47 protein-coding genes, 1 tRNA gene and 2 pseudogenes are annotated in these 54,981 nt (G+C 60.3%); 40 read left to right on the forward strand and 10 right to left on the reverse strand.

The window, feature by feature from the left end:
- The 9 genes from DW661_RS10325 to DW661_RS05980 form a co-directional block, all read left to right on the forward strand.
- Positions 1 to 250: hypothetical protein (locus DW661_RS10325; protein ID WP_233547462.1), on the forward strand; the 250-nt coding region annotated here is incomplete at its 5' end.
- Positions 251 to 280: 30 nt separating this feature from the next.
- A complete protein-coding gene (locus DW661_RS05945) occupies positions 281 to 715 on the forward strand; it encodes a hypothetical protein (RefSeq protein WP_118934980.1) in 435 nt (144 codons plus the stop codon).
- A 124-nt stretch (positions 716 to 839) separates the two neighbouring features.
- Positions 840 to 2,195: a DNA recombination protein RmuC gene (locus DW661_RS05950; protein ID WP_118934981.1), complete on the forward strand. Its 1,356-nt coding sequence runs from the start codon at positions 840 to 842 to the stop codon at positions 2,193 to 2,195.
- Between the two features lie 125 nt (positions 2,196 to 2,320).
- Positions 2,321 to 4,123, forward strand: coding sequence for an ABC transporter ATP-binding protein (locus DW661_RS05955; RefSeq protein WP_118934983.1), 1,803 nt, complete (start codon positions 2,321 to 2,323; stop codon positions 4,121 to 4,123).
- A 63-nt stretch (positions 4,124 to 4,186) separates the two neighbouring features.
- Positions 4,187 to 4,852 (forward strand): endonuclease III, encoded by a 666-nt coding sequence (gene nth / locus DW661_RS05960; protein ID WP_118934986.1) that lies wholly within the window; start codon positions 4,187 to 4,189, stop codon positions 4,850 to 4,852.
- Between the two features lie 157 nt (positions 4,853 to 5,009).
- Entirely contained in the window at positions 5,010 to 8,642 is a 3,633-nt protein-coding gene (gene mfd / locus DW661_RS05965; protein WP_118934988.1) for a transcription-repair coupling factor, read from the forward strand.
- Positions 8,643 to 8,698: 56 nt separating this feature from the next.
- A complete protein-coding gene (locus tag DW661_RS05970) occupies positions 8,699 to 9,562 on the forward strand; it encodes a phosphatase PAP2 family protein (RefSeq protein WP_118934990.1) in 864 nt (287 codons plus the stop codon).
- Between the two features lie 45 nt (positions 9,563 to 9,607).
- Positions 9,608 to 10,633, forward strand: a complete 1,026-nt coding sequence (locus DW661_RS05975; RefSeq protein WP_118934992.1) for a low specificity L-threonine aldolase — start codon at positions 9,608 to 9,610, stop codon at positions 10,631 to 10,633.
- Positions 10,634 to 10,710: 77 nt separating this feature from the next.
- The gene (locus tag DW661_RS05980; protein WP_118934994.1) at positions 10,711 to 11,301 is read left to right on the forward strand and encodes a GNAT family N-acetyltransferase; all 591 of its coding nucleotides are present in this window, start codon (positions 10,711 to 10,713) and stop codon (positions 11,299 to 11,301) included.
- 21 nt (positions 11,302 to 11,322) lie between these two features.
- Here DW661_RS05980 and DW661_RS05985 read toward each other — a convergent pair whose 3' ends face one another.
- Complete coding sequence (locus DW661_RS05985; protein WP_117583857.1) at positions 11,323 to 12,045, reverse strand: GntR family transcriptional regulator; 723 nt, start codon at positions 12,043 to 12,045, stop codon at positions 11,323 to 11,325.
- 205 nt (positions 12,046 to 12,250) lie between these two features.
- Between DW661_RS05985 and DW661_RS05990 the strand changes: the two genes are divergently transcribed.
- The 12 genes from DW661_RS05990 (at position 12,251) to DW661_RS06045 (ending at position 25,825) form a co-directional block, all read left to right on the forward strand.
- The gene (locus DW661_RS05990) at positions 12,251 to 13,243 is read left to right on the forward strand and encodes an SIS domain-containing protein (RefSeq protein WP_117629038.1); all 993 of its coding nucleotides are present in this window, start codon (positions 12,251 to 12,253) and stop codon (positions 13,241 to 13,243) included.
- A 366-nt stretch (positions 13,244 to 13,609) separates the two neighbouring features.
- On the forward strand, positions 13,610 to 14,692 hold the full coding sequence (locus DW661_RS05995) for a DMT family transporter (protein WP_118934996.1): 1,083 nt from the start codon (positions 13,610 to 13,612) through the stop codon (positions 14,690 to 14,692).
- A gap of 182 nt (positions 14,693 to 14,874) precedes the next feature.
- The gene (locus tag DW661_RS06000) at positions 14,875 to 15,798 is read left to right on the forward strand and encodes a PTS mannose/fructose/sorbose transporter subunit IIAB (protein ID WP_118934997.1); all 924 of its coding nucleotides are present in this window, start codon (positions 14,875 to 14,877) and stop codon (positions 15,796 to 15,798) included.
- A gap of 36 nt (positions 15,799 to 15,834) precedes the next feature.
- A complete protein-coding gene (locus DW661_RS06005) occupies positions 15,835 to 16,629 on the forward strand; it encodes a PTS sugar transporter subunit IIC (protein WP_006235136.1) in 795 nt (264 codons plus the stop codon).
- Positions 16,630 to 16,642: 13 nt separating this feature from the next.
- Positions 16,643 to 17,476 (forward strand): PTS system mannose/fructose/sorbose family transporter subunit IID, encoded by an 834-nt coding sequence (locus tag DW661_RS06010; protein ID WP_117848824.1) that lies wholly within the window; start codon positions 16,643 to 16,645, stop codon positions 17,474 to 17,476.
- A gap of 198 nt (positions 17,477 to 17,674) precedes the next feature.
- A complete protein-coding gene (locus tag DW661_RS06015; protein ID WP_226790479.1) occupies positions 17,675 to 18,658 on the forward strand; it encodes an SIS domain-containing protein in 984 nt (327 codons plus the stop codon).
- A gap of 161 nt (positions 18,659 to 18,819) precedes the next feature.
- On the forward strand, positions 18,820 to 19,449 hold the full coding sequence (locus tag DW661_RS06020; protein ID WP_158568420.1) for an HAD family phosphatase: 630 nt from the start codon (positions 18,820 to 18,822) through the stop codon (positions 19,447 to 19,449).
- 206 nt (positions 19,450 to 19,655) lie between these two features.
- Positions 19,656 to 20,663, forward strand: a complete 1,008-nt coding sequence (locus DW661_RS06025) for a YitT family protein (RefSeq protein ID WP_118935001.1) — start codon at positions 19,656 to 19,658, stop codon at positions 20,661 to 20,663.
- Between the two features lie 219 nt (positions 20,664 to 20,882).
- A complete protein-coding gene (locus DW661_RS06030; protein WP_118935003.1) occupies positions 20,883 to 21,602 on the forward strand; it encodes a GntR family transcriptional regulator in 720 nt (239 codons plus the stop codon).
- 370 nt (positions 21,603 to 21,972) lie between these two features.
- Positions 21,973 to 23,955 carry an ATP-dependent DNA helicase RecQ gene (locus tag DW661_RS06035; protein WP_118935005.1) on the forward strand — a complete coding sequence of 661 codons (1,983 nt, stop codon included), beginning with the start codon at positions 21,973 to 21,975 and terminating at the stop codon, positions 23,953 to 23,955.
- Positions 23,956 to 23,957: 2 nt separating this feature from the next.
- Positions 23,958 to 24,713: a GntR family transcriptional regulator gene (locus DW661_RS06040; RefSeq protein WP_118935007.1), complete on the forward strand. Its 756-nt coding sequence runs from the start codon at positions 23,958 to 23,960 to the stop codon at positions 24,711 to 24,713.
- A gap of 143 nt (positions 24,714 to 24,856) precedes the next feature.
- Positions 24,857 to 25,825 carry an SIS domain-containing protein gene (locus tag DW661_RS06045; protein WP_118935009.1) on the forward strand — a complete coding sequence of 323 codons (969 nt, stop codon included), beginning with the start codon at positions 24,857 to 24,859 and terminating at the stop codon, positions 25,823 to 25,825.
- Between the two features lie 131 nt (positions 25,826 to 25,956).
- On the opposite strand, the gene DW661_RS06050 is transcribed toward DW661_RS06045, so the two are convergent.
- The gene (locus DW661_RS06050; protein ID WP_118066164.1) at positions 25,957 to 26,934 is read right to left on the reverse strand and encodes an L-lactate dehydrogenase; all 978 of its coding nucleotides are present in this window, start codon (positions 26,932 to 26,934) and stop codon (positions 25,957 to 25,959) included.
- A 211-nt stretch (positions 26,935 to 27,145) separates the two neighbouring features.
- Here DW661_RS06050 and metA point away from each other — a divergent pair, with 211 nt between their 5' ends.
- Positions 27,146 to 28,072 carry a homoserine O-succinyltransferase gene (gene metA / locus DW661_RS06055; protein WP_117583845.1) on the forward strand — a complete coding sequence of 309 codons (927 nt, stop codon included), beginning with the start codon at positions 27,146 to 27,148 and terminating at the stop codon, positions 28,070 to 28,072.
- A 24-nt stretch (positions 28,073 to 28,096) separates the two neighbouring features.
- Here the strand turns inward: metA and DW661_RS06060 are convergent.
- The 4 genes and pseudogenes from DW661_RS06060 to DW661_RS06075 all read right to left on the reverse strand — a co-directional run.
- Positions 28,097 to 28,537 (reverse strand): annotated as a pseudogene (locus DW661_RS06060) (5-formyltetrahydrofolate cyclo-ligase); the annotation flags it as partial.
- Between the two features lie 283 nt (positions 28,538 to 28,820).
- Entirely contained in the window at positions 28,821 to 29,150 is a 330-nt protein-coding gene (locus DW661_RS06065; protein ID WP_022094981.1) for a type II toxin-antitoxin system HicB family antitoxin, read from the reverse strand.
- Entirely contained in the window at positions 29,143 to 29,406 is a 264-nt protein-coding gene (locus DW661_RS10505; RefSeq protein ID WP_117629026.1) for a type II toxin-antitoxin system HicA family toxin, read from the reverse strand. Before DW661_RS10505 ends, DW661_RS06065 begins: the two co-directional genes overlap by 8 nt.
- Before the next feature lie 146 nt (positions 29,407 to 29,552).
- On the reverse strand, positions 29,553 to 32,591 hold the full coding sequence (locus tag DW661_RS06075; RefSeq protein ID WP_118935013.1) for an insulinase family protein: 3,039 nt from the start codon (positions 32,589 to 32,591) through the stop codon (positions 29,553 to 29,555).
- Positions 32,592 to 33,072: 481 nt separating this feature from the next.
- On the opposite strand from DW661_RS06075, the gene DW661_RS06080 reads away from it, so the two are divergent.
- The 8 genes from DW661_RS06080 (at position 33,073) to DW661_RS06115 (ending at position 40,153) form a co-directional block, all read left to right on the forward strand.
- The gene (locus tag DW661_RS06080; RefSeq protein ID WP_117563729.1) at positions 33,073 to 33,777 is read left to right on the forward strand and encodes a GntR family transcriptional regulator; all 705 of its coding nucleotides are present in this window, start codon (positions 33,073 to 33,075) and stop codon (positions 33,775 to 33,777) included.
- A gap of 135 nt (positions 33,778 to 33,912) precedes the next feature.
- Entirely contained in the window at positions 33,913 to 34,332 is a 420-nt protein-coding gene (locus tag DW661_RS06085; RefSeq protein WP_117634365.1) for a PTS sugar transporter subunit IIA, read from the forward strand.
- Between the two features lie 71 nt (positions 34,333 to 34,403).
- On the forward strand, positions 34,404 to 34,877 hold the full coding sequence (locus tag DW661_RS06090; protein WP_117634363.1) for a PTS sugar transporter subunit IIB: 474 nt from the start codon (positions 34,404 to 34,406) through the stop codon (positions 34,875 to 34,877).
- A gap of 195 nt (positions 34,878 to 35,072) precedes the next feature.
- Positions 35,073 to 36,107: an SIS domain-containing protein gene (locus DW661_RS06095; protein WP_117640663.1), complete on the forward strand. Its 1,035-nt coding sequence runs from the start codon at positions 35,073 to 35,075 to the stop codon at positions 36,105 to 36,107.
- 81 nt (positions 36,108 to 36,188) lie between these two features.
- Positions 36,189 to 36,962, forward strand: coding sequence for a PTS sugar transporter subunit IIC (locus tag DW661_RS06100; protein ID WP_117716592.1), 774 nt, complete (start codon positions 36,189 to 36,191; stop codon positions 36,960 to 36,962).
- Positions 36,962 to 37,810: a PTS system mannose/fructose/sorbose family transporter subunit IID gene (locus tag DW661_RS06105; RefSeq protein WP_192924133.1), complete on the forward strand. Its 849-nt coding sequence runs from the start codon at positions 36,962 to 36,964 to the stop codon at positions 37,808 to 37,810. The genes DW661_RS06100 and DW661_RS06105 overlap by 1 nt, the downstream gene beginning before the upstream one ends.
- Before the next feature lie 544 nt (positions 37,811 to 38,354).
- Positions 38,355 to 39,020: a PilZ domain-containing protein gene (locus DW661_RS06110; protein WP_158568421.1), complete on the forward strand. Its 666-nt coding sequence runs from the start codon at positions 38,355 to 38,357 to the stop codon at positions 39,018 to 39,020.
- Positions 39,021 to 39,025: 5 nt separating this feature from the next.
- Positions 39,026 to 40,153, forward strand: a complete 1,128-nt coding sequence (locus DW661_RS06115) for a hypothetical protein (protein ID WP_118935017.1) — start codon at positions 39,026 to 39,028, stop codon at positions 40,151 to 40,153.
- Positions 40,154 to 40,201: 48 nt separating this feature from the next.
- On the opposite strand, the gene DW661_RS06120 is transcribed toward DW661_RS06115, so the two are convergent.
- Positions 40,202 to 40,714: a hypothetical protein gene (locus tag DW661_RS06120; protein WP_118935019.1), complete on the reverse strand. Its 513-nt coding sequence runs from the start codon at positions 40,712 to 40,714 to the stop codon at positions 40,202 to 40,204.
- 399 nt (positions 40,715 to 41,113) lie between these two features.
- Here DW661_RS06120 and DW661_RS06125 point away from each other — a divergent pair, with 399 nt between their 5' ends.
- Positions 41,114 to 41,896, forward strand: a complete 783-nt coding sequence (locus DW661_RS06125) for a hypothetical protein (protein ID WP_118935021.1) — start codon at positions 41,114 to 41,116, stop codon at positions 41,894 to 41,896.
- Positions 41,897 to 41,979: 83 nt separating this feature from the next.
- Positions 41,980 to 42,930, forward strand: a complete 951-nt coding sequence (locus DW661_RS06130) for a hypothetical protein (protein WP_147356427.1) — start codon at positions 41,980 to 41,982, stop codon at positions 42,928 to 42,930.
- Between the two features lie 88 nt (positions 42,931 to 43,018).
- Here the strand turns inward: DW661_RS06130 and dcm are convergent, their stop codons facing one another.
- Positions 43,019 to 44,281: a DNA (cytosine-5-)-methyltransferase gene (gene dcm, locus DW661_RS06135; RefSeq protein WP_233547463.1), complete on the reverse strand. Its 1,263-nt coding sequence runs from the start codon at positions 44,279 to 44,281 to the stop codon at positions 43,019 to 43,021.
- A gap of 141 nt (positions 44,282 to 44,422) precedes the next feature.
- Between dcm and DW661_RS06140 the strand changes: the two genes are divergently transcribed.
- Positions 44,423 to 45,928, forward strand: coding sequence for a Sau3AI family type II restriction endonuclease (locus DW661_RS06140; RefSeq protein WP_158568422.1), 1,506 nt, complete (start codon positions 44,423 to 44,425; stop codon positions 45,926 to 45,928).
- A 675-nt stretch (positions 45,929 to 46,603) separates the two neighbouring features.
- Here the strand turns inward: DW661_RS06140 and DW661_RS10450 are convergent.
- Positions 46,604 to 46,756, reverse strand: a pseudogene (locus DW661_RS10450) (DUF5710 domain-containing protein); the annotation flags it as partial.
- A gap of 287 nt (positions 46,757 to 47,043) precedes the next feature.
- Here DW661_RS10450 and DW661_RS06150 point away from each other — a divergent pair.
- The gene (locus DW661_RS06150) at positions 47,044 to 48,144 is read left to right on the forward strand and encodes a hypothetical protein (protein WP_118935030.1); all 1,101 of its coding nucleotides are present in this window, start codon (positions 47,044 to 47,046) and stop codon (positions 48,142 to 48,144) included.
- Positions 48,145 to 48,604: 460 nt separating this feature from the next.
- On the opposite strand, the gene DW661_RS06155 is transcribed toward DW661_RS06150, so the two are convergent.
- Positions 48,605 to 48,679 (reverse strand) — tRNA-Val (locus tag DW661_RS06155).
- A gap of 231 nt (positions 48,680 to 48,910) precedes the next feature.
- Here DW661_RS06155 and DW661_RS06160 point away from each other — a divergent pair.
- Genes DW661_RS06160 through DW661_RS06185 form a run of 6 tightly spaced genes read left to right on the forward strand, consistent with a single transcriptional unit; the run spans position 48,911 to position 54,957 of the window.
- Positions 48,911 to 49,795, forward strand: coding sequence for a hypothetical protein (locus tag DW661_RS06160; RefSeq protein WP_118935032.1), 885 nt, complete (start codon positions 48,911 to 48,913; stop codon positions 49,793 to 49,795).
- 11 nt (positions 49,796 to 49,806) lie between these two features.
- The gene (locus DW661_RS06165) at positions 49,807 to 50,643 is read left to right on the forward strand and encodes a hypothetical protein (protein ID WP_118935034.1); all 837 of its coding nucleotides are present in this window, start codon (positions 49,807 to 49,809) and stop codon (positions 50,641 to 50,643) included.
- 15 nt (positions 50,644 to 50,658) lie between these two features.
- Positions 50,659 to 51,645: a hypothetical protein gene (locus DW661_RS06170; protein WP_117629011.1), complete on the forward strand. Its 987-nt coding sequence runs from the start codon at positions 50,659 to 50,661 to the stop codon at positions 51,643 to 51,645.
- Positions 51,646 to 51,647: 2 nt separating this feature from the next.
- The gene (locus tag DW661_RS06175; RefSeq protein ID WP_118935036.1) at positions 51,648 to 52,451 is read left to right on the forward strand and encodes a hypothetical protein; all 804 of its coding nucleotides are present in this window, start codon (positions 51,648 to 51,650) and stop codon (positions 52,449 to 52,451) included.
- Positions 52,452 to 52,511: 60 nt separating this feature from the next.
- A complete protein-coding gene (locus DW661_RS06180; RefSeq protein ID WP_118935037.1) occupies positions 52,512 to 53,258 on the forward strand; it encodes a signal peptidase I in 747 nt (248 codons plus the stop codon).
- Positions 53,251 to 54,957, forward strand: coding sequence for a hypothetical protein (locus DW661_RS06185; RefSeq protein ID WP_117776665.1), 1,707 nt, complete (start codon positions 53,251 to 53,253; stop codon positions 54,955 to 54,957). Before DW661_RS06180 ends, DW661_RS06185 begins: the two co-directional genes overlap by 8 nt.
- Positions 54,958 to 54,981: the final 24 nt, after the last annotated feature.

Here is a 54,981-nt window from a genome sequence, read left to right on the forward strand (position 1 = left end):
CCGCCCCTTTTGGGGCGGCACGTTTTTGTGTGGGGTCCCTGTCTTCACAGTTTTCGTCAAGCTTTTGGTTAGATTTTGGTCAGTTGGCGTAAGGGCGGAAGGCCAAAAGATTGCTGGCGAAAAAAGCTCAGAGAAAGTGCTGGTAGGGGAGTTGTTGAGCTTTTCGACAGCTTTTGAGCAAAAGAAACTTTGTGGCTATTGCCGGCGATTGCGTTGTCGCGGTCATGGTGGTGCGGGATGCTGGTCGTAAGCGCCGAATGCCCCGATTTTGGAGGCCAACATGGATCTGTTTCTTGAGACTCCGCAGCAACAAGCTGAGCGCATGCTGCGTCAGCAGCAACGACTCATGGAGATGCAAATGCAAGGGGTTGCCAACCAGGCGCCCGTGCAAAACGTCGTGCCCGCTGCTGTACCTGCAGCTGTGCCCGGGTGTGAATCGGCGCCAGAGGCCTATTCCGTACAGCAAGATTCATATGCGCAGGAGCTCGCGTTCGACAAGCATCGTGCGCGTCACCGTCGCTGGGCCCAGCGCCTGCGTACGCTGGCGATGATCGTGCTGATCCCGCTGGGGCTCGCGGCAATCTTCTTGGCCTCATATGCCCTCACGTGCATTCTCAACGGCGCCTCGCCCAATGAGGTACTTCAGCACTTGGCAGCTCTCGGTCAGCGCTTGGGGGATGTCGCAGCAACTATCCGCGTCAGCTGGGAGAGCTAGCAGACCAGCACCCATAGCGCAAAGGTAACTTGTCTGCGCTCGATTGGACATGAGCTGCGTTTGACAGGGTAAGATTAATCGCGGTTTTTGATTGGTGCTCGATTGGGTTTGTTGGGCGGAGTTTATGTCTGCTATTGATATTGTGCTTGTTGTGATTGCCTTGGTGGCGGTGGGGGTTGCTGTGGCTTGCGCCCTGCAGCTTAAAGGTCTTCGTGCCGAGCTGCGGGAGCGTGGCGACAGCGACGCCGAGACGCTCGCGGCGCTCGAGCAGGCCAACAGTACACTCGATACCCTCAACGTCGCGTTGGCCGAAACCCGACGCACCGCAAACGCCATCGCACAGCAGCAGACGACCGACGCCGCCGTGGAGCAGCAGCGCTACCTGACCATCGCGCGTGAGTTCTCGCAGGCGGGCGACCGTATGGATGACCTGCGCCGCGAGACGACCCAACAGCTCGGCGCCAACCGCGAGGGCATCGAGCAGCGCCTGGACAAGGTGCGCGAGACGGTCGATGCCCAGCTGGGCGCCATCCGCAAGGACAACAACGTGCAGCTCGATCAGATGCGCGCGACGGTGGACGAGAAACTCTCCCGCACGCTCAACGACCGTCTGTCGGCATCGTTTAAGCAGGTGAGCGACCAGCTCGAGGCCGTGTATAAGGGCCTGGGCGATATGCAATCTATCGCCACCGGCGTGGGCGACCTTAAACGCGTGCTGGGCAATGTCAAGGCGCGCGGCATTTTGGGCGAGGTGCAGCTGGGCGCGATCCTGGCGGACATTCTCACGCCCGACCAGTATCTGGAAAACGTCGCCACCAAGCCCGGCGCCTCGGAGCGCGTTGAGTTTGCCGTCAAGCTGCCGGTAGACGAGGGCGACCCCGTGCTGCTGCCAATCGACTCCAAATTCCCGGGCGACGCGTACGAGCACCTGCTCGACGCCCAGGAGTCGGGCGACGCGGAGGCCGTCGCCGCCGCGCGCAAGACGCTCGACACCATGGTGAAGCGCGAGGCAAAGGACATCTGCGAAAAGTACCTGAGCGTGCCCGCGACCACCAACTTTGGCATCCTGTTCGTTCCGTTTGAGGGCCTGTACGCCGAGGTCGTCACGCGCCCTGGGCTTATCGAGACCCTGGGCCGCGACTATCACGTCAACGTAGCCGGTCCCAGCACCATGGCCGCCATCCTCAACAGCCTGCAGATGAGCTACCAGACGTTTAAGTTGCAAAAACGCACCGACGACGTGCTGCGCGTGCTTTCTGCCGTCAAGGCCGAGCTGCCGCGCTATCAGGCGGCGCTGCGCCGCGCCCAGCAGCAGATCGAGACCGCGGGCAAAACGGTCGAGGGCATCATCACCACGCGTACCAACGTCATGGAGCGCAAGCTCAAGGATATCGACGCGCTGGAAGACGCCAAGGAGGCCGACGAGGTCTTGGGGCTCACGTCCGCGGGCCTGCTCGCAGACCAAGAAGACGAGGACTAGCGGCACTTGACGGCGGGGCGCCTGCGCAGGCGCAGGGCGCGGGTGCTTTTCGCATCGCACTTGCCTAAAGCGCACTTTAATGTGCAACAATGGCCTTTCGCCCTATCAGACGCGAAAGGAAGCCCATGTCTCAGAGAAGCGCCAGCCCGCTCAAACGCTCAACCGTGCGCCGCACGCTGCAGCGTTTTTGGGATGTCACGCGCACGCAGCCGCTGATCGTCTTTCTCTCGGTGTTCTCGTCGGCGGGCTACATCTTTTTGCTCACGTTTGCCAACACCTACGTTATGGCCCTCATCGTCGATCGTGTCCAAGCCGGCCCCGTAGCGGGCGACCAGGTGTTTGAGGTCTTCGGTCCCTACATTTTGGCGCTCGTGCTCGTCAACCTGGTGGGCCAGATCCTCTCCAAGCTGCAGGACTACACCGTCTACAAGCTTGAGATCGCGGGCAACTATCACCTGGCGCGCCTGTGCTTCGACACGCTCTCCAATCAATCCATGACATTCCACACCAGCCGCTTTGGCGGATCGCTTGTGAGCCAGACAAGCCGTTTTATGAGCGGCTACACGGGTCTGGTGGACGTGACGGTGTATTCGCTCATCCCCACCATCACCTCGGTCATCTGTACCGTGGCCGCACTCGCCCCGGTGGTGCCGACGTTTACCGTGATCCTGGTGTGCATCATGGTCGTCTACATCGCGTTTGTCTGGCTTATGTACAAGCGCATCATGCCGCTTTCGGCCGCGACGTCCGCCGCGCAGAACAAGCTCTCGGGCGTGCTCTCCGACGCGGTCACGAACATCTTGGCCGTCAAGACCTGCGGGCGCGAGGACTTTGAACGCGATCTGTTCGACACCGCCGACCGCGCCGCGCGCGATGCCGAGACGGTCTCGATGCACGCCATGATGCAGCGCAACTTTACGACCTCGGGCCTTATCGTCATCACCATGGCCGTGGTGAGTGTGTTCGTGGCGGGCGGCAACGCGTGGTTTGGCATCTCGGCCGGCTCGCTCGTCATGATCTTTACCTACACCTATAACCTCACCATGCGCCTGAACTACGTGAGTTCCATGATGCAGCGTATCAACCGCGCTTTGGGCGATGCGGCCGAGATGACGCGCGTGCTGGACGAGCCACGCTTGGTGGCAGACGACCCGGATGCCCCCGAGCTCAAGGTGAGCGAGGGCGCGATTGATTTTGAGCACCTGAGCTTTGCGTACCGTGACGCTGCGGCGGGCGAGAACGTGTTCGATGACCTGACACTTCATGTGGCGGCGGGCCAGCGCGTGGGCCTGGTGGGCAAATCGGGCTCGGGTAAGACGACGCTCACCAAGCTGCTGCTGCGCCTGGACGATGTCCAGGGCGGCCGCGTGCTCGTGGACGGTCAGGATGTCTCGCGCTGCACGCAGCAGAGCCTGCGCCGCCAGGTTGCCTACGTGCCGCAGGAAGCGCTGCTGTTCCACCGCTCCATTCGAGAAAACATTGCCTACGGTCGTCCCAGCGCCACTGATGAGCAGATTCGCGAGGCTGCGCGCCTGGCCAACGCCCTGGAGTTTATCGACCGCTTGCCTCGTGGCTTTGACACCATGGTGGGCGAGCGCGGCGTCAAGCTCTCGGGCGGCCAGCGTCAGCGCGTGGCCATCGCCCGCGCGATTCTCACCGACGCGCCGATTCTGGTGCTCGACGAGGCGACCTCTGCCCTGGACAGCGAGTCCGAGGCGCTGGTGCAGGAAGCTCTCGAGAACCTGATGCGCGGCCGCACCTCCATTGTGGTGGCGCATCGCCTGTCCACCGTGGCGGCGCTCGACCGCATCGTGGTACTGGCGGATGGCGAGATCGTCGAGGACGGCACGCATGTGCAGCTCGTCGAGGCGGGCGGCGAGTACGCGAACCTGTGGAGCCGTCAGACCGGCGCATTCTTGGAGGCGTAAACGTCTCGGACGTGGGACAATTGTGCCCATAAGTTTATTGTGCCGTTGAGCCGAGGAGTCGTTATGCCACGCGAGACCAATGCCGCCAAGCGCGAGCGCGCCATCGAGGTGTGTGAGCGCCTCAACCGTCGCTATGGCCCGGTCGAGTGCTTTTTGGACCACGAGAATCCCTTCCGCCTGCTGATCGCGGTGCTGCTTTCGGCGCAAACGACCGATGCGCAGGTCAACAAAGTGACGCCGCGGCTGTTTGCCCAGTGGCCCACGCCCGAGACCATGGCCGGGGCGAGCGTAGCTGACGTGGCGGACACCATCAAGTCGCTCGGCTTCTACAAGAGCAAAGCCAAGCATGCCGTCGAGGCCGCGCAGATGATCGTCACCGACTATGACGGCGAGGTGCCGGCCGACATGAAGGAACTCGTGAAGCTGCCGGGCGTGGGACGCAAGACGGCGAACATCGTGCTCAACGTGGGGTACGGCATCGTGGAAGGCATCGCGGTGGATACGCACGTCAACCGCATTGCGCACCGCCTGAGGCTGAGTCCCAAGACGCATGCCAAGGAACCGCTCAAGACCGAGCAGGATCTGCTCAAGATTTTGCCGCACGAGTATTGGGAGTCGGTCAACCATCAGTGGATCACCTTTGGTCGCGAGATCTGCGACGCCCGCAAACCCAAGTGTGACGAGTGTCCGCTGGCAGATTTGTGCCCCAGCGTGCGCGTGGCGGGGTAGGGCGGAACGCATCTTCGTCTGGCGTTTTTTGCGGGGCTGGGTTTGCCCTTGAGCCGGAGTCCTCTCCATGCGCTACCATGACAGACAATGTATTTGACGTACGACCCGCCGAGCTTGCCCCGGCGGGCTTTTGGCGTTGCGATGCCGGAGGAACAGCATGCTCATTCACCGTATAGCCGCGCAGCTCTACACTGCCGAGGCGCTGCAGACCGTCGAGGCCGGACTCGATGCCGGCGAGGACGTGACGCTGGCCGTGTCGCAGTCGGGCCGCACGCTCATGGCGGCAGCTCAGTTTGCGCGCCGTCCGCGTCCCACGGTCTACATCGTGAGCGGCGAGGACGCGGCCGATCGCGCCGCGCGCAGCCTGGCCGCCTATGTGGGTCTGGCGCATGTGTGCCGCTTTCCCGAGCGCAAAGACTATCCATGGCGTGAGCAGGCGCCCGACGACGCCGAGGTGGCCCAACGCTGCGAGGCTTTAGGGCGCATCGTGCGCGGCGATAACTGCATCATGGTCGCCTCGGCCCGCGCGCTACTGCGTTGCGTGCCGCCGGTCGAAAGCCGCTATTGGGAGTCCACCACCTTTGCGGTGGGCGAGGAGATTCCCTTCGACGAGGTGCCGCAGCGCCTGGTGGGCATGGGCTACACCAATGCCGGCGCCGCCGACGCGCCCGGTCTGTTCCGCGTGCACGGCGACACCGTCGAGGTGTTTCCCGCACAGGAAAAGGCGCCCGTGCGCATTGAGTTTTTTGGCGACGAGATCGACCGCATCCGCCGCATGGTGAGCTCCACGGGCCAAACCATCGGCAACGAGGACAGCATCGAGATCTTCCCCTGCCGTGAGCTGGCGCTTACCGACGATGCCGTCCACAACATGCACGTGGCGCTCTATCGCGCCAGTCAGGACGACAGCAAACTGGCGGCGCTGCTCGAGATGGTGGATGCGCGTATCGTCACGCCCGAGCTCGACCGCTTTTTGCCGGTGATGTACGGCCAGACCGTAAGCCCGTTGGCGCACGTGAGCGGCAAGGCACTCGTGGTTCTGTCCGAGCCGCGCTCGCTGTTCGACGACTGCCTGCGTGCCTACGAGGATATCGAGGCCCGTGCCGGCGAGGCGGGGATTGACCGCCTGGACGGTCTGTACGTGCGCGCTCAACAGCTCGATTTTGGTGCCCAGCAGCGCCTGAACTACGTAAGCCTCATTCGTGCCGGCGGCGCGGTGACGGCCGAGCTCAAGATTGAGCAGCCTGCCATCGCAGGCTCGGACAACCGTTTTATGACGCGCATCCAGGAGGTCGTGGGCAAGCGCTATGCCTGCGTGTTTGCCATTCCCGACCGCGGCGCGCGTGAGTCGATGGAGCTCACCTTTGGCGACGAGGGCATTACCTTTGAGGAATCGCTGACCGCGGCGCCCGAAAATGCCGGCGCTATCGGCGACCGCGTGCGCGTGGCAGCGGCGGATTCCGCCGACCGTGCCGCACGCCAGGAGGCCCACGCTTCCATTCGCGAGCGTAAGGCCGACGCACTCAACGCCCGCTCGCTCGAGGCGGGCGCGGCCCAGGCTGCCGCCGGTGCCGCCGTGCCCACCATCTCGCGCGGGCGCGTGACCTTTGTCGATGCCGCCCTGCCGCAGGGCGTGGTGGTGCCCGATGCCAACCTGGCCGTGTTCTCGATCGCCGACCTCAACGCCCGTATGGATGCCAACCGCGCGCGCAGCCGCCGCAAGGTGGACATTACGCAGATCACCTTCCCGTTTAAGCCGGGCGACTACGTGGTGCACGCCACTCACGGCATCGCACTCTTTAGCGAGATTGCGCGTCAGGAAGTGGGCGGCAAAGAGCGCGACTACTTTTTGCTGGAATATGCCGACGGCGACAAGCTCTACGTGCCGCTCGAGCAGGTCGACCGCATCACGCGCTATGTTGGCCCCGACGGCGACAAACCGCGCCTGACCAGGCTCAACACAGCCGACTGGACGCGCGCCACCAACAAGGCGCGCAAGAACGCCAAAAAGCTGGCGTTTGACCTGGTCGACCTGTATACGCGCCGCTCATCAATCGCGGGTATCGCCTGCCCGCCTGACACGCCCGAGCAGATCGAGATGGAGGAGAGCTTTCCTTACGACGAGACGCGCGACCAGCTGGAGGCCATCGCCGACATTAAGGCCGATATGGAGGCGCCCAAGCCCATGGACCGCCTGCTGTGCGGCGACGTGGGTTTTGGCAAGACCGAGGTTGCCCTGCGCGCGGCGTTTAAGTGCGTGGACTCCGGCCGCCAAGTCATGGTGCTCTGCCCCACGACCATTCTGGCCCAGCAGCACTACGAGACGTTCTTTGAGCGCTTTGCCCCGTTTGGCCTCGAGGTCGAAGTGCTCAGCCGCTTCCGCACCCCGGCGCAGCAAAAGCGCGCGCTCAAGGCGTTTGCCGAGGGCACGATCGACGTGCTCATCGGCACGCATCGTCTGCTTTCGGCCGACGTGAACCCCAAGAACCTGGGCCTGGTGATCATCGACGAGGAGCAGCGCTTTGGCGTGCAGCACAAGGAGCAGCTCAAGAACCTGCGCGAGCAGATTGACGTGCTCACGCTTTCGGCAACGCCTATTCCGCGAACCATGCAGATGGCCACGAGCGGCGTGCGCGACATGAGCCTGATCACGACGCCGCCGACTGGGCGTCGTCCCGTGATCGTGCACGTGGGGGAGTACGACCCCGATGTGGTGAGCGCGGCGATTCGCCTGGAGGTGGGCCGCGGCGGTCAGGTGTATTACGTGTCCAACCGCGTCAAGACCATCGACGACGCCGTGGCGCGCGTGCACGAGGCCGCGCCCGAGGCGCGCGTGGGCGTGGCGCACGGCAAGATGAGCCCGCGCGAGGTCGAGGACGTGATGATCGAGTTTGCGACCAAAAAGATCGACGTGCTCATCGCCACGACCATCGTGGAGAGCGGCATCGACAACGCGACCGCCAACACGCTGATCATCGAGGATTCGCAGCGTCTGGGCCTGGCGCAGCTCTACCAGCTCAAGGGCCGTGTGGGCCGTTCTTCCACGCAGGCCTACGCGTACTTTATGTTCCCGGGCGAGCTACCACTCACCGAGGAGGCGACAGCGCGCCTGACCGCACTTTCCGAGTTCCAGGACCTGGGCAGCGGCATGCGCATCGCCATGCGCGACCTGGAGATCCGTGGTGCCGGCTCGCTTATGGGCGCCGAGCAGCACGGCAACCTGTCGAGCGTGGGCTTTGACCTGTTTACGCAGATGCTGGGCCAGGCGGTAGCCGAGGCGCGCGGCGATGACGATGCCGGCGTGGAGGCGGCAAGCGTGGGCATTAACCTGCCGGCCGACTACTTCTTGTCCGAGGAGTACCTGCCGGCGGTGGATCAGCGCGTGCTCGTGTACCGCAGGCTCGCAGCGGCCGAGGACCTGGAGAGCATCGATGAGGTGCAGGAAGAGACCGAGGCCGCGCATGGCGAGCTGCCGTTGGCAGGACTCAACCTGTTCAATCGCGCACGAATCCGCATTCGCGGCGAGCGCCTGGGGCTCGAGAGCGTCACGCTCAGCGGCGGTCGCATCACGTTTTTGGGCGTCGACGTGCCCAAGAAGGTGGCCTTTGAGTTCAAGACTCGCTATGGCGCGGTGAACTTCCCCAAGAGCCGCAAGCTATCGGTGCCCTACAAGGCGGGGGCCGGCGCAGGCAGCGGCCTGGGCCGAGGTCTCGACGCCAACGACGGCACCGGTCCCGTGGCGGCAGCGCTCATGCTACTGCAGCAGCTGGGCGCGTCCGACGATGATTAACGGGTCGACGCTGCAAACACCTCATTTGGGCACTCTAGTTCCATCGAAAGGAAAGCATGTTCGGATACATCTATAAGAAAGATGTCGCCATGATCGCGGTTGTCCTGTGCCTTTGTCTGGGCGTGGGCAGTTTCTTCGATTATCAGATCTCGAGCGCGCTGTTCAACGTCGGCAGCATGTACGGCCGCTTTATCGAGGCCGCCGGCGAGCTGCCGTTTGAGCTGACGGCGAGCATCGCGGGCGTTATGCTCGTGCGTGCGGTGCGTCCCGAATCCAGGGGGAGTAAATGGCTTGCCGTGCTCGGCATCCTCGTCAACATTGGCCTGGCCGGCTACGAGATCGTCTCGTCCCTGAAGGTTGGCGGCAAACTCATCGCGGTTCAGCTGGTACTGACGTTTGTGCTGGTGATCGCTGCCAACCTTATCGTCTATCGCCTCACGCGCACGACCGAGCCCGACGAGCTCACGCGCTGGGCGTTGATGGTGCTTGCCGTGTGGGTCGCACAGGCCATTATTCTCAACGTGATCGTCAAGCCGCTGTGGTCGCGTCCGCGCATGCGCGTGATCGAGGTGACGAAGGGACTCGAGTTTCAGCCGTGGTGGGTGATTGGCAACCCCGACAAGTGGGCCTTTATTGCCGCCGGCGTGATCAAGGACGGCTTCAAGTCGTTTGCGAGCGGACATACGGCGCATGCGGCAATCGGCCTTATGCTCGCCGGGCTTCCCGCGGCGGCCTTTAAGGAAAAGCCCCCGCGTCGCCGCGTGGTCTTTTGGGCGGCGGTTGTGGTCGCGGCGCTCGTCGCGTTTGGTCGCATCGTGATTGGCGCGCATTTTTTGAGTGACGTGAGCTGCGGCTTTGCCCTGGTACTGGCACTTGAGTGCCTTGCCGCGCGCATTGCCTATCCCAACGGCGTACAATAGCTCCGTTTGAATCATCTGGCCGATACCCGGTAAGAGAGGATTGCCATGCTCGCGTTTAACAACGACTATTCCCACGGCGCACATCCGGCAGTGCTGCAGGCGCTCGTCGATACCAACATGGAGCCGCAGCCCGGCTACGGTACCGATGCACACACCGAGCGTGCCAAGCAGCTTATCCGCGAGGTCTGTCAGGCCCCCGATGCCGACGTATTTTTCCTGGTGGGCGGCACGCAGGCCAACGCGACGGTGATCGACATGCTGCTCGCGCCCTACGAGGGCGTCGTTGCCGCCGAGACCGGCCACGTCGCCTGCCACGAGGCGGGTGCCATCGAGTTTGGCGGCCACAAGGTGCTCACCATCCCCGGCTACGAGGGCAAGATGCACGCCGAGGATCTCGAAAACTATATCCAGGTGTTCTACGAAAACGAGAGCTACGAGCACACGGTGTTTCCGGGCGCGGTGTACGTGAGCCTGTCGACCGAGTACGGCACGCTGTACTCCAAGGCCGAGCTCGCGGCGATTCACGCGGTGTGCCAGAAGCGCGAGATTCCGCTGTTTGTGGATGGCGCCCGACTGGCCTATGCGCTGGCGGCCGATGAGTGCGACATTACCCTGCCCGAGCTGGCACAGCTGTGCGATGTGTTCTACATCGGTGGCACCAAGTGCGGCGCTCTGTGCGGCGAGGCCGTGGTGTTTTGCGGCATGCACACTCCGGCGCATCCCATTCCGCGTATTAAGCAGCATGGCGCACTGCTCGCCAAGGGCCGCCTGACGGGTGTGCAGTTTGAGGCGCTCTTTACCGATGGCCTGTATTTTGAGATTGGTCGACAGGCGATTCAGACGGCCCAGGCGCTGCGTCGTGTGCTGCACGAGCGCGGCTACCAGTTCTTCTTGGAGACGCCGACCAACCAGCAGTTTGTGATTCTGCCCAACGAGGATATGGCCCGCATTCGCGAACATGCCTCGATCGAGTACTGGGAAAAGTACGACGAGACCCACACGGTGGTGCGCTTTTGCACCAGCTGGGCCACGACGCAGGAGGACATCGACGCGCTGGCGGCTGTCCTGTAGCCTGATGTAATGACGAGGGGCCGCCTTGCGCTGGGTTTGGCGCAGGGCGGCCTTTGCTTTTGGGGGAGAAGGGTTGTATGACCGAGATGTCCGAGCCGATGATTCGTCTGGCGACGCCCGAAGACGCGCCGGCGTTGCTTGCCATCTATGAGCCATATGTGCGTCAGACGGCGATTACCTGCGAATACGAGGTGCCGAGCGTTGAGGAGTTCGCCGGGCGCATCGAGCGTACGCTCAAGCGCTATCCGTATCTGGTAATGGAGCTGGACGGGCGTCCGGTAGGTTATGCCTATGTGAGTCCGCTCAACAGCCGCGAGGCATACGACTGGTCGGTCGAGACATCGATCTACCTGGCGCGCGATGTGCGCCATGGCGGACTGGGCCGCAAGCTGCACGATGCGCTCAAGCAATGCCTGATCGCGATGGGCATCACCAACATGTGCGCCCTCATCGCCGTGCCGCACGACAAGGACGATGAGTATCTGACGCACAACAGTCAGGACTTCCATGCCCATATGGGATATCGCCTGGTGGGTGCTTTCGACCGCTGCGCCCAAAAGTTCGGCCGCTGGTACGACATGTGTTGGATGGAGCTGGTCCTAGCCGAGCGCGTCCCTAACCAACCCAAACCAACCTGGTTCCCCGACCTCCCCAAACCTACCATCTAGGGACAGGTTTATTTTGGCAGGTTAGCCGATGGGCTCGGTGTATTTGGCGCGGTCGGTGCGTTGGATGCGCTTGGAGACATGGAGCGGGCGGCCGTCGGTGTCGTAGACGTAGTCGGTGATCAGGATCAGCGCCTGCCCGCGCTCAACGTTGAGCAAAAACGCCTCGTTTTGCGAGGCGTAGCACACCTCGAAGGTCTTGTGTCCTTGTGCCGGCGCGCGATGGAATTCTTGACGCAGCGTGGCGTAGAGCGAACCGTTGATATCGCGATCGATGAGTGCCTCAAAGCTTGGCGGCAGATAGGTGGTCTCTAGGCACAGCGGCGCGTCGTCCAGATAGCGCAGTCGGACGAGCTTGACGAGCTTGCTGCCCACGGCGGCATCGAAAAACTTGGCCACGCTACCCGTTGCCTTGGCAAAGCCCGAGTCCACCGTGCGCGTGGTGGGCTTCATGCCCTGGCCCTGGATCTGCGCTGTGTAGCTCGAAAACACCAGGTTGTTCTCGTGGAGCGCCGGCGTGTCGGCCACAAAGGCGCCGCGCCCGCGCTCGGTGCGAACCAGGCCCTCGTCAACAAGCACCTTAAGGGCATGGCGCACGGTGCTGCGCGACAGACCCGATTCGTCCATGAGTTCCATCTCGGACGGCAGTTTGTCTCCGCGCGCGTAGGTGCCGGCGGCGATGCGGTCGCGCAGCATGCCCGCCAAGCGCTCGTATTGGGCCAGTTTCTTTTTAGACGAAGCATTCATGCGATCAACCTGTATCTAACCTGTATACTTACCGAACCAAGCATGTATCCAACATGACAACAAAACCGCTGGTAATGGATTGCCGAAAACCTTAGCAGCAATATTTCTAAAACAAATATAGCATACAACTAGTCGACAACACCAAAACATGTATGTAACTTGTATGCCATCAAGAGCATCAAACGAGAAGAAAGGCTGATGCGCGATGACTACTCAGGAACAGGTTAAGGATGTCGTCTCCCAGGTTTTGGCTGACAAGGCAGACAAGGGCGGCATCAAGCGCGTTGTGTGGATCGGCGCCGGCGGATCTAACGGTGGTAACTATCCTGCCCAGTATTTTATGGAGCACGAGGCCACGCAGGTCGTGAGCTCCAGCTACACCAGCAACGAGTTCGTGCACGCCACGCCCGCCTATGTCAACGAGAACACCCTGGCCGTCGTCGTGTCCATGCGCGGCACCAAGGAGACCATCGTTGCCGCCCAGGTCGCCAAGGACCACGGCGCCAGCACCATCGCCATCTATGTTGACGAGTCCGGCCTCACCGAGGTCTGCGACTACAAGATCCAGTACGACAGCCTGGCCGTCGACGAGTCCTGCATGGGCCGTACCAACTCCGCCGTCGTGACCATGATCGCCATGGAGCTCACGCAGCAGACCGAGGGCTATGCCGAGTACGAGACCGCTATGGCCGCTTTCGACTTGGTCGACCCCATCTATCGCAAGGCCGTCGAGTACACCCGTCCGCTCGCTGCCAAGTGGGCCGAGCAGAACGCCGACAAGCCCTGCATCAACGTGATGGCTCAGGGTCCGCTCTTTGGTGCCGCCTACGTCTTTAGCATCTGCAACGTGCAGGAGATGCTGCAAATCGACTCCTGCACCATCAACACCTGCGACTTCTTCCACGGTCCCTTCGAGATCCTGGACAAGCGTACCTCGCTGTTCCAGCTCATCAGCGTCGGCCGCAGCCGCTGCAACGACGAGCGCGGCATCCGCTTCGTCAGCCAGTACGGTGGCGAGCGCGTCTATCAGCTCGACGCCAAGGAGCTCGGCCTCAACGACATCAAGGACAGCGTGAGCGAGTACTTCAACCACCTGATCTTTGCCCCGATCCTCAACAACGTGTATATGCGCGCGCTCTCTGCCGTCACCCACAAGGACTATATGACGCGCCGTTACATGTGGAAGCTGGACTACTAGTTACGCCGTTCTACCGAACGGCGTAACGGCTCGACGCTGCGCGCCCGGCATTTGGCCAATCTGCCGTTCAATTTCAAAGGCGCGACCAGAAGGTCAGCGCCTTTTCATTTCACGGCACCTTGGCTCAAATGACGGGCGCTCGCTGACGTTGCCAAAACGTCGGCGTCGTCGTGTTTGTTAAGGGGTTGGTGCATTGGGGCCAGGTTCATATGCACCAAGTTGGTGCATATGAACCTGGCCTCTTTGCACTAATGGGTTGTAGCGGAAAAGCAGATTTTCCCGTTTGCCGATTTGTGCCTTGAAAAATGTATATAACGACTATAACGTAGTGTGAAACATATTGGAAACAATACCGAGGAGGCTGCGTTGAAGAAAAGCAATCTGGGCTATGTGCTGGTGCTGATCGCCGCGCTTATGTGGGGCAGCATCGGAATCTTTGTAAACGGCATCTCGGCCATGGGCGTTACGTCCCAGAGTATGGCTGCCTTTCGCTTGTTGGTCGGAGCGCTTATCTTGGCGCCGGTCCTGATGTTTATGGGCTGCCGTTCGGGTGAGGGGTCTACCGTGGCTCAGGGTCCGCTGGCCCTGTTCAAGGCAAGCCCTAAAGAGCTTGTTTCCTGCGCGCTTGTCGGTATCGTCGGTTTGGCCGCCGCCAACACTTGCTATTACGAGTGTATGGGCGAGGTGGGCATGTCCACGGCCTCGGTGCTGCTCTATACCTCGCCGGTGTTTGGCGTCGTGCTCGGCCGCGTGCTTTATCGCGAGGACGTGACCCCCAACAAGCTCGTTGCCATCGCTTTTAACATAGGGGGCTGTGTACTTGCAGTGACCAATGGCGACCTTTCCGGTTTCCATTTTTCGGTTTGGGGCGTCACGTCGGGCGTGATTGCAGGCCTTTGCGGTGCGTCGCTCGCGGTGTTTAGCCGGATAGCAACCAAGACGGTCCACCCGCTGGCTGTCACGTTTTGGGGCCTTGTTTTTGGCGGTGCGGTTATGGCAGCTATCGCGGCTCCGTGGCCGGATGTCGCCGCGGCAATGTCGCCACAGCTACTGCTGCTGTTCCTTGGCTTTGGACTCATCCCCACAGCCGTGGCTTACATCTTATATATGCAGGGTCTGTCCATGGGGCTCGAGACATCGAAAGTTCCCGTCGTAATGTCTTTCGAGACGGTTGTTACCGTACTGGTGGGCATTGGTGTCTATGCCGAGTCCGCCGGCGCGATCAAGGTTCTGGGCATTGTGCTGGTGCTCGCGTCCATTCTGATCATGAACACCGACTTCTCCAAGCTGCGCAACAGTGTGTTTGTCGGTCATGTCGCTGAGAGCATGACTTTTAAGCCCAACGCGTGGTGGACGGAGAAATCGCAGGACATGGATCTGTTTAAGGAACGCACCGGCATCGCGCTGGAGCCCACCGTGCAGGAAAGCCCCTGGTACTTCGTGCGATAGGGGATTGGCGAGGCGTCTGACCGGGTGTCGCCAAGACAGTGCCGACCTACCCTGCGCCAACGTTTCAAGTACGTTAAACCCGCCAACGGTAGATTTTCACCCGCGAACGGTCTTTATACTAATTAGCAATATAAGCAACGTATAAGACGTTATAATGACCATAACGAAAAGGAGGAGGCAAGATGAATCAGATCATTCTCGCATCTCATGGCGGCCTGGCCGCAGGCGCCAAAGACACGCTCGAGATGGTTCTCGGCGACGTGTCGAACGTCCACGTCGTGTCGCTTGCTCGTGACGACAAGGAGCCCATCACCAATAAGGTGGACGCCATGATCGCCACGTTCAACGCGGACGACACCGTCTATGTGCTGACCGATATGCTCGGCAGCTCGGTCAACAACAGCATGGTCGAGCTTTCCCGCAACGGTGCGGCATTCACGGTGATCAGCGGTTTCAACATTCCGCTGGCACTGACGCTCGCTATGAGCCCCGCCCCCGTCAAGGGTGCCGAGCTCGCGGCCCTTATCAACGAGGCCCGCACCGGTCTGACCAACCCCAACGCACCGGTCGAGGTTGCCGCGGCCCCCACTAAGAAGGCCAAGGCGTCCCGTCACAGCTCCGGCCCCGCCAAGATCGTCCTCGCACGTCTTGACTACCGTCTGCTGCACGGCCAGGTCGTCTTTACCTGGACCACCAAGGTTCAGGCCGAGCGCATCATCGTCGTCGACAACGCTGCCGCCAACGATGACATCAAGAAGGGCGCTCTTAAGCTGGCCAAGCCCCAGGGCGTGCGCCTGAACGTCTTCACCGTCGAGCGTGCCCTCGCCAAGATGGACAAGCTCAACACCCTCGGCGAGCGCGTCATGTTCGTCTTTGGCAACACGGCCGAGATGCTGCAGTTCTGCCAGGGTTACAAGCTCGACGCCATCAACCTGGGCGCCACCGCCAACCACGACGGTGCCGATCAGGTCGGCGGCAAGGACAGCTCCGTCTTCCTCGACGCCAACCAGAAGGCCGACGTCAACCAGCTGCTCGACATGGGCATCAAGCTCTACGTCCAGCAGACCCCTACGTATCAGAGCGTCGACATCGACGCCAAGCTGTAATCAACCAGGCTTTTGCCTGACTGAAAGGAGAAGGGTATGAATACGTTCATCAGTGCGGTGCTCGTCGGCCTCGTCGGCGTGTTCTGCATGTGGGACTCCCGCCTGCTCGGTCGTCTTAACTTCGAGCAGCCCCTCGTTGGCGCTACGCTCGTCGGTCTGCTGCTGGGTGATGTGCCCACCGGCCTTGCCGTCGGTGCCGCCGTCGAGCTCGTGTCCATGGGCCTGGTGCAGGTCGGCGCCGCCGTTCCGCCCGATATGGTCCTGGGCGGCATCGTGGCCGCTGCCTTTGCGTGCCTGACCGATGCTTCCGCCGAGACCGCCATGACGATCGCCATTCCGGTCGCCGTCCTGGGTCAGCTCCTCGGCATCGTGTTCCGTTCCATCATCGCCGCCCTCACCCATGTGGCAGATAGCGCGATCGATAACGGAAAGTTCAAGACCGCCTACCGTATGCACATCTGTGCCGGCTCCGGTCTGTACGCCGTCATGTACTTCCTGCCGATCTTCCTCGCCGTCTTTGTTGGCACCGACCTGGTTCAGGCCATCGTCAACATGGTTCCCGAGTGGCTGTCCACTGGTCTGAACGTTTCGACCAAGATCATGACCGCCTACGGCTTGGCCCTGCTGCTCACCATGATGATCAAGAAGGGTATGACTCCGTTCCTGTTCATCGGTTTCCTGCTCGCCGCTTACCTCAACCTGTCCGTCATCGCGGTCGCTCTGATCGGTGTGTGCCTGGCTGTCGTCTTCATGGGCTTCAAGTTCAACGGTTCCCATGCAGCCGCCGGTGTCGATTCCGACTACGATCCGCTCGAAGACGACGAAGACTAAGGAGGAACACACTATGGCAACCGCAACCAAGGACGTGTCCCTGAACAAGAAGGTCAGCCAGTTCTTCTGGCGCTCCTGGGCCATCCAGGCCTCTTGGAACTACGAACGTCAGATGAACATGGGCTTCCTCTACGGCATGGTTCCCACGCTCGATCGCCTCTATCCGGATGAGTCCGACCCCAAGCAGCTCGCTGCTAAGAAAGAGGCTTACCACCGTCACATGGCGTTCTACAACTGCACCCCGCAGACGAGCGCTTTCATCCTGGGCCTCGCCGCCTCCATGGAGGAGGAGTACGCCAAGGATCCCGAGAACTTCGACCCCGATTCGATCAACGCGGTCAAGACCTCCCTCATGGGTCCGCTTTCCGGCATCGGTGACTCCTTCTTCCAGGGCACCATCCGCGTTATCGCCTTTGGCCTGGGCGTGCAGCTGGCTCAGCAGGGCTCCATCATGGGCCCGATCCTGGCCATGCTCATCTCCATCGTCCCCTCTGTGCTGATCACTTGGTTCGCAGCCAAGATGGGCTATCAGGGCGGCCACGAGTACCTGAGCAAGCTTCAGGGCGGCGACCTCATGGAGAAGCTCATGTATGTCTGCGGCATCGTGGGTCTTATGTCCGTGGGCGGCATGATCGCCACGCTGATCGGCGCCACCACCCCGCTGCAGTTCGCTGAGGGTACCGTCGTTATCCAGGACATCCTGGACGGCATGATGCCCCAGATGATCTCCCTCGGCCTCACCGGCCTTATGTACTGGCTCATCAAGAAGAACGTCAACACCGGTTGGCTTCTCGTGATCGCCATCGTGGGCGGCATCGCCCTCTCCGCGGCCGGCATCCTGGCCTAGTCGCGACCAAGCGCCTAACCGCTTTCCCCCGGGGGCCTGCCTGGCATCCCATACCCCAGGCAGGCTTCCATCCCCAAATGTGTCAAAGGGACAGTTCCTTTGTCGCATCCTCAACGGGCCGGCGACTCGGTCCAAATTACGGTAACCCTGCGTGCGTCCGGCAAAGTGGCGCCGCAAAAATCGAAAGGAATGTGTCAGATGTACGAGATCGACCTTAACCTCCCTAAGCAGATCGTCGCTGACGTCCTGTCCAACCACGAGATCCACAGCGTCGCCTTCGTCGGCTGCGGCGCTTCCATGTCCGACCTTTACCCCGCCAAGTACTTCCTGGCCAACAACACGGACAAGCTGAACGTTCAGATCTTCACCGCTAACGAGTTCAACTACGACACGCCTTCCTGGGTCAACGAGCACACCTTCGTGATCACCTGCTCCCTCGGTGGCTCCACGCCCGAGACCGTCGAGGCCAACAAGACCGCCAAGAAGCACAACTGCCCGGTCGTCTCCCTCACCAACAAGGCCGGCTCCGCTCTGACCGTCGACGCCGACCACGTCATCGTTCACGGCTTCCACGCCAACTATGCTGCCAAGTGCGAGAAGCCCGGCTATGCCATCGCTCTTGCTCTCGAGATCCTCCAGCAGACCGAGGGCTATGACCACTACGAGGACATGATCACCGGCCTCACCAACATCTTCGATCTCTGCGAGAACGCCGCTCAGCACTGCAAGAAGCTCGCCAAGAAGTTCGCCGAGGACTTCAAGGACGACAAGATGATCTACTTCATGGCTTCCGGTGCCTCCGAGAAGATGGCTTATTCTCACGCCGCCTTCCTGTTTACCGAGATGCAGTGGATCGACGCCGCCGCCTACAACACCGGCGAGTACTTCCACGGCCCGTTCGAGGTTTCCACCGAGGGTAAGCCCTACGTCTTCTTCATGTCCGATGGCGCCACCCGTCCGATGGACGCCCGCGCCCTCACCTTCCTTGAGCGCATGGGCGCCAAGGTCGCTCTGATCGACTCCAAGGACTACGGCCTGGCTGACGCCGTGCCCGCGAGCGTCATCACCTACTTCAACCCGCTGCTGCACCTCGCCGTTATGCGTGAGTACGGCAACCAGATCGCCGAGGCCCGTCAGCACCCGCTGACCATGCGTCGCTACATGTGGAAGCTTTCCTACTAATCACAAGTAAGTAGACCTTACGGGTTGATTGAGAGGGGATGGGGTTTGCGCCCCGTCCCCTTTTTTGCTCTGGGGAGGGCGTGTTCGTCGCCCCATAAAACCCCAGATAAAACCAACCAAAATAAACCTGTCCCTTTTTGGCAGGTGGGGAGGAGATGCGTATGATCAAGGCAGTGCTGTTTGATATGGACGGCGTGCTGGTCGATACCGAGTGGTTCTACAACCGTCGCCGCGTGGCGTTTATGGAAGAGAAGGGGTTCCACTTTGACGAGATTCCCGATCTTTCGGGGTCTAACGAGCCCGCCATTTGGGAGGCGCTGGTGCCCGACGATGTTGAGCTGCGCGAGCGCTTGCGCGTGGAGTACAAGCAGGTCTACAGCCCGGACCACCCCGTTCCGTATGCCGAGCTGCTCAACGAGCAGACGGAGCCGGTGATGCGTGAGCTGCACGAGCGCGGCGTGAAGTGCGCCATCGCGAGCTCGTCCTATCGCGAGCTGATCGACGAGCTGGTGGAGATCGCCGGTATCGCCGACGTGCTGGACTACACCATCAGCGGTCACGAGTGCAGTGCGTTTAAGCCCGACCCCGAGATCTACCTGCGTGCCATGGAGGCGCTGGGGGTGGAGCCTGCCGAGTGCCTGGTTATCGAGGACTCGCCTTTGGGTATCGAGGCCGGCAAGCGCTCCGGCGCCCGCGTCCTGGCGCTGCGCCCGCACGAAGGCGTCAACCTGGACCAGTCCGCCGCCGACGTCGTCATCGACAACCTGACCGACATCCTACCTGCCATTTAGGGACAGGTTTATTTTGGCAGGTTTTATCTGGGCAAACGCCGAATTCGCCGTGAAGGGACCGCTCTCTTCACGGCGTTTTTCTTTTGAGCGGCCTCACGGTCCTTCTGATGGTTGTCGAGAGAGGGTGAATTGAAGCGCCCCCGCACGCTCCATGCTACAATCGCGGGCACGCCTCACAACTAGATCTGCCTTCGAAAGGAGCCTACGTGGCGAACGCCATCGATCAGCTCACGGACCGCGTGCTCGTGCTCGGCCGCCTCACCATCGTTCGCCGTGCCATTACTGCCGTGGCGGTCACCATTTCCGCCGTTCTCCAGACATTCCTGATCCAGGCGTTCATTCGGCCCGCCGACCTGCTTCCGAGTGGTCTCACCGGCGTCGCGGTCCTGCTCGATCGCGTTACCTCGTTTGGCGGCGTTCACATCGACATCTCGCTCGGTATGCTTGCGCTCAACATCCCCGTGGCGCTCCTATGCTGGAGCGGCATTAGCAAGCGCTTCGTCATCTTCTCGATGATGCAGGTTGTGCTCTCATCGTTGTTCCTCAACATCTTTCACTTTGCCCCGTTTTTGGGCGACAAGATCATGCTCATCATTTTTGGCGGCGTGGTCTCGGGTCTGGGCGCTGCCATCGCGCTCAAGTCCGGCGCATCCACCGGCGGCACCGACTTTATCGCGCTGTGGGTCTCCAACCACACGGGCAAGACCATCTGGGGCGTCATCTTTGGTTTCAACTGCTTTATCCTGGCGATCTTTGGCTTTATGTTTGGCTGGGACAAGGCGGCGTATTCCATCGTGTTCCAGTTTATTTCGACCAAGACCATCGACAGTTTCTATCGTCGCTACGACCGCGTGACGCTGCAGATTACGACGCGCAAGGCGGACGAGGTCATGACCGCCTATGTTGACCATTTTCAGCACGGCATTAGCTGCGCCGAGGTCATCGGCGGATACAGCCGCGAAAAGATGTACCTGCTGCACGCCGTTGTCTCGACCTACGAGAGCCAGGACATCATCAAGCTGGTGTGCGACGTTGATCCAGACGCCGTGATCAACGTATTCCACACGCTCAACTTTGTGGGCGGCTGGTGGGGTGGTCATGTCGACGAGCCCATGCCCACGGCCGTTCCCGATCCCGACAAGCCCGCGCGTATGGCCAGCAGGCAGGCGCGCCTCTGCGAGCAGGACAGCCTGCAGCAGGACGACGGCAGGTAGGGTTTTGGCATTTTGCCGGCCAAGCGTAGTCCATCCGAATGAGCCCCTCGAAAGCCTCGTTGCTTTCGAGGGGCTCTCGTTTGCCCAGATAAAACCTACCAAAATGAAGCTGTCGCTTTTTGGTAGGGAGGGTGTATCGTTTTATCAATATGAGGTAACATGAAACTAGACGTTATATACGTATTAGTTATTTCGATATTTCGATAAGAGTGATTAGATATGCCTGCGCCCAAAAATGCACCGCTTTACCAGCAGATTTACGACGAAATCAAGGATGCGATCGAGAAAGGTGTTTATGCGCCCAAGGAGCGTATTCCGTCCGAGCTTGAGCTGGCCGAGCAGTACGAGGTGAGCCGAATTACGGTGCGCCGCGCCGTCGAGGAGCTGTGCTCTGATGGCTACCTGGTTAAGCAGCAGGGCCGTGGCACCTTTGTTTCCACGCCGCACATCAATCGCCAGTTTCACGCCTCGACGCTGCAGACGTTTACCGCGCTGTGTGCCGGCAACGGCATGAAGGCCGGTGCGCACGTGATCGATCGCCAGATTGTGCCGGCGCGCCAAAACGAGATGGAGTTCTTTGGCCTGCAGAAGGATGCGCTGCTGCTGCATATCAAGCGCGTGCGTACGGCCGACGGCGAGCCCATCTTTGAGGAGAACATCTTTGTGCCGTTCGATGCCTACCGCGAGCTGTTGACGGCCGATCTTGAGGACAAGTCGATTTTTGCCGAGGTCGAGCGTGTTGGCGGAATCCCGATTGTCTCGGTTGGCTACCGTACGGTCGAGGCCGTTCGTGCCAATACCGAGCAGGCGGCCGAGTTGGGCATTGCTCCGCACGATCCGCTGCTCAACCTGCGTGCCAGCTTTACCGGTCCCAATGGCGAGCCGGTTCTGATGGGTAAGCAGTACTACGTGGGATCGCGTTACGTCATGGTCATGTAAGTTACGCGGTTTTACCAAACCGCGTAACGGCTCGACGCTACAAGCCCGCCAGAGCGGCAATCTGCCTTTCAACTTCGGCGGCATGACCAGAAGGTCAATGCCGCCTCGTTTCAAGGCACCTTGCTCGCTCTGGCGGGCTTTCGCTGACACTGCCAAAACATCGACTACCCGCAGAATGAGCGTGGATAATCTCCCGTTTTTGGCTTGGTGACGGGCTCAAAGTGGGAGATTATCCACGCCCATCCGGAAAGTGTCCAAAAATCCCACGCTCGTTCCCTTCGGATTGCATCGCCCGTGGCCGGCAGCCGCGCGACGCCGGTCCGCGTGGCGGCGTATAATCGGCGGCAGATGACTTGGACGTTAGGAAACCATGACCGATAGCATGCAGCAGATGGCGCTCGACACGCTCGGCGCTTATTTTGGCTACACCTCGTTTCGCCCGGGACAGGACCGCATGGTCGATGCGGTCCTTGCCGGTCGCGATGCGCTGGGCGTTATGCCCACGGGCGCCGGCAAGTCCATTTGCTACCAGGTGCCCGCGCTCATGCTGCCCGGCATCACCTTTGTGGTGAGTCCACTGCTGTCGCTTATGGAGGACCAGACCCGTGCGTTGCTCGCGGCAGGTGCGCGACCCAGCTATCTCAACTCCAGCCTTACTCCGGCCCAGCAAAACACTGTGCTCAAGCGGGCGCGCGAAGGCCGCTACCAGCTTATGTACGTGGCACCCGAGCGTCTGCTCGAGCCGCGCTTTTTAGCCTTTGCGCAGGAGGCCGCGGCGGACGGCGGCATTGGCGTGCCGCTCGTGGCCATTGACGAGGCCCACTGCGTAAGCCAATGGGGCCAGGATTTCCGCCCCGCTTACCTGCAGATTCGCGAGTTCGTTGATTCCCTGCCGCAGCGCCCCATCGTGGCGGCCTTTACCGCTACGGCGACCGAGCGTGTGCGCGCGGACATTCAGCAGATGCTCGGTCTGCAAAACCCCGCGACGGTGGTGACGGGCTTCGATCGCAAGAACCTCTACTTTGGCTGCGAGGAGATGGGCGACAAAGCCAAGGCAGCGTGGGTGCGCGACTATGTGATCGCGCATTCGGGCGAGAGCGGCATCGTGTATTGCTCGACCCGCAAGACAGTCGATGCGCTGGCAGGCGAGCTTGCCGAGGCGCTGGGCCCCAGCGGCATTCGCGTTGGCCGCTACCATGCCGGCATGGGTAACGACGCCCGCCGCCAAAGCCAGCGCGCCTTTATCGATGACGATATCCAGGTGATGGTTGCCACCAACGCCTTCGGCATGGGCATCGACAAGCCCAACGTGCGCTACGTGATCCACAACAACGTGCCCGAGAGCATCGAGGCCTACTACCAGGAGGCGGGCCGCGCTGGCCGCGATGGCGACCCGGCCAGCTGCCATTTGCTGTGGAACGGCAACGATTTTCGTATGCGCCGCTTTCTGATCGACCGCGGCGATGCTGCCGACGAGGCGCTCGACGACGAGCAGCGCGCGTGGGCGCTCCAGAATCGATATCGTCTGCTCAGCCAGATGGAGGGCTACTGCAATACCACCGGCTGCCTGCGCGAATACATGCTGCGCTACTTTGGCGACGAGGCGGCGGACGAGCATGCGGCTGCGGTTGATGCGGGCGCCACCGCCACGGACGAGGCCGAGGGCTGCGGCAACTGCAGCAACTGCCTCACGCAGTTCGAGGTCGAGGACGTCACCGATATGGCCCGCGCCGCCGTGCGCTATGTGGCCACGCGACCCATGCGCTTTGGCAAGTCGCTCATCGCCGACGTGCTTCATGGCGGCAACACCGAGCGCATTCGCCAGATGCATCTGGACGAGGACCGCGGCTACGGTGAGCTGTCGAGCGAATCGGTCGGGCGCATCAAGGACATCATCGGCCAGCTGTGCGGCCGCGGTTATCTGGCTACCTCGCAGGGGCAGTACCCGGTCGTGGGGCTGGGTCCGCGCGCCGGCGAGGTCGAGGACGAGGCGTTCACCTTTACCGTTAAACGTCGCGCGTCCAAGCGCAAGGCCTCGGCCCGCGCCCGCCGTGCGGTGGATCTGCTGCGCGAGGAGGCCGAGCTGGATCAGCGCCCGCGCGTGGGTGACGATGCCGAGCTGTTCGAGCGCCTGCGCGCCTTGCGCAAGGAGATCTCGACCGAGCTGGAGATGGCGCCGTACATGGTCTTCTCCGACAAGGCCCTGCGCGGCCTGTGCCGCCTACGTCCGCAGACGCGCGACGAGCTTATCCAGGTCAACGGCATCGGCGAGAAAAAGGCCGACGCCTTTGGTGAGCAGTTTATGGCGGCGATTGAAGAGTTCGAGTCCGAGCATGCACGGAATGGAGCATAACGATGGCATCCGACGATAAAACCGAGCGCACTGAGGTGTCCGCTGTTCCGCTGTACCAGCAGGTTATGGACGACCTGAAGGGCGAGATCGCGCGTGGCGTGTACGCATCCGGCTCGCGCATTCCTTCCGAGATGGAGCTCGCGAAGTCTTATGGCGTGGGGCGCGTCACCGTGCGCCGCGCCATCGAGGAGCTGTCGCGCGCGGGGTATCTCAACCGCCAGCAGGGGAGGGGCACGTTTGTGTGCGCGCCCAAACTCAAGCGCAAGATTGTCCAGAAGGGTGACGTTCAGAGCTTTTCTGAGGGTTGCGCTGCCAACGACATGGTGGCCGGAGCACGCCTGGTGTCGCGCACGGTGGTTGCGGCGACGCGCGAGGACGCGGCGTTTTTTGGGGTGGAACCCGGCTGCGAGCTCATCGTTGTCGAGCGCGTGCGCACGGCAGACGGCGTGCCCGTCATGCTCGAGAACAACGCCTTTGTGCTGGCCGACCATCCCTATCTGCAGACGCTTGCCGACAAGGACCTCACGGACAATTCCATCTTTGCGCTCGTTGCCGAGCATTCGGGCCGTGCGCCGCTCAAGTCTGACCCCTGCACCGTGGAGATTGCGCTTGCCGATGCTCAGGCGGCCTCGCTTCTGGAGGTGCCGGTCGGCGAGCCGCTCTTCTATATGGAGGCGTACTTTACCGATGAGGACGAGCGGCCCTTGCTGCTCGGGCGCCAAAAGATCGTGGGCTCGCGCTACGTGTTCGACATCTAACGTCCATAGATAGAACAATATAGAACAAATTTGGTGAAATGACTTCACAGGCGTCATCGTGCGTGCTATATATAGGACAACATAGAACGACTGCAGGTACGAGCTTCCGTCGTTCAAACCGCCACACAAGGAGGGGCATCACCATGAACGCACACGATCTGATTCAGGAAATTATCGAGCGCAAGGGCAAGATTGAGAACGTCTTTTGGATCGCCTGCGGCGGTTCGATGATCGACTTGATGCCGGCCAACGAGCTGCTCAAGCGCGAAGCCACCACGTTTACCTCGACGGTCTACACGGCGCGCGAGTTTTGCCTGATGGCCCCCAAGAGCCTAGGGCCGAAGTCGCTCGTCGTCGCTTGCAGCCACAGCGGCAACACGCAGGAGGTCGTCGACGGTTGCGAGATGGCGCTGGCCGCCGGCGCCGAGGTCGTTGCCCTCACCGACTGCGAGGGCTCAAAGATCGACAGCGGCAAGTGGACCACCTGGGTCTATCCATGGGGCGAAGGCGTGCCGCAGGCCGAGGTACCGCAGGGCATCGGCGCCCTGATGGCTGCCGAGCTGCTCGACCAGCAGGGGGGTTACGAGGCGCTCGCCGACATGTACGCCGGCCTTAAGCAGATGGATGCGCTGCTGCCCGCTGCCCGCGAGAAGGTCAACGCCGAGCTGGGCGATCGCTTTGCCGAGCTCTGCCAGCAGCACAAGTTCTTCTATATTCTGGGATCCGGCCCCAACTTTAGCCAGACCTACGCCATGGCCATCTGCTCGCTCATGGAGATGCAGTGGCAGCACTGCTGCTACATCCACTCCGGCGAGTACTTCCACGGTCCGTTCGAAGCTACCGAGCCCGGCGTGTTCTACTTTGTGCAGCTTGGCGCGGGCGAGTGCCGTCCCATGGAGGAGCGCGCGCTCGCGTTCCTCAACGCGCACACCGATACGGTCATGGTGCTCGATGCGCTCGAGTACGGCGTGGGCGAGGTGCCCGCCAGCGTGCGTTCGTTCCTGGAGCCGATCTTCTTCTATGCGATGAGCTGCGAGCTGCGCGCCGCCCGCGGCAAGGTGTTTGACCACAGCCCCGAGGTCCGTCGCTACATGGGCATCGAACAGTACTAGGTAACGGGAAAAGCATTCACCTTCGATTCGCAAGGGCATTGCGTGAGCCAAAAAGCGGGCCGCGCCGGGGATTTCCGGCGCGGCCCGCTTAGTATCACGCTTAGATTCGCAAGGTTGCGGCAGCCGGCGGCCTACTTCGCGTCGTATGCCTCGGCGTCCCACCAGTCGAGCTGGGCGATATTGTCGCGGATGTGCTGGCAGCTCTTGTGGAAGCCCTCAAGCTCGTACTCGGACAGGTCGAGCGTGTAGACCTCCTCGACGCCCTCGGCGCCGATCACGCACGGCAGGGAGGTGAAGATGCCCTCCTCGCCATACTGGCCGGTCATGAGCGTGGAGGCGGAAAGCACGGCGTGCTCGTTGTGAAGCACAGCAGCGCAGACGCGCGCAGCGGAGTTGGCGACGGCGTACTCGGTGCACTGCTTGCCCTGGTAGGTCACATAGCCGCCCTTACGCGCGAGCTCCTCGACCTCCATGTGGTCGAAGGCGTACTTGTCGGGGTTCTCGGCCTGAAGTTCGTTAAGGCTCTTGCCGGCGATGGTCGCGGCCTTAAAGGCTGCAAGCTGGCTAAAGCCATGCTCGCCGATCATGTAGGCGTCGATAGACTTGGGGCTCACGCCGACCTTCTTGGAGATCTCGGTGCGCAGGCGGGCGGAATCCAGACCGCAGCCCGAGCCGATGATCTTCTTGGGATCGTAGCCGGTTAGGTGCCACAGCTCGGTACACACGACGTCGCAGGGGTTGGAGATGCTCACGAAGATGCCGTCGAAGCCGGCGTCGACGATGCGCTTGGCAAAGGTGCGGGCGGCGTCGGTGGTAAAGAACAGCTCGCCGTCGCGGTTGCCGGCGGCCAGCGCGACCTTGCCGGCGGCGTTGACGATGACGTCGCAGCAGGCAAGCTCCTCGTAGTGGTCGTAGCAGTTGACGATCTTGGTGTTGTACGGGACAAACGAAAGGGAGTCGCGCAGGTCCTGGACCTCGGACGTCACCTTGGCCTCGTTGATATCGCACAGGTACAGCTCATCGGCAATGCCCTGCATAAGCAGGCTGTTGGCGACATGTGCTCCTACGTGGCCCTGGCCGACCACACCGATCTTACGCGTCTGGTACATATACGTATCCTTTCGGCCGAGTTTTTCGCGTCGAACCATTGTAGCTTCCTGCTGTCACTTTGCTAGGCTAAAGCGCCGTAGATTTTTGGGACATGCCTTAATCTCTACTTTTGGAGTGATTTGGGCCGCTGACGGCATCGCTGGGCGATGCGCTCGCGCGGATGGGGCCAGTCGTTGTACCATAGCTGCAACTGACTCGTAAGGAGCATCCATGCCCATTCGCATTCCCGACGCCCTCCCTGCCGCCGCGCAGCTCGAGAGCGAGAACATCTTTGTCATGACCGAGTACCGCGCGCTGCACCAGGACATCCGTCCGCTGCGCGTGCTCATCCTCAACCTCATGCCCACCAAAATCGCCACCGAGACGCAAATCATGCGCAAGCTCTCCAACACGCCGCTGCAGGTGGAGGTGGACCTGCTGCGCACCAAGACGCACGAGGCCACGCACGTGAGCGCCGGCCACCTGGAGACGTTTTACCGCACGTTCGACGACATCCGCGACATCCACTACGACGGCCTGATCATCACGGGCGCGCCGGTGGAGCAGATGCCGTTCGAGGAGGTCGACTACTGGCCCGAGCTCTGCCAGATCATGGATTGGTCTACCACGCACGTACACTCTACGCTGCACATTTGTTGGGGCGCACAGGCCGGGCTGTACCATCATTACGGTATCCAGAAGTACGACCTGCCGGCAAAGGCAAGTGGCGTGTTCGAGCATTATCTGGTGAAGCCGCAAAGCCCGCTGGTCCGCGGCTTCGACGACCGCTTCTATGCCGTGCATTCGCGCAACACCGATGTGCGCCGCGAGGACGTGGAGGCCGAGCCGCAGCTCGAGGTCGTGGCCGTATCCGACGAGGTGGGCCTGTACATCGTCAAGTCGACCGACAGCCGTCGCTTCTTTGTATTTGGTCACCCCGAGTACGATACCGACACGCTGCGCCTGGAGTACGAGCGCGACGTGAAGCGCGGTCTCAACCCTCAGGTGCCGGCGCATTACTTCCCGAACGACGACCCCACCGCCGAGCCGCGTAACGTCTGGCGCAGCCAGGCTCAGCTGTTCTACACCAATTGGCTCAACTACTACGTCTACCAGACCACACCCTACGACCTGGCCCGCGCCGGCGAAGAGCACTAGGCCTGTCGGGAGGTGCGCCAGCCGTTAGGCGCTGATGATGTGGGGTAGCGGCAGGTCGTGGACATCGGTGGGAACGTGATCGACACGCTGCTCGTCAAAGGCGATACCGACGATTTGGCATGCGGGCGAGAGCATGGTCAGGTAGCGGTCGTAGCAGCCGCCGCCGTAGCCCAGGCGCGCGCCGGCGTGGTCGAAGGCTACGAGCGGCACGACGATCATGTTGAGAGCCTCGGCAGGCACAATGGGGAAGCGGACGCTGTCGATGTCCGTGGCCGCAAAGGTACGCGTGGGGTGGGCGATAAACGGGGCCGCGGCCGCGTCTCCAGCCGCGACTGCCCGCATGCACATGCGCTGGCCACAAGCTGCGGCGTCTGTTGCCGAGAGCATGCACGGATAGGCCACGCGCCAGCCGCGTTTGGCGGCAGCCGCGGCAAACGCGGCTGGGTCGACTTCGGAACCCATCGCGGCATAGCGGCAACGGTGTGCGGCGCCGCGGCATCCAAGCGGCCTAGCAGCTCAACCAGCCGCGCACAGATATCAGCAGACTTCGCCGCCCGCAAGTCCAAATCAAGAGCATCGCGCCGAGCAATCACCGCCCGCCGCAACTCAGCCTTGTCCATCCCGGCTTCCTCTCCCAAACCTACCAAAAAGGGACAGGTTTATTTTGGCAGGTTTTATCTGGGCAAATGTCGAAACCACCACAAAGGTGCCTGTCCCCTTTGTGGTGGTTTTGGCCCATGCGTTAACGCTATAACGCCGCGGCGATTGCTTCGGTCACAAACTTATTGAGTGACTCGCCCTTCTTTGCCGCCGCCAGTGCTGCCTGCTTGTGAAGCTCGGAGCCTGTTCTCACATTGAACGAGCCCTTAAAAGCCCGCTCTGGTTCCTTGCCCTTTTCGGCACAAAACTCAAGGTAATCGTCGACGGCGTCGTGGAAGCATTGCTCCACTTCTTCAGCCGTGGAGCCTTCAAATACAATTGCGTCCCTAATGCCGGCGACCATACCTGTTAGTACATGCTGCTCGGCATCGAACTCGACTGGGGCGAAATAGCCCTTGTATGCCAAAACGTTACTCATGACTGCCTCCGACATCCTGCAGAAATCGAACGATGTTTCGAATTGTCCCCGCTGTCAATTCGTCAGATGGATGAGGCGCGTGCATCACGAACATCCTGCCATCTGAGGGCCTGTAGAAGCGAATGCGCGATCCGGATGTCTTGCCTTTGCTGTCCATTTCAAAGCCATATGAGGCCATGACTTTTAAAAAATCGGCATACCGATACGTCGAAGGGCAGCTAAACAGTTGGGCGATGAGTTTATCGGCTCGAGTCATCCCGCCTCACATTCTGCAACTATATTCTAGTTGCAATTTAGATCCGATACAATCACCCATACTATAGAACATGTGTACGTATAGAACAAGTGTTCGAACCACTACAAAGGGGCCTGTTCCCTTTGTAGTGGTTTTGCTTGCTGTGGTTAGCCCATCAGGTCGACTACGTTAAAGCCGGCGTTGCTCTTGGCGATGACGTCTCGGCCGCCAAAGACGCAGGTGGGCGACTCGGCTGCGATGCGCGTTACGTCGGTGCCGAGCGAGCGCAGCTCACCGGGCGTGGCGGCGAGCATCTGGGCGCGACGCTCCTCGCGCGCATGCGGATCGAGCCCGGCCAGGTAGGTCGTGTTGCGGCGCTTGGTGAGCGCATAGGGCTTCACCGGCGCGTCCATGCCGCTCACGCAGCTCACGATAAAGCCCTCAAAGGCGGCCTCGTCGGGCTCAAAGCGGCCAAGCCATGCGCCTGCACGCTCCACGCGCTCAATCGAAGGGTCAATCGCCGGGTCGCGGTAGGTGTAGAACGCCGTCTGGCGCTCGCCGGCTGCGCGGAATCCGCAGCCGTATGCACCGCCCTTCACGCGAATCTCGTTCCACAGGTAATCGTAGGAGAGCGCGTTGGCAGCCACGGCCCAAGTGCCTGTCACGTCAAGCCCCAAGCGACGCGGGTCGCACGCGCTTGCCGCAAAGCAGATGTCGCTGGGGATCACGAAAGCCTCGTGGCGGTCGCACGGCGCCGGCACCACGAGCGCGTCGCGGCCGGCACCATCGCCCGCACCCAGCCCCAGGTCGCCCGCGGCATCCCAGTACGCGTCAAAGTCCTCGTCGCTGCCGGTAAAGCTCGCCATGCAGCCGTCGACCACAAAGATACGACCTGCCAACTCGGCAAGCTTGGCGCGCAGGTCGTCCAGTCGCTCGTCAAAGTGCTCGAGCAGATCGCGCAGGAACAGATAGAAATCAACGCCCGAAAGCTGCTCGCGCACCACGGCCGAAGGCGAGCTGTAGCTCATCGCGCGACCGAGCGCCGCCGAGTGACCGTTGTTGATAAAGCCCTGCTCGAGCCCAATGCGAATCTGCGTGAGCACGTCGCGCACGCGGTCGGCGTCGGCATCGAGCAAAAGCGTGCTCGACCACACCTCGCGCGGCAGGCTCGCCAGCGCATCGATCTTCTCGGACAGGGCGCCGGCGCTCACCAGCAGGTAGGGGCGCACGCCGTTCACGTCGGGCTGGGTCATGACCTCGGTCGTAAAGCTCAAAAAGCCCAGCTTGCTGGCGAGCAAGTTGTCGAGTTCCTCGGCCGAGCGCTCGCTCGTGGGCAGCTGTTTGAGCAGGCGGCAGAGCAGCGTCACATAGGGCAGGTCCTCAACTGCGACGCAACTCAGGTCGAAGTACTGCATGGCGTAGGCCAGGCGGTTGGTGGGAATGTCGTGGCGCAGACAGGGGATGGGCGCAGTCGTGTCCACGACCAGCGGCGGCTCGGGGCGCGCCTCGCCAATGTCGGACACGCGCAGGCGCGGCAGCGTGGCCTTGGCCTCGGGCGTGTCCTCGGCCTCCTGCGCGGCACGCAGCGCGGCTGTGCGCTCGACTACGTCCGCCAGCTCGGCATCGGTCATGGCATCGCGCTTGGCTGCCAGCTCAGCAGCTTCGGCGCCCTCTGCACCCTCGGTGGCGTCTACCGGCACCAGCTCGACCAGCGCCATGTGGTCGTTTTCCAGCACGAGCTCGCGCAGCAGGTCCTCAAAGTAGCTGCCGTCCAGCTCGCCGCGCAGCTCCTCGTACACCGGGCCGTACTTGAGCGCCAACGTCGCGGCGTCGTCATCGTAGAGCCAGGTGCTCAGCGCGTCGCACGCAATGGCCACGCCGTCGGCAATGCCGTAGTCGCGCTGGCGCAGGTCGTATTCGTTGCTGCTGATGATGGCTTCCAGGCGCTCACGCGGAACGCCGTGCTCGCACAGGTCGCGGCAGGCGTCCTGGAACACGCGACGCAGTTCGCGCGCCACGCCGGGCTGCGCGTTCTGCAGCATGATGAGCTCGTAGGGCTGCAGGCTCTCGGCCGCGGTGTAGCTCGCTACGTTGCCGCCCAGGCCGGCGGCAAGAATGGCCTTCTTAACCGGTGCCTCGTTGGAGCCCAGCAGCGCCTCGAACAGAATGTCCGCCGCGATCGTGCGCTTGCGGTCGAGCGCGGATCCCAGCACAAGGCCTAGGCCCACCAGGGCGTTCTCGGGTGTGGTGGCCATCTCGACGCGCTTATACTCGCAGGTCACGGACGCCTGCACGCCCAGCGGATTGGGCGCCAGCGTGGACGGGTCCTCGCCGGCGGCGACGGCTGCGTCCATGCGGCGGCTCGCGGCGCTCGGCTGCGACAGGTAGCGCTCGTCCAAAAAGGCCAGTGCGCGGTCCACGTCCAGGTCGCCATAGAGCGTGATGTAGGAGTTAGAAGGATTGTAGTGGCGCGCGTGCGTATCCAGGAACTGCTCGTAGGTGAGCGCAGGGATCGCACGCGGGTCGCCGCCGCTCTCGTGCGCATAGGCGGTGTCGGGGTAGAGCGCGGCGTTGACGGCGTCGTCCAGCACGCTCATGGGGTCGGACAGCGCGCCCTTCATCTCGTTGAACACCACGCCGTTATAGCGCAGCGTGCCCTCGCGCAGGCTCGCGGAGCTGTCGCCGCCCTCGCCCTCGGCGCCCTCCGGCAGGTCTAGCTCGTAGTGCCAGCCCTCCTGCTCAAAAATGGTGGGCTTGGTATAGATGGCCGGGTTGAACACCGCGTCCAGGTACACGTCCATCAGGTTGTACAGATCCTGCTCGTTGGTGGTGGCGACGGGGTAGATGGTCTTGTCGGGGTAGGTCATGGCGTTGAGGAACGTCTGCATGGAGCTCTTGATCAGGTCGACAAACGGCTCCTTGACGGGAAACTTGGCTGATCCGCACAGCACCGAGTGCTCAAGAATATGGAACACGCCGGTAGAATCGGCCGGCGGCGTCTTAAAGCCAATGGCAAAGGCCTTGTTTTCGTCGTCGCACGCCAGGTACAGCAGGCGAGCGCCCGAGGCGGTGTGGCGCAGCACGTAAGCGTCTGCGTCGAGCTCGGGCACGGTCTCGCGGCGTTCGACGGTAAAGCCGTGGCAGGTGGTTCCGGGCACCAGCAGCGCGGCGGCAGCGGCGCGCGGGTCGGTTGAGGTAGTGGACATATGCAGTCTCCTTTGACGCCCCAACGGGGGCGAATCGAGTCGAATCTCCGAGAGTATACCCATATGGGGCCTTCGACCAATCTGCCGGATGAGCGTGGATTTTCTGGCACACGAGCGTGGAAATTCGGACGTCTGCCGCACGAGCGTGGATTTTCGGACGAAATCGGCCGCCAAAAGCCCAAAAACCGTCCAAATATCCACGCTCGCGCGTCAAGTACGTATCTCTCACCTCACATTCATCTCTACGACGAGGGATGAATGTGAGACAGGTATAAGATAAAAATCAATCGGCTTATCGGATGCATATACCGCCATCAGATTGAAGCTGTATGCGGAAATGGATGGACTCTACACCGCTTACGCAAAATAACCCCTCGTTTGCTAAAACATTATAGGAAATGGCGTGGAGTGCTAAAAAGTTCTAATACAATATAATTCATTTATCTATAGGCTGCTGATTCCTTGTAAAGGTATGGTTGATATGGTTGAGGCAAATAGCGTTATCCCCCTGTACAAACAGATTGTTCGTGCGCTTTCTGATTCAATCGCCAACGGCACGTACCGCCCGGGAGATAAGCTTCCGACCGAGGCGGAGCTTATCGAGCAATTTGGCGTGAGCCGAATAACGGTTCGCTCCGCAATTAAAGAAATGGAAGATGCTGGGCTTGTTGAGAGGGCCCGCGGCAAGGGCACGTTCGTTTCGTCGGACACGCAGATGTATGCCGCGGACGACCGTGAGAGCTTTACCCATTCGTGCCAGCTTGCGGGCAAACAGGCGTCTACCAGGGTTCTCGAAATGGGCTGGGACTTCCCAAGTCTGCGAGACGCGAAGTTCCTGGGCGTAGACGATACCCAAAAGGTATTGCGTAGCCGTCGTCTGCGCCTTGTGGATGGCAAGCCCACGATGCTGGAAACCAATAGCTATTCCGCTGCGCTTTCTTTTTTGGAGCATGAGTCCCTCGATGATTCGCTGATGGCGGTACTCGATCGCCAGGGGATCAAGATGGGTCCCAACACGCGTACGCTCGAGGTCTGCTATGCGAGCGAGCTCGAGGCGGCATACCTTAACGTGGAGCTGGACTCTTCGCTGCTTCTGTTTGTCGATAGACGTTATGCCCCAAGTGGCGAGCCGCTTTTCATCTCCCGTCAGGTGTACTGCACCGAGCGACTGAAATTCTATTTGTAAATTAGCGATAGATTGGTCGATTTACCGACCAATTGTTACCGTTCGCGGATTTGGAAAATAGACACACCACGTAGGGTAGATTGCTAATATACTTTGTTATGACAATATAGTACGTCCTATTGGTATTGGAGAACTATGAATAAGATATTGCTAGCGAGTCATGGTTATCTCGCCCAAGGCATGAAAAGCTCTCTGGAGATTCTGATGGGCACCAACGACCGAATCGAGTGCCTGTGCGCCTATGTCGATGACGATTCAAGGGACGTCGCGGCGTTGATTGATGCATGGATGGAGACGAGGGACCCTGCCGACTCTTGGTTTGTCGTGACTGACATCTTTGGCGGCTCTGTAAACAACGAATTCATTCAGAGGCAGACCGACGGATCGTTTACGTTAATCGCTGGAATGAACTTGCCGCTGCTGGTGGAAATGGTTACACAGATGGACTCCCTGGATGCGGACAAGGCCAAAGCCGCGGTCGAGGGATCGCGTTCGTTTATTCAGCTTTGCGAGGCGGCGGACATGCTTGCCGGCGCCGAGGAAGAAGAGTTCTAGTTAGTTCTGGTTCGAGCCCTAGCTAGGGGCCACACCTGTCATTCCCTTTATCACGTGCGGAGATGATAACGATGATTAAGCTTACGAGAGTTGATTACCGACTGATTCACGGCCAAGTTGCCATGTCCTGGACTCACGCTTTGGATGTAGATTGCATCTTGCTTGCCAGCGATGCTGTGGCAAAAGACGACATGAGGAAGGCGGCCTTGAGGCTCGCCCGCCCCAACGGCGTTAAACTCGTCATCAAGGATGTTGACGCTGCTATCGAGGCGCTCAACAGCGGCGTTACCGACAAGTATTCGCTGTTTATCATCACTGAGACGATTGAAGATGTCTATCGTCTCGCTAAGGGTTGCAAAGACATCAAAGAGATCAATCTGGGCGGAACCCGAAAGACCCCTGAGACCACGCTTCATCCGACCCCTGCGATCTTTGCGACCGAGAAAGATGCCGAGCATATCCAAGAGCTCCTGGGCGATGGCGTGGCCATCGAAATCCGTCAGGTCCCCAATGACGCTAAGGTGTTTGCCAAGGACGTTTTCTAGCCGGAAACACGTTGATGCTCGGCATTTATTGAACCAATGCTCTATGCCTATGCCCGTCGATCATTTGATCGGCGGGCTTTTTATTAAAGAAAAATCAAAAAAAATCTGAAATAGTTCTTGCATAGTTAGTTATATAAAGTATTATAACGTCATGGGATGAATGAAGGGTTCATCCAAGTGAGTTAGGAGTAAGGGATGTTCAATTTCGATGAGCCTCGTTACGAGAAGGTTGTGAGCGATGCCCTCGCTCTCCGTCCTCAGATTGAGGCTGCCGTGGACGAGGTCTGCGAGCAGGGTTATTCCAACATCTTCTTCATCGGCTGCGGCGGCACCTGGGCCCACACGCTCCCGATGAAGTATTGGGTCGAGACCACCACGGCCGACGTCGATGTCCACTGCGAGATCGCCGCAGAGTTCCTCGCCTGCCCGCCCAAGACCTTCAACAAGGATTCTGTCTGCGTCTTCTCCACCCGTACCGGCACCACCCCCGAGATCATTGAGGCCGCCAAGTTCTGCCAGGAGCAGGGCGCCCGCACGCTGATGTATGTCTCCAACGACAACACCCCGGCCACCGAGTACGCCGATTACAAGTTCTTCAGCTTCGCCGAGGACGACGTTCTGTGCGAGGCCATCTACACCTACCAGATCACGCTGGTCGCCCGCTTCCTCAAGAACGCCGGCGCCTTCCCCAAGTACGACACCTTCATGGAAGAGTTCGGCAACATCGCTCCGTACCTCATCAAGGCCAAGGACGCTCAGGACGAGCGCTGCGCCGCCATGGCCGAGGACTTCAAGGACACCGATTACCACATGGTGATTGGCTCCGGCATGCTCTGGGGTGAGGCCTACGACTACGCCATGTGCATCCTCGAGGAGATGCAGTGGATCAAGACCAAGTCCATCCACGCCGCCGAGTTCTTCCACGGCACCATCGAGCTGTGCGAGGAAGGCACGAGCCTCATCATGCTCTACGGCGAGGATGACACCCGTAAGCTCATGGACCGCGTGGACAACTTCACTCACATGCTCGCCGACGAGAAGGGCGTCAACGTCCGCGTGAACAAGTTTGACACCGCCGAGGTCGAGCTGCCGTTCAGCGACCCCGAGTTCCGCAAGATCGTTTCCCCGATGGTCACCTACACCATCACCGAGCGTCTGAGCTGCCATCTCGAGCACGTCCGTAACCACCCGCTCACCACGCGTCGTTACTATCACCAGATGAACTACTAATCCTCTCAAATTGCTGCGGTTGTCTGCAGGCGAGCTGCGCAGAATGCCTCGCCTGCAGACCTGTTTCTGGGGTTGATCGAAATGGTTGTCCAGTATCTTCTAGTTGCACTGGTCGCATTTATTGCGTCCATGGACGAGCAATTATTTGGCATTACGATGCTTGGTCGTCCGCTGTTTACGAGCCTGTTTGTCGGCTTGATTCTTGGCGATGTCCAGCAGGGCGTTATCGTCGGCGCTGCTTTGGAGTCCATGTTCATGGGCGCCATCATGGTCGGCGCGGCGGTTCCTCCCGAGGTCTATGCCTCCGGCGTGCTTGGCTGCGCGTTTGCCGTCATTACGGGTACGGGCACGGCAACTGCCGTCGCGCTCGCCCTTCCCGTCTCCGTCTTCCTTCAGGTGTGGCGCAACTTCTGCTACGCCGTTCCGGGTGCCTTTGCCTGCAAGAAGATTGAGACCGCTCTGGCAAATCGCGATCTTGCCAAGGCGAATCTGTACCATCTGACCATCGTGCCGCTGTCGATTGGCATTCCGTCTGCACTGCTGGTGTTTGGCTCGCTGTTCTTTGGTGCCGACCTTATCAACAATGCGCTCAGCGCGATTCCGCAGTTTGTGATGGACGGCCTCAACGTTGCGTCCGGCGTCATGGTCTGCATCGGCTTCGCTCTTCTTATCAGGACCATGGGCGATAACAAGCTCCTTCCCTGGCTGTTCCTGGGCTTCATTATGGTCATCTACCTCAAGATGGACGTGGTCGGCGTCGCCGCAGCTGCCATTTGCGTCGCGCTGCTCCTGGCCTTCCGCGAGGGCTCGTCCGGTCCGCAGACGGTTGCTGCAGATGAAGAGGAGGACTTCTAATGGCTATCCAGAACACCGACCTCAAAGAGGCCAAGAAGGACGCGATTATGACTCCCGATATGTATCGGAGCATGTTCCTTCGCCAGTTTACGAGCCAGTGCTCGCAGTCGTACGACAAGATGATGGCAATGGGCTTCATGTACACCATTCAGAAGCCCCTGCGAAAGATCTATCCCAACGACGACGATTACTATGCGGCGCTCGATCGCCATACCGAGTTCTTTAACATCACGCCTCATGTGCTTCCGTTTGTAGCCGGCCTAACGGTTTCGATGGAAGAGCAGGCGGCTGCCGATAAGAACTTCGACACGTCCTCGATTAACGCCATGAAGGTCGGCCTTATGGGACCGCTTTCCGGCATCGGTGATTCGTTCTACTGGGGTACGTTCCGCGTGGTTGCCGCCGGCATTGGTATTGGCATCGCTTCGACGGGCAACCCGCTCGGCCCCATCGTGTACGCGCTTATCTACTCCGTGATTAACTTTGCAACGCGTATCGTCGCCGCCCATCTGGGTTACGACTTGGGAACCAAGTTTTTGCAGCAGTCCGAAGAGAGCAACCTTATGTCTCGCATGACGCATGCTGCCGGTGTTCTCGGAATGACCGTTATCGGCGCCATGATTGCGGCACAGGTCTCGCTGTCCACGGCTTTGACCTTTGACGTGGGTGGTTCGGAGATTGTCCTGCAGGATCTGTTCGATTCGATCTTCCCCGGTCTGCTGCCCTTGCTGGCAACGTTCGCTTGCGTTGCCCTCTATAAAAAGGGCGTCAAGACCATTTGGATCATCTTGGGCATCTTCGCAATCTGCATCATCGGAACGGGCTTGGGAGTGTTCGCGGCGGCGTAATGTTGACTGCTATGCTCGCGCGTTGGATAACTAACTGACCGTTTGAAAACGGGGCTCGGCGTAAGGCCGGCCCCGTTTTTTATTTGAGGGATTTTCCGACCGTCCAAAAAATCACACTCGTCCATCACTCACGCATCTCTCATCTCTCATTCGTCACTAATGCGAGAGATAACAGAAAGACGAGAGATAAATATGAGAGATAACAATGCTGCAAGGTGGCTAGGGGATCGAGTCAAAGTTCCCGTATACATGAGTTTACCTGCGCGAACGTGATTTGGTTGAACCGATAACGGCATTTTTGTCTCTCATCTCTCACTCATCTCTAAGCTGAGAGATAAATGAGAGATAGACAGACAGACGGACTGTCGGGGGCATGCATCGCTGTCAGATTAATGCCGCGCGCGGAACAGCTGCACGTTCACCCGCGCCCTGCATCCCGCCATTTCACGCGCTGCACATCGAAACCTCCAGCAAAGCAGTTACAATAGCCCAATGTGCATCGCGCACGACGATGATATCGGCGCCCGCGACTGGGGGAGACAACATGGCAGAGCAACAGATAACGCCGGGGACCAAGCTGCAGGTGGCATTCGACGTGCCCATGGGCCAAAAAACCGACTTCAACATGCTCGCCACGTACAAAGAGAACCTGGACGACGCGTACTTTCTTATGAGCGCGCCCATGCTCGCCGGCAAGCCGCTGCTCATGGACGAAAACCAAAAGCTGCTGCTGCAATACAAAGTGGGCGAGGAAACGTTCGTGCTCGCCGGCTACCCCGAGTCAGTCGAGAAAAAGGGCATCCGCACCTACTGGAAAATGCGCAAAGTCGCCGAGCAGCGCACCTTCGTTAAGCGCCGCGACGAGCGTTTTAAGGTCGCCATGCGCCTGACCTACCAGCGCGACAACGCGCCGACCCCCGAGCCCGAGGACGCCATGACCATCGACGTCTCGGCTGGCGGCCTGGCCGTCTACCTCAACGATTATCCCGACGTGGGCGAGGCCCTGTCCGTGCAAATGCCCACAATCCGCCTGCAGGGAGAGCGCCACGAGCTGCCCGAGCAGCTGGGCATCGTGTGCTGGGTGCGCCGCGCGCCCAAGGGCAGCCTGTACCGCAACGTCTGCGGCCTGCAGTTCCGCTATGCCGACGACATGGAGCGCGAGCTCGTCAAAGAATACGTCGGCTACATCCGCGCCAAATATAAGATCTGATCGCCATGGCACTGTTCAAGCGTAACGACAATAAAGATCAAGCTGCCGAGGATTTGGCTGAGGGCATGGCCGAGGGCATGACTGAGGATTTGACCGAGAGTCAGCCCGAGGACACCCCCAGCACCGACCCCACCTCCCGCAAGCGCTTCGGCAAATCCAAGCCCAAGCCCAAACGCAAGCCCAAGCGCGACCTGCGCGGCGTGGTGCGCATCGAGGAGCTGGAGCAGGCGCTGGCCGACCAGGACCTCGACGACATCGACCCCGACGCGGTTGTATCTATGTATATGCCCAAGCGCCGCATGGAGCGCATCGGCGCGGCGCTGCTGCGCATGGACAAACTGCAAAAGGCCCTCGTGGTACTGGCACTTGCCTTTGGCGTGCTATTCGCCCTGTCGTTTATGCAGGAAAACATGGGCAACTTCACTATCAACCTCAACCGCCTGGAGCTGTTCCGCCGCGGCGTGGCCATTGCCGACAACGGCGACTTTAACAACGCCACTGCGCGCCTGGCCGCCGACGCCTTGGACAACGGCACCAATATCGCTGCCGAGGACCTGCCCGACAATTTGGACGACATCGACGGCAGCCACAACGGCAAAAACTACGTGGCGTACACCTTCTATATCCGCAACGCCGGCAAGACCGACCTGGGCTACAGCGCCAAGCTCAAGGTGGTTAACGCCAGCAAAGGCGTGGAGAAGGCGGCGCGCGTGAGGGTGTATCGCAATGGCGAGCCCACCACCTATGCGGCGGCTGCGGCCGACGGCAACCCCGAGCCCAACACCGAACCATTTGCGTCTAAAGATGTAGTGACGACCATCAGCCACAAGAACTTCCGCGTGGGCGATGTGGACAAGTACACCGTGGTCATTTGGCTGGACGGCGACGACCCGGAGTGCGTGGACAAGATTATCGGCGGCGCGGTGGAGTTCGGTTTCGATTTCGATTCGTCCGAGACTGACGATTCGAGCCTGTTCATTAAGTTTGTGCAGGATATTGCCGACACCCTGACTGGCAACGACCCCATTAGCGCGAGCGGCAACGAGGCGCCCGATTACTACAAGGAGCACAACGTGACCTGGAGTAACCGTCGCAACCAGAAGAACTCGCCCGCAGGGGACGGGGACAAGTAGAACGAACAAGCGCCGGGTCGGAATCGATTTTCTGGCCCGGCGCTTTTGCTATGCAGAGGCGTTGTCTTTGGAGGTAGTGCCGTTGCCGGTGGCGGCATCCAGCAAGAACAGTCGCAGCGCGAGCTTAATCGCGTAACCCGGTTTGACCTGCGCCGGATCTCCCATGCGCTCGCCCAGGTCGCCGCAGTAGCCATAGATGTCGCGGATCAGATCCGCGCCCGAGAGCGTGAACATGTAGCCCGCGTTCGAAAGCGCGTTGGGCGCTGCGGGCAGCCCCGCGGCCGCACAAAAGCTCGCGAGGTCGGGGCCCATGACGGCATCGTAGTCGATCGCGGCGCCACGGTCCTGAGCGACCTGCTCCTGCTCGCGGGTGTACGAAAGCGCCGTCGCCAGTACAAAGCTGGGCGTGGGCGCATTGACGTCGTCGGTGGTGGCGACGAGCTTGCCGGCCGCTTGCGTGACCAGCCAGGCAACTTCGCGCTGACAGCGAACGGCCTTGCGCGTCACCGGCTTAATCGATCCGGTAGAAACGCTTCCCTTGGGTTGATTGGCGGCAGCCATAGAGTCCTCCCGGCAAATAGCCCGCACAAGCAGGCAGAAATTACACGTGCTACATCAGTATAGCGGGTGGGGAAGGGCTAGGGCGAAGCTCGGCGGAGGGCGAATGTGTGCGTTGGCATGGCGCTGCGGTCGCAAGGCTTAAGAGGGGCTTATGACTGCGCGGGAGAGAGATCAAATAAGGTAAACGATGTTCATGTAGCACCGCATATAACCAGAGGTAGACCTATGAATCTGCCGGAATGTAGGCTGCCGAAAACTCATAAGGAAATCGTAAGAATTATGGTATTCTCAATTCCATGTCTAAAGGATGGGCAAGCAACATCCAACACGAAAGCGCGGGCTCCCCTTCCGGGCTTCTCGAGGGTCATCTGGGATGAATGGGGAAAGAAAGGGGTCCGTATGGATACCAAGGCATTAAAGAAGCAGATGGGCGCCGCCATCGCCATGGTGCTGGTAGCAGCCGTAGCACTGGGCTCTGCCACGTTCGCATGGTTTGTGACGAACAATAAGGTCGACGCCACCACGAGCACGATCTCCGCTCAGTCGAACGCCGCGTTTATGACGATTGCGAATGGCACGACGGGTGCGAAAGACACCGATGCCACGTCGGCCACTACTGGGGTTGGCACCAAGTCGCTCTTCCCCGCTACCTATGGCGAGGAAACTGGGGCGAAAAAAGGTATTTGGATGTCCGGTTATGGTGAGGAGCTCAATAATGGCGCCCTTAAGGGCAGTTTGTTCGAGTGCAAGGGCGGAGATGCGGACGCAGGTTCAACTGACGCCGCCATCAAGGGCGGATATGCTCTCGAGCAGGTTTACAATGTCAGCTCAAAGGGCCAGAACCTTTCTAATATTCTTGTCGAAAAGATCGAGGGTATTACCGACACTACTCAAGACCCGAGCCTGAAGAAGGCCCTGCGCGTTCTTGTTACTAGTGCCGATGGAAACAAATGGGAGGTATACGGCCTGAACGCGGCGGGCGATAAATTTGAGAAGAAGCTCGCTTCCGATAATTTTGATTCCTATGGCAACGTTACCGCCAATCAAGATACGGTGCTGAAGGTTTATCTCTACTATGAGGGTAAGGATGCCAACGTAACCACCGAGAATCTTCAGGGCAAAAAACTCACTGCTACCAATGCCGTGACCATTACGTTCACTGCTACTGCGGACAACAAGTAATCGCAACTACGATTTATGGCTTGTGATGGGCAGGCTCCCAGCCCGGGATCCTGCCCTTTTCTTAACGAAGGGAGGCGACGGGCATGCGTGATTCAGTAAAGAGGCTTAAGGTTCAGCTTATCGGGGCGGCGCTGACCGTCGTCGTCTCAGCGGTGGCGCTTTCTGCAACTACCTACGCATGGTTTGTTACGAATAGTAGAGTTCATGCGACTACCAGCACCATTTCCGCTCAAGCGAATGGCATGGTACTCCAAATCGTTGAGGGTGACACGCCCGACCACGGCTCCGACACCTCCACGGTTGCTTCTGCAATCGGTCACGAGATTAGCCCGTCATCGACGAACGATGCCAAAAACTGGTACGTTCCCCAAGGCTGGCAGGGCGTTAAAGTGAGCACCTATCAAAAAGTCGACACATCCATTTCGGGTGGGGCTCCCGGCAAGTACACCATTCAAGGCAACGATTACTATGCATTCACCGCTGCGAATTACACGCTGTATACCGTGGCGAACACGGGTGCTGCCGACGTGTATTTGGACGTGAGCAGCGGCTCGCCCATTACGATTACGCAGCATGGCGGCACGCAGAAATGGTTCGATAAAATCAAAGGCAGCCTGCGCGTCGGCATTGTAATCAACGGCGAGCTGCGCGTTGTCTATGCGCCAACTGCTCCCTCGACAATCGATACGGGTAACGATGTGATTGCCGTTGCAGGGTGGTCGTGCGTCGACTCTAAATCTCTGAGCAAGGTTGTTGCTCCTATATATTTGCACCTTTCTGGCACTGATTTGCTCGATCAAAACGGCAATAACTGGGGTGCCACGAAAGCGGGCGAAGTCTACATTAAGCCGAGCGGCAACGCGCAAAAGATCGCTTCGAGCGTCGATTACAACGGTACGAACATGAAAGTTGTCGTTTGGATGGAAGGCACCGACAGCGATTGCCAGAATATGTCTGGCCTCGATGTGGGCGAAGGAAGCCCGACCTTTGACGTAACGGTCAGCATGGTCGGCATCTTAGCTGATTCAAAGTAGTGTAAACGCTGCTAGCAACTTTGATAAAAGACGAGGGCCAGTTCAGAATCGAACTGGCCCTCGTTTGTTAATGCAAAAAGCGGCTTGGCTACAGCCCGTACACCTCAACCATAGCCTCGCCGATACGGTGAGGCACGCCGGTAACCAGAGCGTTACCCATGCAAAAAGCTCGATGGCCATCGGTCATGCCGGTGTCCGTCCAGCCCTTCGGGAATCCCTGAAGCTGGTCGAGCTCGTCGGGAACGAGACGACGGAAACGACCATCAGGGCATTCGATGACATGCTTAAAGCGACTGGCACCCGTGCCGCCTTCGCCGGTGAGGATGGTGCGGCTCGGCTTGTCGGTGGCATCCGGGAAGCTCATGGCTCCCTCGGAGTACGTGTACGTAAAGCCCGTCTTTTTGTTGGTGCGCTCCTCGCGCTTGCTGCCCTTAAGGTAGCGCCAGTCGGGGAGCTTTTCGTCAGAGATGTAGAACTGTTCCGGAACATTCGCCTCGTCGACAAGCACATCGCCAAGCACACGGCGCTCGCCGTGATAGTCCTCTGCGAAGTCGCAGGTCAGAACGTGGCAGCCCTGCATGACGCCGGCGTTCTTGAACTGCGAGGTCTTTTGACCAACGCCAAAGCGAGTCGAGTTCTCATAAGGGTCGGGCAAGACATCGAGCTCGGCCATTTCGTCGGGATAGATGCCGGGGAAGGCCTTTGCCATAACGCCGTTATGCATGCGATCGGCAAGATCGACCTTGCCGGCGTTCTTCTCGCAGAAGATATAAACGCGCTTGCGGCGCTGGGGGAAACCGTATTCTGCTGAGTTGACTACACGCCATTCAACGGTGTAATCGAGATCGGCGAGGCAGCTCAAGATGATGGCGAAGTCGCGACCGCGCTGAGATGCGGGTGACTTGAGCAAGCGGTCAACATTCTCAAAGAGACCGAAGCGGGGCTTCTTCATCTCCAGGAAGTGATAGATGTCCCACCAAAGGACACCCTTCTTGCCCTCGATACCGTGTGCCTGATTGAGCGGGCGTGCAACAGAGTAATCCTGGCAAGGGAAACCACCGACGACCATTTGCACGTCGGGGATTACAACCTCGCCGGCCTCAGCCTGCTCCAATACCTTATTGATATCTTCGTTGACAACGGAATCTTCGCCAAAGCGGTCCATGTAGCAACGGGCTGCGAACTGACGGGACTTGGTTCCGGGCGGCTCCCACTGGTTGGCCCAAATGGTATGGAAGGGGCCGGCGGGCTTCATGTAAAACTCGGGATGACGCGGGTCGGCATAACCTTCAAGACCCAGACGAAATCCGCCGACGCCCGCAAAAAGCTCGGCAATGTTAATCTCAGACACGTTTCTCCAATCGCTGCTGTGTCCGTTTATGGTGCTCACAACAATAACCGATCGAGCGGACAAGATCAAGACCTCAATTTCATGGAGGAATATGCTGCCCTGAACTACCATGAGGTTAACTGCGACGTTCGGAGGTACCCTATGTCCAAGAAGCACCTCGATTTCAAGCGTATGCTTGACGATACTGATTTTTCTGACCCCTCTAGCATCGAGCGGTATGCTGCCAATCTCGACGGGATGACGTTTCGCGATATCCTCGAGCTCGGTATTGCGCCGGAAGGGGAGAGTGCGCCCAAGGACTTTGGATCCAAGAAGTACAAGGGCGGCATGGGCACTCTTATCGAGGAGCGATACTTTGGCTACAAGGCCAACAGCGATGATCGACCGGATTTTCCCGAAGCGGGTGTTGAGCTCAAGGCGACGTGCTTTGACGTGCTCAAAAATGGGCGCAAATCCGCCGGCGAGCGCCTCGTCCTTACGATGATCCCCTACGACCGTCCCGTTTCGCTCGACTACGATAGCTCGCATCTCAAGACCAAGCTCAGCAATATCCTGCTGATTTACTACGGCCGCGACCGCTCCATCGACAAATATGACCAGCGCATTGAGCGTGCCGTCAGGGTTCGTCTGCCCGAAGAGGACATGAAAATCATTCGCGCCGACTACGAGAAGATCATTTCGTACATTCAGGATGGTCGAGCGGACGAGCTGTCGGAGGGCATGACTACCTATTTGGGCGCCTGCACAAAGGGCGCAACCGAAGCGACGATGTGGGTTGACCAGTATTACGAGTATCTCAATACCGATACGGGCGAGATTGAACACCGTCGCGCGAAGCGTCGGGCCTTTTCGCTCAAACGCTCGTATATGGACTACGTGCTTCATACCTATGTGCTCGGTGCCCCGCGCGTTGGCGAGAGCATCGTTCAGGCAGGCGATGAGTCCATTGATTTCGAAAGCTTCGTTACTGCGCTTGTCGAGCGCCACTATGGTGAAACCGATCGCCAGATTGCAGAGCAGTACGGCCTGGAGTACACGGGAAACAAGGCGCAATGGACAACACTCGTTTATCGCATGCTCGGTATAAAAAATAATGCCGCTGAGGAGTTCGTTAAGGCCGGGATTAACGTCCGCGCTTGTCGCGTTAACAAGAGGGGGCACATCGAGCAGGCAATGTCTTTCCCTCCGTTTGAGTTTAAGCAACTAATCAACGAGGATTGGGAAACGTCTTCCTTTCGTGCGCGCCTTGAGACCAGCCGTTTCTTCTTTGTCGTGTTCCGTGAGGACCACGAGGGGGAGTGGCGCCTTGACCGCTGCCTATTCTGGGCAATGCCGGCAAACGAAATCGAAGGCCCCGCAAAGGCTTGCTGGGATGAGACGCGAAAGGTCATTCGCGAGGGCGTTGAGCTCAATCCGTATCGGGATGCAAGCGGAAAGCTCAAGGTGACCAACAATCTGCCCGGTATGGCCGACAATCCAATCGTTCACGTTCGCCCGCATACGTCGAAAGCCGCGTACAGATTCGCCGATGGAACCGAGGTTGGTGATATCGCAAAGAACGCCTACGAGCTGCCGGATGGCCGTTGGATGACCAGGCAATCGTTCTGGTTCAACAAGAGCTATCTGGAGCAGATTTTGGGACTGTAGCTTGCAAGCAGACAACTCATCTACCTGCACATACTCGATTTTCGAGGAATTCCACACTCGATTTCCGAGGATAACTGGACTCGATTTTCGAGTTTTGCCCTGCAGGTAAATTCCCTCGCACAGGGTCTTGTGGAACTGGGTGTGGTGGTCGCGTGCCCAGGTGAAGAGCGCCTGGTCAAAGTTGTCCTGACTGTCGGGGATGCCGTAGACGCCGGCGACTTCCACGCGCACGAACTCCAGCGCGGGCAGCTTGTTGATGGCCGTGAGTGCAAACGGCGACGTGGGCTCCTCGAACAGGTAATGGCTGCCTTGCAGCGCGCCGCAGGCGGTGCAGGTGCTGGAGAGCGATGCGGTCTTGGTGGTGCACGACGTTACGGGCTTGAAGCCGCAGCGCTCGCGCAGGTAGTCGCGGATCTCGGCCGGCACGCAGCCCAGCGCGGGGACGATGGCTATGGCGTTGGCGCGGGTGGTGTCGATCGCGATGTGGCCCGTGTCGTCCATGGAGGGCGCGGCACTGGGCGCAGCCTTGCTGCCCGAGTCCTCGGCTACCCGATACGGAATGCCAAAGGCCGCGACTGTCGTCTGCTCGTGGCACTTCCAGCATTCGCGCTTGCCCAGCACCAGGTAGATGTAGGGCGCGCTGGGGTCGGAGCGATTCACGCCGGGCAGCCACGCGGCAAAGGGCTCGGGGTTGACGCCATCGGGCACGTACCAGATCTTTTTGATCCGGTCCCACTTGGCGCCCAGGGCTTTGGCCTCGTCTTTGTGCAAAAAGGGAACATCGAGCTCGGTGCGCATGGCGGCTCCTTTGTGCGGCTTGCGGTGCATGTGCTCCAAGGATACCCCAGCGGCGGGTGCGTGGTCGCTAAACGAGCATTTCGACCGTCCGAGAAGTCGCGGAGCATTTTGGCGAGGGCGTGCCGTCAAGTAAATGGGCAAGCAAATGGTCAGCTTTTGGTCAGTTGAGCGGCAACCTTGCCAAAAGCTTGACGGATTTGCAGCTAGACGTCGACGAATGAACACTTTGGGCGCGCTGCGGCAAAAAACTGCTGGTCGTTTGCCGAAAACTCGCCAGGGTCGCGAGCCGCCGCCGACGCGCGTGCTATCTTCGCGCCATGGGGTACTTTATCGTTTCACATAACGCTGCGCTGGCACTCTTGGCGCACATCCCGAACCCGCGCTTTGGGGATTCGGAACCAGAGGTCGTGTCGATTGCAGGCGCCTGTGCGCTCTGTGACCAGGAGGCACAGGAGTTTATCGATCGCTATGATCTGGGGATCCAAACGCTGGATTTGCTGGTGCCGTCGCGCGCCGACCGTCGGCGGACCAAGCACGTCGCGACGCACCTGTGCACCAACGAGCTCCCCGCGGGTTCGTTTATCTCGCTGGGCCACTGGATGGGCGACCTGGATGCGTACGTGTGCTCTCCCGAGCTGGCGTTTGTGCAGGCCGCGCACGACGGCGATGCGGCGGCCATCTATGCCGGCTATGCCATGACATCGGACTACCGGCTGGATAACCTTGCGCCCGGTGGGGTGACAAGTAGGGATGGGGGCATGCGCGACGGCAGGCTCACGACGAAGGAGCTCATTGCGGCGTACCTTGACCGGGCGTCAAAGGTGAGAGGCGCCGCCAAGGCGAAGGCGTTGCTTCCGTATGTGGTGGAGGGCTCGCGGTCTCCAAGGGAGTCGGGGCTTTGCATGTTTATGTCGTTGCCTGCACATTGCGGTGGGCTTGCGCTGGGCAAGGCCGAGCTGAACAAGAAATACTTTATCCGCGACGGTTACAACGATGGGCGCAACCGCAAACTGCGCGTGTTGGAGCGCACGCCCGACATAACGCTAACGGCGAAAGCAGAGGTGGGCCTGGATAAAGTAAGGGCAGGCTTGCTGCCCGAAGTGCTTACCGCGCTGGTCGACTACGACAGCGACGCCATCCATGATGGAAGCGAGAAGATCCACAAGGATGCCGAACGCCGCAACGAGCTGCAGATGCTCAATGGGGTCGCGTACTTTACGGTGACGACAGACCAGGCAAACGACTACGACAAGCTCGTTCGCCTGTGCGAACGCATCCGACGGAAGCTGCATCGTCGCAAGCGGCCCATATTTTACAAGCCCATGACTGAGGAAGCGCGATATTTGGCGCGGACGCGCGTCGAGACAAAGCGATTTAAGCTCTGGCAGACCGTTATTGAGGCGCATCAGCATTGGTAAGTGGGCCTTTGGCGGCGGAGGGGGTGCCGCCGTATTGAAGGTGAATGGTTTCCCGTGAAGTGAACGAGTGTTTTTGGACCCCCGAAGCATCCACACTTTTTGGCGCCAAAACCGCAGGATTCTAACGACAAAACCGTAGGAAATGAGCCGCCAAAAGTGTCGATGCTCCGAGGGTTCATTTTGGCTCGTTCACTTCGCGGGAAACCATTCACCTTCGATTTGCGGGGGTCGCCCTGATATGGCTGCGTGGCCCATTCTGGCCTGATCGGGGCGCTCGCTGGGGTTATCTGGGCGACTTTGGGCTTGGCTGGGGTGGCCTCCGGTGTTGTCGAGACCACTTTGGGCTCGCTTGGTGTGGTCGCTGGCGCTGTTGAGGTGGCTTTGGGTGCCGCGACGCCCTCTTGGCTTGGCGGTGTAAAACAAAACAGCTCAGAGGCGAAGCCTCTGAGCTGCGAACATTTGGTGGGCGTTAGAAGATTTGAACTTCTGACCTCTTCCGTGTCAGGGAAGCGCTCTCCCCCTGAGCTAAACGCCCGATCAAGGGTGCGCGAGTGCGCAGGGAATAATATAACGGAGCTCCCGCCCGCTGGCAAGAGCTATTTTTTAAAAAGCGGCAACTTGCGACCCTGTCGGTCCCCGATGTAGCGCGAACAGCACGCGGAAAGTCGCGTTTGTACCCCCGATGAACTGCAAATTCGCGTAAAATAACTCCATTATGGGCAAATGGTGTCCAGGTAGTTTACGATGCGGCATCTGGGGGAGGGACATGTCGGACGCGCGCTCGCTGCGAAAACAGTTCAATCGCATGCTCGCCACGTTGCTGGTTGCCCTTGTTGCTGCCGGAGCCGTAACGTATGCCTGGTACATCTACAACGCCAACCGCCACATCACCGATGTCAAGATGGCCGCCGGCACGGGCGTGACCTTCCTCATCTCCAACGAGTACGACGGCGAATACAAAACCAATGCCGGCCTGAGCTTTACGGGTCTGCTCGATCCCGTCTCGACCGACAACGTGCTCAACGGCTTTCAAAAGGTAACGGGCTTTACCGGCGGAACCACCCAGGACTCGCTCTTTGCCAGCATGTTTGGCGCCGCCGAGCATTCCGACTACTACAAGACTTCCCTGTACCTGGCCACCAACTCGGCTGCGACCGACGTGTACCTGTCGGGCATCGACTTTACCGAGCAGGACCCGGCAAACCCCATCTCCACCGCCCTGCGCGTGGGCCTGGTTACCTATGCTCCGGGGCAGGGCGACACCGTTACGGGACAGTACGTTTTTGAGGTTTCGGGCGAGCACAATCCCCAAGCGCGCTACAACACGCTCGACGGCAAGGATGCCGGCGAGAACGAGCAGAATCACCTGGTGCTCGACAGCACCCGCTCCGATGGAACAACGGTGCATTTTGACCAGCTGACCAGCGCAAACTTCTGCAACTACAACGAAGACACCGGCATCGTGAGCCTCAAGGAAGCCACGACCAAGATCTGCAGCCTGCCCGCCGCTGCCAAGGGCGCCAACCGCAGCACGCCTGTGCGCGTGGATGTGTACGTGTGGCTGGAAGGCTGCGACCCCGACTGCACCAACAACCTGGCTGCTACCAGCTTGCAATCGCTGGCGCTGCGCTTTGCCGGTAAGCGTTCGTAAGGGGCCGGGGCATGAGTACATCGAACATCAAAGACATCCTAAGCTCGCGCCGTCGCATGGTTGCCGCGGCCGCATGGATGTTGGTGCTGGTAGCCGCCCTGAGTGCGGCCACATACGCCTGGTTTAGCAACTCGCGCTTCACCAACGTGACGCCCGTGGCGCACACGGTAAGCGACGAGGGGTCCGACCTGCAGATTGGCCTTTCGGCCAACGGGCCCTGGGACACAACGGCAACGCTTGCCGCCGCCGACAAGACGCTCTATCCCATCTCGACGGCAGACCTTTCCCGCTTTTGGCGCGGCACGTTCCAAAACGCCGCCGGCATCACGACCGACTACGCCGACTGCACCGCGCAGCTGGACGACTACGCCCTTTCGGGCACGCTGTACCTTAAGGGCAGCGATAGCGCGCTCAACGTGTACCTGTATCAGGGCCAGATGAGCGTGACGAACGACCCGCAGCTGCTGGCCGTGCTGCGTCTGGGCCTGGTCATTACAACTCAGTCGGGCACGCAAACGCATATCTTTACCTGCGACGATCTGGGCAACACCTCGGGCGCCACCAGTAGGCGTACCACCGCGCAAGACGGCGTGGCCGTGGCGCCCGGTGCCTCGGGCTGGACCTACACCGCCGATCCCGCACGCGCCATAAGCGCCTACAGCATGGACGGCGCCGGCGACACGCCCACAGCGCGCGCAGGCGCCACGCCCATCTGCACGCTGGCCGCCAACGAGGTGGCAAGCGTTCGCTACGTTGTGTACATGGAAGGCTGCGACGCCCAATGCATCGACGAGGCTCAGGCTCGCGATGTGGTGCTGCAGCTTGCCTTTGCCGCGGCCAAGGCATAAGGGGGGCGAAGCGACATGGAAGACAAGAAGCACATGCCAGCAGATAACCGCAAGGCCAAAACCCAGAGCGCTAGCTCCGCGGCCCCCTCCAGCGCGTCCGTCGATCGCCAGGTCCTCGAGGGCGCCGCCGCCCGCCGTCACGCCCGTCGCGCGCGTGCCTACATCGCGCTCGTTATGGTGGCGCTCGCCGCCACTTTGGGCGCCGCGACCTACGCCTGGTTTACCAGCAACATGAAGGTCAACACCAACTCGGTGAGCGTGCACAGCGACACGTCCAAGCTGGTGCTAGAGCTGGGCGATGCCGATCGCGGCAGCTGGTCGCAGCAGGGCGACGTTTCCCTGACTTCCAGCGCGAATGGCGCCGTGACGCTCTACCCAGTCTCGACCTTTGACCTCAACGGCTTTGCCGCCTGCGCGCAAAACAACTCGGCCGGCGATGCCACGGTATTTGAGCAGGCAAAAGACAATGGCTCCGCGTTCTACCACGGCTGGATCGATCTGCGCCCCACCATTACCGGAACGGGCGCCAGCAAAGTAAAGGGTAAGGTCAGCTTGTATCTGGCCGAATCGCTGGTCCCGCAGGACGCCAACGCCGAGCTGCTGCGCGCAGCCCGTGTGGGCATTAAGATCTCGAGCGGCAACCAGGTACTTGCCGCCAACATCTTTGAGCTCGACAGCTCCGACGGCGGCCATCGCGACGAGCATCCCGCGACCGTCCCCGCGGGCCTGGCAGGCTATACCGAGGGCATGCTTTTGGGCTGGCAAAACGGCCAGCTCGCTTGCGGTACCAACGTGACGCAGGACCCCGCCGCCTTTACGCTGGACACGAGCGAGACGGCCACGCGCCCGCAAAACACGCTTGCCACGCTGGGGCTGGGCCAGACCTATCGTCTGGATATCTATTACTACATCGAGGGCACCGACCCCGATAGCGCCGACTACCTGCATCAAGACCCGGGCACCTTGCACCTGGCGCTCTTTGCGACCTTGGACGGTGAGTAGCCATGACGCGTAAGCAACCCGCCGCCAACTGTACGCCCGCCACCGGCAAGCCCAACGTTCCCGCCCCCGCCGACACCGACCTGCGCCGCAAGCTCACCACCACCGTGGTGCTGGTGCTGTTTGCCCTGGTGGCGATAGCCATGGCAACGTTTGCCTGGTTCTCCATCGCCGATAGCGCCAAGACCAGAATGCTCATGATCGATGCTAACGCCGACGGCTCGCTGCGCTTTGACCTGGACGAGCATGCCGCGTTTGACGAGTACGTGCACAGCTTGGGCTTCGACCAGATCTCGGCACGCATCGCCAGCGAAAAGGGCGTGGACATCGATGCATCCAGGCTCAAGCCCGTCACCACGAGCGATTACCAGACCTTTACCTTCGAGGATGGCTCCACCGCCGATCCCGCGACCGGCGCCTACCTGGAGTTCACGCTGCACTTTATGAGCAGCACGGACCTGCGCGTTCGCCTGACCGGGCAGGACGGCGACGGCGGCGCGTCCGGCACGCGGTTTAGCTCCGACACGCAGGGCATGGCCAGCGCCATGCGCATGAGCTTTACCGCCGACGGCCACACCTGGGTCTACAACCCCAACGGAGGCGGAGGCTCGTCTGGTGCGGCCACCGTCTTTGGGCTCGACTCGGGAGCAGCGAACGCGGCCAGCGACATGTTCGACCTAATAAAAGATACGGACAAGCCGGTAACCGTTCGCATATGGCTCGAGGGAACGGACCCAAATTGCACTAATATGCTAAAGGGAGCTAACTATTCGGTTTCGATGCGCTTTGAGGGCATCGAGGAACAGTAGATACGCACGGCGGCCATCGGGCCGCGCACGACCTAAACAGACACGGTAGTAAGGGACATCATGCAATCTGTCAAAAAAGCCGCATCCATCGCACTGAGCGTCGTCATGTGGATCATCATCCTGGTGGCGGCCCTGTACGCGTTTACCACGCTCGCCACGCGCGAGGACGGCAGCGTCTCGGACATCGCCGGCTTCACCCCGCTCGCCGTACAGTCCGACTCCATGGCGCCCACGTTTAACAAGGGCGACCTCATCGTCATCAAAAAGTGCGACACCTCCAAGCTCGAGGTGGGCGACATCGTGACGTTCCACACCATTATCGACAACGAGTACGCGCTCAACACGCACCGCATCGCCGCCATCGACGAGGTCAACGGCATGCGCAGCTTTACCACCAAGGGCGATAACAACGACGTGGCCGATTCGCACATCATCAGCGACGGCGACATCGTGGGCAAGTACGTGTTCGCGCTGCCGCAGATGGGCAAGGTCATGGACTTCCTGTCCAGCTCCATGGGCTTCCTCATTGTGATCGTGCTGCCCATGCTGCTGTTCTTTATCTACCAGGTGTATCACCTCATCGTGGTGGGCATGAACCTCAAGCGCGCTATGGCCGAGGAGGACCGCCTGGCTGCCGCGGCTGCCATCGTGGACGCCGAGGGCAAGGGCGACACTACCGTCACGACCGATAACGCCGCCGAGCAGCTTGCCCAGGCCGAGGCCAAGCTCGAGGAGGCCCGTCGTCTGAAGGCCGAGGCCGAGGCGGCGATGAACGCGACCAAGCAGGAGGATACCGACGGTGAGTGAGTTTCTGGGATTTGCCTGGGAGCTGCTGGCAAAGGTCGTCTACAACGTCGTTGCCGTTGTGAGCTCCATCCTTAACCTGCTGGTGTTTGGCTGGGTTGAGTACTTCAACATCTTTATGACCTACTTCACCACGTTTGACCTGGTGGGCAAGATCGGCGCGGTCATTCTGTTTGCCATGCTCATCGCGGTCCCCGTGCTGATCGTGGCCGTTCTGATCCACCACTACCGCATCAACCGTCGCCTGCATCGCGACGACACGTCCAACAAGGCGCTCTATCGCGAGATCGGCCGCCTGAACAAGCAGGTGCTCGACCTCATGGACGAGAAGAACAAGCTGCTGGCGCTCAAGGTCAATGCCATGGGCGGCACCAAGCAGATTCCGTACGTGGGCGCCTCGGCCCTGGCCGACGACCATCTGCCCACGGTGGGTAACGTGGTGGGCGCCGCCGCAGGTGCCGCTACGGGTGCCGCTGCGGGCGAGGGCGCCGCGGCGACGGCCGTCATGTCGGGCAACGCGTCGCTCGCGCTCGACGGTGCGGGCGTCAAGGATGCCGCGGCCGCCATGGCCAAGGCGACCGTCGAGGCCAAGACCCTTGCCGAGGAAAAAGAGATCGCCCAAGCCAACCGCTTCCCCAAGCTGTCCCTGGTGGACCTTAAGTACCGCGACTGGGAATCGCCGGTCTACGACGATGCCATCTCGCTGGAGGACTTTGTCGACAGCTTCCGCGCGTTTGCGTGCAGCCAGATGAAGCTCTACTACACGCCCGAGATCATCCGCCGCTTTGTGGCCGGCATGGCCGCCTCCAAGCTGCTGATCCTGGAGGGCATCTCGGGTACCGGTAAGACGTCGCTGCCCTACAGCTTTAGCCGCTACTTGGACAACCCCGCGACCATCGTTTCGGTGCAGCCGAGCTTCCGCGACCGCACCGAGGTGCTGGGCTACTTCAACGAGTTTTCCAAGCGCTTTAACGAGACCGAGTTCCTCCGCGCCGTGTATGAGGCGGGCCTTCGCCAGGACCCGTCCATGATCGTGCTCGACGAGATGAACCTCGCCCGCGTGGAGTACTACTTTGCCGAGATCCTGTCGGTGCTCGAGATGCCCAGCCACGACGAATGGGTGCTCGACCTGGTGCCCACCCAGTGGGCCGCCGACCCCAAGGCCCTGCACGACGGCAAGCTCACCATTCCCGACAGCCTGTGGTTTATCGGCACGGCCAACAACGACGACTCCACCTTTACCATCACGGACAAGGTGTACGACCGCGCAATCCCCATCGAGCTCAACGAGCGCGCCGACGCGTTTGAGTGCGAGCCGCACGAGCGCGTGCACGTGACGGCCGATCACCTGCAGTATCTATTCCAAAAGGCCAAGGTCGAGTATGTGATCGACGAGGAGCTGCTCCAGAAGATGCACAAGCTGGACCAGTACCTGCAGACCCGCTTTAAGCTGGCCTTTGGTAACCGTATCATCAAGCAGATGTACGACTTTATCCCCGTGTACGTGGCGTGCGGCGGCACCGAGCTGGGCGGCATGGACTACATCATCGCCCGCAAGGTGCTCAAGAAGTTTGAGTCCATGAACGTGAGCTTTGTGCGCGACGAGATGAAGGGCCTGATCGAGTACATTGAGAAGACCTTTGGCGAGGGCGGTCTGCCCGATTCCGTCATGTACCTGCAGCGGATCCAGAATTTCTACTAATGTCGTAAGCGCGGGGGGGCGGGG

It is taken from the genome of Collinsella sp. AM24-1, assembly GCF_003470325.1.
In the GTDB taxonomy this organism is placed as follows: domain Bacteria; phylum Actinomycetota; class Coriobacteriia; order Coriobacteriales; family Coriobacteriaceae; genus Collinsella.

Bases quoted from the DNA above. Each gene is read 5' to 3' on its own strand.
- DW661_RS06090 (WP_117634363.1), top strand. From the start codon at position 34,404: ATGATTAAGCTTACGAGAGTTGATTACCGACTGATTCACGGCCAAGTT.
- DW661_RS06115 (WP_118935017.1), top strand. From the start codon at position 39,026: ATGGCACTGTTCAAGCGTAACGACAATAAAGATCAAGCTGCCGAGGAT.
- DW661_RS06175 (WP_118935036.1), top strand. From the start codon at position 51,648: ATGACGCGTAAGCAACCCGCCGCCAACTGTACGCCCGCCACCGGCAAG.
- DW661_RS05970 (WP_118934990.1), top strand. From the start codon at position 8,699: ATGTTCGGATACATCTATAAGAAAGATGTCGCCATGATCGCGGTTGTC.
- DW661_RS06010 (WP_117848824.1), top strand. From the start codon at position 16,643: ATGGCAACCGCAACCAAGGACGTGTCCCTGAACAAGAAGGTCAGCCAG.
- DW661_RS05950 (WP_118934981.1), top strand. From the start codon at position 840: ATGTCTGCTATTGATATTGTGCTTGTTGTGATTGCCTTGGTGGCGGTG.
- DW661_RS10505 (WP_117629026.1), bottom strand. From the start codon at position 29,406: ATGACTCGAGCCGATAAACTCATCGCCCAACTGTTTAGCTGCCCTTCG.
- DW661_RS05955 (WP_118934983.1), top strand. From the start codon at position 2,321: ATGTCTCAGAGAAGCGCCAGCCCGCTCAAACGCTCAACCGTGCGCCGC.
- DW661_RS06095 (WP_117640663.1), top strand. From the start codon at position 35,073: ATGTTCAATTTCGATGAGCCTCGTTACGAGAAGGTTGTGAGCGATGCC.
- DW661_RS05975 (WP_118934992.1), top strand. From the start codon at position 9,608: ATGCTCGCGTTTAACAACGACTATTCCCACGGCGCACATCCGGCAGTG.
- DW661_RS06105 (WP_192924133.1), top strand. From the start codon at position 36,962: ATGGCTATCCAGAACACCGACCTCAAAGAGGCCAAGAAGGACGCGATT.
- DW661_RS06030 (WP_118935003.1), top strand. From the start codon at position 20,883: ATGCCTGCGCCCAAAAATGCACCGCTTTACCAGCAGATTTACGACGAA.
- DW661_RS06065 (WP_022094981.1), bottom strand. From the start codon at position 29,150: ATGAGTAACGTTTTGGCATACAAGGGCTATTTCGCCCCAGTCGAGTTC.
- DW661_RS06125 (WP_118935021.1), top strand. From the start codon at position 41,114: ATGGATACCAAGGCATTAAAGAAGCAGATGGGCGCCGCCATCGCCATG.
- DW661_RS06110 (WP_158568421.1), top strand. From the start codon at position 38,355: ATGGCAGAGCAACAGATAACGCCGGGGACCAAGCTGCAGGTGGCATTC.
- DW661_RS06040 (WP_118935007.1), top strand. From the start codon at position 23,958: ATGGCATCCGACGATAAAACCGAGCGCACTGAGGTGTCCGCTGTTCCG.
- DW661_RS06085 (WP_117634365.1), top strand. From the start codon at position 33,913: ATGAATAAGATATTGCTAGCGAGTCATGGTTATCTCGCCCAAGGCATG.
- DW661_RS06170 (WP_117629011.1), top strand. From the start codon at position 50,659: ATGGAAGACAAGAAGCACATGCCAGCAGATAACCGCAAGGCCAAAACC.
- DW661_RS06130 (WP_147356427.1), top strand. From the start codon at position 41,980: ATGCGTGATTCAGTAAAGAGGCTTAAGGTTCAGCTTATCGGGGCGGCG.
- DW661_RS06000 (WP_118934997.1), top strand. From the start codon at position 14,875: ATGAATCAGATCATTCTCGCATCTCATGGCGGCCTGGCCGCAGGCGCC.
- DW661_RS06150 (WP_118935030.1), top strand. From the start codon at position 47,044: ATGGGGTACTTTATCGTTTCACATAACGCTGCGCTGGCACTCTTGGCG.
- DW661_RS06075 (WP_118935013.1), bottom strand. From the start codon at position 32,591: ATGTCCACTACCTCAACCGACCCGCGCGCCGCTGCCGCCGCGCTGCTG.
- mfd (WP_118934988.1), top strand. From the start codon at position 5,010: ATGCTCATTCACCGTATAGCCGCGCAGCTCTACACTGCCGAGGCGCTG.
- DW661_RS06045 (WP_118935009.1), top strand. From the start codon at position 24,857: ATGAACGCACACGATCTGATTCAGGAAATTATCGAGCGCAAGGGCAAG.
- DW661_RS06050 (WP_118066164.1), bottom strand. From the start codon at position 26,934: ATGTACCAGACGCGTAAGATCGGTGTGGTCGGCCAGGGCCACGTAGGA.
- nth (WP_118934986.1), top strand. From the start codon at position 4,187: ATGCCACGCGAGACCAATGCCGCCAAGCGCGAGCGCGCCATCGAGGTG.
- DW661_RS06080 (WP_117563729.1), top strand. From the start codon at position 33,073: ATGGTTGAGGCAAATAGCGTTATCCCCCTGTACAAACAGATTGTTCGT.
- DW661_RS05985 (WP_117583857.1), bottom strand. From the start codon at position 12,045: ATGAATGCTTCGTCTAAAAAGAAACTGGCCCAATACGAGCGCTTGGCG.
- DW661_RS06160 (WP_118935032.1), top strand. From the start codon at position 48,911: ATGTCGGACGCGCGCTCGCTGCGAAAACAGTTCAATCGCATGCTCGCC.
- DW661_RS06120 (WP_118935019.1), bottom strand. From the start codon at position 40,714: ATGGCTGCCGCCAATCAACCCAAGGGAAGCGTTTCTACCGGATCGATT.
- DW661_RS06020 (WP_158568420.1), top strand. From the start codon at position 18,820: ATGATCAAGGCAGTGCTGTTTGATATGGACGGCGTGCTGGTCGATACC.
- DW661_RS06035 (WP_118935005.1), top strand. From the start codon at position 21,973: ATGACCGATAGCATGCAGCAGATGGCGCTCGACACGCTCGGCGCTTAT.
- DW661_RS06180 (WP_118935037.1), top strand. From the start codon at position 52,512: ATGCAATCTGTCAAAAAAGCCGCATCCATCGCACTGAGCGTCGTCATG.
- DW661_RS05980 (WP_118934994.1), top strand. From the start codon at position 10,711: ATGACCGAGATGTCCGAGCCGATGATTCGTCTGGCGACGCCCGAAGAC.
- DW661_RS06015 (WP_226790479.1), top strand. From the start codon at position 17,675: ATGTACGAGATCGACCTTAACCTCCCTAAGCAGATCGTCGCTGACGTC.
- DW661_RS06100 (WP_117716592.1), top strand. From the start codon at position 36,189: ATGGTTGTCCAGTATCTTCTAGTTGCACTGGTCGCATTTATTGCGTCC.
- DW661_RS06165 (WP_118935034.1), top strand. From the start codon at position 49,807: ATGAGTACATCGAACATCAAAGACATCCTAAGCTCGCGCCGTCGCATG.
- DW661_RS05990 (WP_117629038.1), top strand. From the start codon at position 12,251: ATGACTACTCAGGAACAGGTTAAGGATGTCGTCTCCCAGGTTTTGGCT.
- DW661_RS06005 (WP_006235136.1), top strand. From the start codon at position 15,835: ATGAATACGTTCATCAGTGCGGTGCTCGTCGGCCTCGTCGGCGTGTTC.
- DW661_RS05945 (WP_118934980.1), top strand. From the start codon at position 281: ATGGATCTGTTTCTTGAGACTCCGCAGCAACAAGCTGAGCGCATGCTG.
- metA (WP_117583845.1), top strand. From the start codon at position 27,146: ATGCCCATTCGCATTCCCGACGCCCTCCCTGCCGCCGCGCAGCTCGAG.
- DW661_RS06140 (WP_158568422.1), top strand. From the start codon at position 44,423: ATGTCCAAGAAGCACCTCGATTTCAAGCGTATGCTTGACGATACTGAT.